The 56,643-nt window shown below is 72.8% G+C and carries 50 protein-coding genes (1 of these 50 only partly in view); 12 read left to right on the forward strand and 38 right to left on the reverse strand.

Features of this window, described 5'->3' with window-relative positions:
* The 20 genes from ACFV3E_RS25030 to ACFV3E_RS25125 form a co-directional block, all read right to left on the reverse strand.
* Positions 1 to 309 (reverse strand): nuclear transport factor 2 family protein (locus ACFV3E_RS25030; RefSeq protein ID WP_500536674.1); only part of this gene is annotated, 309 nt, incomplete at its 3' end.
* Positions 310 to 428: 119 nt separating this feature from the next.
* Entirely contained in the window at positions 429 to 1,334 is a 906-nt protein-coding gene (locus tag ACFV3E_RS25035) for an SDR family NAD(P)-dependent oxidoreductase (RefSeq protein ID WP_500536675.1), read from the reverse strand.
* Between the two features lie 211 nt (positions 1,335 to 1,545).
* Positions 1,546 to 2,289, reverse strand: a complete 744-nt coding sequence (locus ACFV3E_RS25040) for an SDR family oxidoreductase (protein WP_500536676.1) — start codon at positions 2,287 to 2,289, stop codon at positions 1,546 to 1,548.
* A 238-nt stretch (positions 2,290 to 2,527) separates the two neighbouring features.
* Complete coding sequence (locus ACFV3E_RS25045; RefSeq protein WP_500536677.1) at positions 2,528 to 2,764, reverse strand: hypothetical protein; 237 nt, start codon at positions 2,762 to 2,764, stop codon at positions 2,528 to 2,530.
* Positions 2,765 to 3,309: 545 nt separating this feature from the next.
* Positions 3,310 to 4,359: a sugar phosphate isomerase/epimerase family protein gene (locus tag ACFV3E_RS25050; RefSeq protein WP_500536678.1), complete on the reverse strand. Its 1,050-nt coding sequence runs from the start codon at positions 4,357 to 4,359 to the stop codon at positions 3,310 to 3,312.
* Positions 4,360 to 4,393: 34 nt separating this feature from the next.
* Positions 4,394 to 5,782 carry an alkaline phosphatase family protein gene (locus tag ACFV3E_RS25055; RefSeq protein WP_500536679.1) on the reverse strand — a complete coding sequence of 463 codons (1,389 nt, stop codon included), beginning with the start codon at positions 5,780 to 5,782 and terminating at the stop codon, positions 4,394 to 4,396.
* Positions 5,779 to 6,948: a metabolite traffic protein EboE gene (eboE, locus tag ACFV3E_RS25060; RefSeq protein WP_500363133.1), complete on the reverse strand. Its 1,170-nt coding sequence runs from the start codon at positions 6,946 to 6,948 to the stop codon at positions 5,779 to 5,781. Before eboE ends, ACFV3E_RS25055 begins: the two co-directional genes overlap by 4 nt.
* 13 nt (positions 6,949 to 6,961) lie before the next feature.
* Entirely contained in the window at positions 6,962 to 7,810 is an 849-nt protein-coding gene (locus tag ACFV3E_RS25065) for a TatD family hydrolase (RefSeq protein ID WP_499515846.1), read from the reverse strand.
* Positions 7,810 to 8,445 carry an EboA domain-containing protein gene (locus ACFV3E_RS25070; RefSeq protein WP_500536680.1) on the reverse strand — a complete coding sequence of 212 codons (636 nt, stop codon included), beginning with the start codon at positions 8,443 to 8,445 and terminating at the stop codon, positions 7,810 to 7,812. The genes ACFV3E_RS25065 and ACFV3E_RS25070 overlap by 1 nt, the downstream gene beginning before the upstream one ends.
* Entirely contained in the window at positions 8,442 to 9,299 is an 858-nt protein-coding gene (locus tag ACFV3E_RS25075; RefSeq protein ID WP_500536681.1) for a sugar phosphate isomerase/epimerase family protein, read from the reverse strand. Before ACFV3E_RS25075 ends, ACFV3E_RS25070 begins: the two co-directional genes overlap by 4 nt.
* Positions 9,296 to 10,522, reverse strand: coding sequence for an SCO3242 family prenyltransferase (locus tag ACFV3E_RS25080; RefSeq protein ID WP_500536682.1), 1,227 nt, complete (start codon positions 10,520 to 10,522; stop codon positions 9,296 to 9,298). The genes ACFV3E_RS25075 and ACFV3E_RS25080 overlap by 4 nt, the downstream gene beginning before the upstream one ends.
* On the reverse strand, positions 10,519 to 11,673 hold the full coding sequence (locus tag ACFV3E_RS25085) for an inositol-3-phosphate synthase (RefSeq protein ID WP_500536683.1): 1,155 nt from the start codon (positions 11,671 to 11,673) through the stop codon (positions 10,519 to 10,521). The genes ACFV3E_RS25080 and ACFV3E_RS25085 overlap by 4 nt, the downstream gene beginning before the upstream one ends.
* Before the next feature lie 93 nt (positions 11,674 to 11,766).
* Positions 11,767 to 15,486, reverse strand: coding sequence for a ThuA domain-containing protein (locus ACFV3E_RS25090; RefSeq protein WP_500536684.1), 3,720 nt, complete (start codon positions 15,484 to 15,486; stop codon positions 11,767 to 11,769).
* 294 nt (positions 15,487 to 15,780) lie between these two features.
* Positions 15,781 to 16,785: a sugar phosphate isomerase/epimerase family protein gene (locus tag ACFV3E_RS25095; RefSeq protein WP_500536685.1), complete on the reverse strand. Its 1,005-nt coding sequence runs from the start codon at positions 16,783 to 16,785 to the stop codon at positions 15,781 to 15,783.
* Between the two features lie 28 nt (positions 16,786 to 16,813).
* On the reverse strand, positions 16,814 to 18,028 hold the full coding sequence (locus ACFV3E_RS25100) for a Gfo/Idh/MocA family protein (RefSeq protein WP_500536686.1): 1,215 nt from the start codon (positions 18,026 to 18,028) through the stop codon (positions 16,814 to 16,816).
* 49 nt (positions 18,029 to 18,077) lie between these two features.
* Entirely contained in the window at positions 18,078 to 19,115 is a 1,038-nt protein-coding gene (locus ACFV3E_RS25105; RefSeq protein WP_500536778.1) for a substrate-binding domain-containing protein, read from the reverse strand.
* Positions 19,116 to 19,204: 89 nt separating this feature from the next.
* On the reverse strand, positions 19,205 to 20,242 hold the full coding sequence (locus ACFV3E_RS25110) for an ABC transporter permease (RefSeq protein ID WP_500536687.1): 1,038 nt from the start codon (positions 20,240 to 20,242) through the stop codon (positions 19,205 to 19,207).
* The gene (locus tag ACFV3E_RS25115; protein ID WP_500536688.1) at positions 20,242 to 21,783 is read right to left on the reverse strand and encodes a sugar ABC transporter ATP-binding protein; all 1,542 of its coding nucleotides are present in this window, start codon (positions 21,781 to 21,783) and stop codon (positions 20,242 to 20,244) included. Before ACFV3E_RS25115 ends, ACFV3E_RS25110 begins: the two co-directional genes overlap by 1 nt.
* Positions 21,784 to 21,883: 100 nt before the next feature.
* Complete coding sequence (locus tag ACFV3E_RS25120) at positions 21,884 to 23,065, reverse strand: ROK family protein (RefSeq protein WP_500536689.1); 1,182 nt, start codon at positions 23,063 to 23,065, stop codon at positions 21,884 to 21,886.
* A gap of 293 nt (positions 23,066 to 23,358) precedes the next feature.
* Positions 23,359 to 24,540 carry an ROK family protein gene (locus tag ACFV3E_RS25125; protein WP_500536779.1) on the reverse strand — a complete coding sequence of 394 codons (1,182 nt, stop codon included), beginning with the start codon at positions 24,538 to 24,540 and terminating at the stop codon, positions 23,359 to 23,361.
* A gap of 249 nt (positions 24,541 to 24,789) precedes the next feature.
* On the opposite strand from ACFV3E_RS25125, the gene ACFV3E_RS25130 reads away from it, so the two are divergent.
* The 3 genes from ACFV3E_RS25130 (at position 24,790) to ACFV3E_RS25140 (ending at position 27,124) form a co-directional block, all read left to right on the forward strand.
* Positions 24,790 to 25,590 carry an alpha/beta fold hydrolase gene (locus ACFV3E_RS25130; RefSeq protein ID WP_500536690.1) on the forward strand — a complete coding sequence of 267 codons (801 nt, stop codon included), beginning with the start codon at positions 24,790 to 24,792 and terminating at the stop codon, positions 25,588 to 25,590.
* 192 nt (positions 25,591 to 25,782) lie between these two features.
* Complete coding sequence (locus tag ACFV3E_RS25135) at positions 25,783 to 26,577, forward strand: oxidoreductase (RefSeq protein ID WP_500536691.1); 795 nt, start codon at positions 25,783 to 25,785, stop codon at positions 26,575 to 26,577.
* A 121-nt stretch (positions 26,578 to 26,698) separates the two neighbouring features.
* Positions 26,699 to 27,124 carry a nuclear transport factor 2 family protein gene (locus ACFV3E_RS25140; RefSeq protein ID WP_500536692.1) on the forward strand — a complete coding sequence of 142 codons (426 nt, stop codon included), beginning with the start codon at positions 26,699 to 26,701 and terminating at the stop codon, positions 27,122 to 27,124.
* A 70-nt stretch (positions 27,125 to 27,194) separates the two neighbouring features.
* Here ACFV3E_RS25140 and ACFV3E_RS25145 read toward each other — a convergent pair whose 3' ends face one another.
* The 8 genes from ACFV3E_RS25145 to ACFV3E_RS25180 all read right to left on the reverse strand — a co-directional run bounded on the left by ACFV3E_RS25145 (position 27,195) and on the right by ACFV3E_RS25180 (position 35,007).
* Positions 27,195 to 27,548 (reverse strand): WhiB family transcriptional regulator, encoded by a 354-nt coding sequence (locus ACFV3E_RS25145; protein WP_500536693.1) that lies wholly within the window; start codon positions 27,546 to 27,548, stop codon positions 27,195 to 27,197.
* 104 nt (positions 27,549 to 27,652) lie between these two features.
* Positions 27,653 to 28,528 carry a LysR family transcriptional regulator gene (locus ACFV3E_RS25150; RefSeq protein ID WP_500536694.1) on the reverse strand — a complete coding sequence of 292 codons (876 nt, stop codon included), beginning with the start codon at positions 28,526 to 28,528 and terminating at the stop codon, positions 27,653 to 27,655.
* A 77-nt stretch (positions 28,529 to 28,605) separates the two neighbouring features.
* Positions 28,606 to 29,472: an NAD-dependent epimerase/dehydratase family protein gene (locus ACFV3E_RS25155; protein ID WP_500536695.1), complete on the reverse strand. Its 867-nt coding sequence runs from the start codon at positions 29,470 to 29,472 to the stop codon at positions 28,606 to 28,608.
* 103 nt (positions 29,473 to 29,575) lie between these two features.
* Positions 29,576 to 30,388 (reverse strand): Gfo/Idh/MocA family protein, encoded by an 813-nt coding sequence (locus ACFV3E_RS25160; protein ID WP_500536780.1) that lies wholly within the window; start codon positions 30,386 to 30,388, stop codon positions 29,576 to 29,578.
* Positions 30,389 to 30,463: 75 nt separating this feature from the next.
* Positions 30,464 to 31,660, reverse strand: a complete 1,197-nt coding sequence (locus ACFV3E_RS25165; RefSeq protein WP_500536696.1) for an ROK family transcriptional regulator — start codon at positions 31,658 to 31,660, stop codon at positions 30,464 to 30,466.
* A 35-nt stretch (positions 31,661 to 31,695) separates the two neighbouring features.
* Complete coding sequence (locus ACFV3E_RS25170; protein WP_500536697.1) at positions 31,696 to 32,565, reverse strand: carbohydrate ABC transporter permease; 870 nt, start codon at positions 32,563 to 32,565, stop codon at positions 31,696 to 31,698.
* Positions 32,565 to 33,572, reverse strand: a complete 1,008-nt coding sequence (locus tag ACFV3E_RS25175; RefSeq protein ID WP_500536698.1) for a carbohydrate ABC transporter permease — start codon at positions 33,570 to 33,572, stop codon at positions 32,565 to 32,567. Before ACFV3E_RS25175 ends, ACFV3E_RS25170 begins: the two co-directional genes overlap by 1 nt.
* Positions 33,573 to 33,606: 34 nt before the next feature.
* Complete coding sequence (locus tag ACFV3E_RS25180) at positions 33,607 to 35,007, reverse strand: ABC transporter substrate-binding protein (RefSeq protein WP_500536699.1); 1,401 nt, start codon at positions 35,005 to 35,007, stop codon at positions 33,607 to 33,609.
* Positions 35,008 to 35,159: 152 nt separating this feature from the next.
* On the opposite strand from ACFV3E_RS25180, the gene ACFV3E_RS25185 reads away from it, so the two are divergent.
* The 4 genes from ACFV3E_RS25185 to ACFV3E_RS25200 are packed head-to-tail and all read left to right on the forward strand — an operon-like array spanning position 35,160 to position 40,340.
* A complete protein-coding gene (locus ACFV3E_RS25185) occupies positions 35,160 to 36,206 on the forward strand; it encodes a zinc-dependent alcohol dehydrogenase (protein WP_500536700.1) in 1,047 nt (348 codons plus the stop codon).
* A 14-nt stretch (positions 36,207 to 36,220) separates the two neighbouring features.
* A complete protein-coding gene (locus ACFV3E_RS25190; RefSeq protein WP_500536701.1) occupies positions 36,221 to 37,021 on the forward strand; it encodes a sugar phosphate isomerase/epimerase family protein in 801 nt (266 codons plus the stop codon).
* Complete coding sequence (locus tag ACFV3E_RS25195; RefSeq protein ID WP_500536702.1) at positions 37,018 to 38,388, forward strand: MGH1-like glycoside hydrolase domain-containing protein; 1,371 nt, start codon at positions 37,018 to 37,020, stop codon at positions 38,386 to 38,388. Before ACFV3E_RS25190 ends, ACFV3E_RS25195 begins: the two co-directional genes overlap by 4 nt.
* A complete protein-coding gene (locus tag ACFV3E_RS25200) occupies positions 38,385 to 40,340 on the forward strand; it encodes an amylo-alpha-1,6-glucosidase (protein ID WP_500536703.1) in 1,956 nt (651 codons plus the stop codon). Before ACFV3E_RS25195 ends, ACFV3E_RS25200 begins: the two co-directional genes overlap by 4 nt.
* Positions 40,341 to 40,430: 90 nt before the next feature.
* Here the strand turns inward: ACFV3E_RS25200 and ACFV3E_RS25205 are convergent, their stop codons facing one another.
* The 3 genes from ACFV3E_RS25205 to ACFV3E_RS25215 form a co-directional block, all read right to left on the reverse strand.
* Entirely contained in the window at positions 40,431 to 41,264 is an 834-nt protein-coding gene (locus tag ACFV3E_RS25205; RefSeq protein ID WP_500363177.1) for an oxidoreductase, read from the reverse strand.
* Positions 41,265 to 41,400: 136 nt separating this feature from the next.
* The gene (locus tag ACFV3E_RS25210; protein ID WP_500536704.1) at positions 41,401 to 42,261 is read right to left on the reverse strand and encodes a helix-turn-helix transcriptional regulator; all 861 of its coding nucleotides are present in this window, start codon (positions 42,259 to 42,261) and stop codon (positions 41,401 to 41,403) included.
* Between the two features lie 7 nt (positions 42,262 to 42,268).
* Complete coding sequence (locus ACFV3E_RS25215) at positions 42,269 to 42,604, reverse strand: hypothetical protein (RefSeq protein ID WP_500536705.1); 336 nt, start codon at positions 42,602 to 42,604, stop codon at positions 42,269 to 42,271.
* A 194-nt stretch (positions 42,605 to 42,798) separates the two neighbouring features.
* Here ACFV3E_RS25215 and ACFV3E_RS25220 point away from each other — a divergent pair, with 194 nt between their 5' ends.
* Entirely contained in the window at positions 42,799 to 42,921 is a 123-nt protein-coding gene (locus ACFV3E_RS25220) for a hypothetical protein (RefSeq protein ID WP_500536706.1), read from the forward strand.
* A 42-nt stretch (positions 42,922 to 42,963) separates the two neighbouring features.
* On the opposite strand, the gene ACFV3E_RS25225 is transcribed toward ACFV3E_RS25220, so the two are convergent.
* From ACFV3E_RS25225 to ACFV3E_RS25240, 4 genes are all read right to left on the reverse strand, one after another.
* Entirely contained in the window at positions 42,964 to 45,327 is a 2,364-nt protein-coding gene (locus tag ACFV3E_RS25225; protein WP_500536707.1) for a M4 family metallopeptidase, read from the reverse strand.
* Between the two features lie 432 nt (positions 45,328 to 45,759).
* Positions 45,760 to 46,137: a cupin domain-containing protein gene (locus tag ACFV3E_RS25230; protein WP_500536708.1), complete on the reverse strand. Its 378-nt coding sequence runs from the start codon at positions 46,135 to 46,137 to the stop codon at positions 45,760 to 45,762.
* 57 nt (positions 46,138 to 46,194) lie between these two features.
* Entirely contained in the window at positions 46,195 to 46,755 is a 561-nt protein-coding gene (locus ACFV3E_RS25235) for a GNAT family N-acetyltransferase (protein WP_500536709.1), read from the reverse strand.
* Between the two features lie 164 nt (positions 46,756 to 46,919).
* Complete coding sequence (locus tag ACFV3E_RS25240) at positions 46,920 to 47,516, reverse strand: MBL fold metallo-hydrolase (RefSeq protein ID WP_500536710.1); 597 nt, start codon at positions 47,514 to 47,516, stop codon at positions 46,920 to 46,922.
* 80 nt (positions 47,517 to 47,596) lie between these two features.
* Between ACFV3E_RS25240 and ACFV3E_RS25245 the strand changes: the two genes are divergently transcribed.
* From ACFV3E_RS25245 to ACFV3E_RS25255, 3 genes are all read left to right on the forward strand, one after another.
* Positions 47,597 to 48,088: a YfbM family protein gene (locus ACFV3E_RS25245; protein WP_500536711.1), complete on the forward strand. Its 492-nt coding sequence runs from the start codon at positions 47,597 to 47,599 to the stop codon at positions 48,086 to 48,088.
* A 433-nt stretch (positions 48,089 to 48,521) separates the two neighbouring features.
* Complete coding sequence (locus tag ACFV3E_RS25250; protein ID WP_500536712.1) at positions 48,522 to 51,551, forward strand: glycosyl hydrolase; 3,030 nt, start codon at positions 48,522 to 48,524, stop codon at positions 51,549 to 51,551.
* 94 nt (positions 51,552 to 51,645) lie between these two features.
* Positions 51,646 to 52,290: a LysE family translocator gene (locus ACFV3E_RS25255; RefSeq protein ID WP_500363196.1), complete on the forward strand. Its 645-nt coding sequence runs from the start codon at positions 51,646 to 51,648 to the stop codon at positions 52,288 to 52,290.
* 20 nt (positions 52,291 to 52,310) lie between these two features.
* On the opposite strand, the gene ACFV3E_RS25260 is transcribed toward ACFV3E_RS25255, so the two are convergent.
* Positions 52,311 to 52,778 (reverse strand): hypothetical protein, encoded by a 468-nt coding sequence (locus ACFV3E_RS25260; RefSeq protein ID WP_500536713.1) that lies wholly within the window; start codon positions 52,776 to 52,778, stop codon positions 52,311 to 52,313.
* 119 nt (positions 52,779 to 52,897) lie between these two features.
* On the opposite strand from ACFV3E_RS25260, the gene ACFV3E_RS25265 reads away from it, so the two are divergent.
* Entirely contained in the window at positions 52,898 to 53,275 is a 378-nt protein-coding gene (locus tag ACFV3E_RS25265) for a VOC family protein (protein ID WP_499515809.1), read from the forward strand.
* An 85-nt stretch (positions 53,276 to 53,360) separates the two neighbouring features.
* On the opposite strand, the gene ACFV3E_RS25270 is transcribed toward ACFV3E_RS25265, so the two are convergent.
* Both ACFV3E_RS25270 and ACFV3E_RS25275 read right to left on the reverse strand, forming a co-directional pair.
* Positions 53,361 to 54,293: an aminoglycoside phosphotransferase family protein gene (locus ACFV3E_RS25270; RefSeq protein ID WP_500536714.1), complete on the reverse strand. Its 933-nt coding sequence runs from the start codon at positions 54,291 to 54,293 to the stop codon at positions 53,361 to 53,363.
* Between the two features lie 114 nt (positions 54,294 to 54,407).
* On the reverse strand, positions 54,408 to 56,643 hold the 3' portion of the coding sequence (locus ACFV3E_RS25275) for a M4 family metallopeptidase (protein WP_500536715.1). It continues 32 nt past the right edge of the window; 2,236 of the gene's 2,268 nt are visible here — the last part of the coding sequence; its start codon lies beyond the right edge, outside the window — the gene reads right to left on this strand; the stop codon is at positions 54,408 to 54,410.

Raw genomic sequence — 56,643 nt, forward strand, 5'->3', positions numbered from 1 at the left:
CCTGTCGCCCTCGACGGTGAAGGCGAAGTCCGACGGGCCGTTGAATCCGTCGCCGCCGACCTGGGCGGAGACGATCACCTGGTCCCCCCGCCGGGTCACCGCGGTGACCTTCAGGGAGACCTTGACGCCGATGAACTCGCGGTCGCTCCATCCCTCGACCGCTTCACGGCCCTCGAAGCGGCGGCCCCAGTCGTCCACCGCGCCGTGCTCGGTGAACTGGTCGAGGAAGGCCTCGGTGTCATGGGCGTTCGCCGCGGCGACGGCACGCCGAACGGGCTCGGGAAGCTCGGGAAACTCGAAGGTGGTCATGATGGTTCTCCTTCTCGGTACCTCCCGGCGCCCCCGCCCCGAAGGGTCCGGTGCGCCGGCAGGCCGGGGCGGGTCGCTGCGGGATCGGTCGACTGTCGGGCCGGTCGACTGCGGGTCCGTCAGGCTTCGGCGCGCGGGCCGAGCAGGTCGTCCAGGCCGATCCGGTGGTAGAAGTCCTGGCGGATGCGGTCGGCGACCACGGAGACGGCCTCCGAGCCGTCGTCGGCGGGGTCGATGTGGGTACGGAACGGCCGCTTGCCGGCGGGGAGCCCGACGACGCGGACGATCTCGCGCGCCACTTCCGCCACGTCGGCGTCGGCCGGGGTGATGGCGGCCAGGGCGCGGCCGACCTGCTCGGTCAGGCCCTCGTAGCGTGTCTCGTAGGCCGCGACGGTGCCGGTGTCGGCGGGGTGGCCCGCGTTGGCGAAGTGGTTCGTACCGGAGGTGAAGGCGCCGGGGACGACGATGGAGGTGTCGATGCCGAAGCGGGCGACCTCGGCGGCGTAGCTGACGGCGACGGCGTCCATGGCGGCCTTCGCAGCGAAGTACGGGGCCAGGTAGGGCGGGGTGCCGCCGCGGGTGCTGCTGGATCCGACCCAGAGCAGCAGACCCTGTCCCTGCGCCCGCAGGTGGGGTAGTGCGGCGCGGTTCACCCGCTGGGTGCCCAGCACATTGGTGTCGTAGACCGCGGCCATCTCCTCCGGGGTGAAGGCCTCGGTGGGGCCGAGCACCATGTGGCCCGCGTTGTGGACCAGGACGTCCAGCCGGCCGGCCTCGCTCAGGACGGTGGCGACGGCGCGGTCCGCGCTGTCCTGCGACAGCACGTCGAGCTCGACGACCCGCAGGTCTATGCCCTCGCGGGCGGCCCGTTCACGTACCTCCGCCGCACGCTCGGCGTTGCGGCCGGATATGTCGCGCATGCTCGCGTAGACCGTGTGGCCCGCGGAGGCCAGGGCGTGGGCGGCCAGCGCGCCGAATCCGGAGCTCGCACCGGTGACCAGGACGACGGAGGACACGGGGGACATGACGGATCTCCTTGGGCTGATGGGGACCGGTCCCGGCGGCTGTGGCGTCCGGGTCCCGGGTCGGGGTGGGGTGGCGCGAGGTGGGGGATCTGCAGGGGGCAGGATGCGGTCGAGGCGCGGGGGAGGCGGGCGGGTCGAGGACCCGGCGTCCGGCGGACGGACCCGCGGTGCGGTGCCCGGAGGGGCCGCGCGCACGGGCGCGGCCGGCTGGTCAGGCCGCTCCGCCGTTGGCGAAGATCGTCTGACCGTTGATCCAGCGACCGGGGCCGGCCAGGAAGGAGACGATCTCGGCGACGTCCTGCGGGGAGCCGAGGCGCTCGAGGGGGTTCAGCTTCGCGAACCGCTCTATCGTCGCCTCGTCCTTGCCGTTGAGGAACAGGTCGGTGGCGACCGGGCCGGGCGCGACGGCGTTCACGGTGATGTCGCGGCCGCGCAGCTCCCGGGCCAGGATCAGGCTGATGGCCTCGACCGCCCCCTTCGACGCGGCGTACGCCGCGTAGGTCGGCGTGGCGATCCGGGTCTGGGACGAGGACACGTTGATCACGGCGCCGCCCTCGCGGAGCCTGCGGGCGGCCTGCTGGTTGACCACGAAGGTGCCGCGGATGTTGGTGCGGTGCATGCGGTCGAGGGCGTCGAGGTCGAAGTCCGCCACCGTGTTCAGGATCATGAGGCCGGCCGAGTTGACCACGACGTCCACACCGCCGAACTCCCGCTCCGCGGCGTCGAAGAGCTCCTGGACCGCCTTCTCGTCGGCGACGTCGGCCCGTACCGCGAGGCCGGAACCGCCGATGGCCGCGATCTGGGTGACGGTCGCGTCGGCGTCGGCCTGGTTGCCGGCGTAGGCGACGACGACCGCCTGGCCGTCGGCGGCCAGGCGCAGCGCGACCTCGCGGCCGATGCCGCGGGAGCCGCCCGTGACGATCGCGACGCGGCGGGTGGTGGTGGTCTCGGTCATGGCGGTCTCCTGATCATGCGAGGGGGGCGACTCCTTCCGTCACCCCGCTTCCGCTGATAACAGTGCCACGTTATCGACGGAAACGCAAGCGTCGATAACGCCGACGCGTTATCGCCGTTCACATGGGAGTCCGCGGCCGTGCACCGCCCCATACGCGCGGGGGCCGCCGCCCCTGTGCGGGGGCGGCGGCCCGGTGAACCGACGGCCGTCACGCGTGGGCGTTCAGGCCGACCGGAGGTCAGCGGTAGCGACCACCGAAGAAGAAGGGGTCGAAGAGGTAGGGCCCGAAGAGGTACGAGCCGAAGAAGCCGTGGTCGAAGCGGTAGGAGTCACGGTGGTGGCCGCGGCCGCCGTGACCACGGTCGTAGCCGCCGCGACCGTGGTCGCCCGTGACGTGGGTTCCCTTGGTGCTGGCGAGGTCCGGGGTGGCGGCGCCGGCAGCAGTGGCACCACCCAGCAGAACGACAGAGGCCACGCCGACAGCGGCCACAAAACGGGAAACGCGCATACTGACTCTCCTGTCTCGGCGGGCACCGTGGCGATGCCCGCAAGGTTCCGACATGGAGAGCCTGCGTCGAGGACATCCGCGCCGCACGACGGAATTCCGTCACGCTCCGTCACGCGACGCGGCGTCAGGTACGGCGAACGGTGGACACGGGACAGCGCGCACAACGCCGAATGCCTGATGATCACGGGTCCGACGGGACCTCAACCGTTCCGCGACGCACCGTAATCACGAACCGTCACGTCCGGACCTCCCGACGGGTGAATCCTCGTCACCGACAACGTACGCCAACACGGCCACCCGCCCTCCGGGGCGACCGCGCCGACAGCGGGGCCGGAGCGGTACGGAACCGCTCCGTCCCTGGTCACAGGCTCGCGCACCGCTGCCGCCGCGGGGCTGCCCGAAGTCGCGGCGACGCGCAAGCCCGGCCCCTCGCCGGAAGACGAAGGGCCCCGGCCCGCCCGGGCGGCGGGCACGGGACCCAGACGGAGCGTCAGATCGGGACCGACGCGACGTCAGCAGTCCTTCTCGCGCAGCGAGTGCAGGTACGCGCTCGACCTGCGGGCGAAGCTGAAGGAATCGGCCGGTGTGTCGTGCTCCGTCTGCCAGTGGTGGTCGAGACGGCCGCCGTGCGTGCGCGTCACCGCCGAGATGAACCGCTGGTAGTCGATGTCGCCGTCGCCGACGTCGACCATGCGGTAGCCGTCGCCGGCGGTGTCGTCGCGCTCACCGTCCTTGACGTGGAAGAGCGGGTAGCGGTCGGGCTGCTTGAGGACGTAGCGCAGCGGGTCGAAGGGGGCGGGGGTGCCGTCGGCCCGCTTGGAGAAACGGAACTGGCCGGCGTAGGCCCAGTAGATGTCCATCTCCAGGTAGACCAGGTCGGGGTCGGTCTCGGCGAGCAGGACGTCGTACAGCCGCACGTTCGGGCGGTCGGTCGCGAAGGAGAACTCGTCCGCGTGGTTGTGCTGGTAGAACTTCATGCCGCGGGCCTTGGCGGCGGCGCCGTACGCGTTGAACTCCTCGGCGCAGCGCTTCCAGCCGTCGACGGTGCTGCCGTACCGCCAGGGGCCGGAGGCGGTGCCGATGTGCTTCAGCCCGAGGGCCTCGGCGTCGTCGAGGACCTTGGTCAGGTTCTGCGCGAAGGTGTAGGCGCCCGGGTCGCCGTCGTTGTAGTAGCCGACGTGGCTGCCGATGGCGCGCAGTCCGTGGTCACGGGCGAGCCGGCGCAGCTGGGCGAGCGTGATGGCGCCGGCGGAGCCCTGGGTGTAGCCGGCGTACTCGATCTCGTCGTAGCCGTACTTCTGGAGTTCGGCGAAGACGGGGGCGAAGCCGAGGGTGGAGACCTTGTCGCGCAGCGAGTACAGCTGGATGCCGAGGCGGCCCGGAGGCAGGACGGGGCGGCCGTGGCCCTTGCCGTGTGCCTTGTCGTGGGCGCCGGCCGTGGGGGCGGTCACGCCGAGCAGCGCGGCGGCGGTGGCCCCCGCGGCGACGCCGAGCATGCCGCGTCTGCTGAGCTTGCGGCTGAGCTCCGGGTCGGGGGTGCTGTTACGACGCGTGCTGGTCATTGTGGATAACTCCTTGGCGTCGGTGATGTGTGGTTCAGTGGAGTCCTGCCAGGCGCAGGAGCAGGGACTTCACTTCGGTGGCCGCGACGCGGCCGCCGACGGCACGGGGGATGGAGCAGAGGATGAGCGGACCTTCTTCGTCGCTCGTCGGGAGGCGGCCGTGGCTGCCTCGAATAGGCGAGGGGTCGAGCGGCACGACCGCCATGCGGTAGCGCATGCCGAGCTTCTTGCGGGCCAGGGCCGTGGCGGCCTTGACGCGGACGTAGGGGTCCGCGGGGTCCATGAACAGCTCGACGGGGTCGTAACCGGGTTTGCGGTGGATCTCGACGAGCCGGGCGAAGTCGGGTGCCCTGTCGTCGTCGAGCCAGTAGTAGTACGTGAACCAGGCGTCCGGGTCCGCCACGGCGACGAGCTCGCCGGAGCGCGGATGGTCCAGACCGTGGCGCTTCTTGCCCTCGTCGTCGAGGAGTTCGGCGACGCCGGGCAGGGCGGCGAGGACCTTGCGGGTGGCTTCGAGGTCCTCGGGACGGCGCACGTACACGTGGGCGATCTGGTGGTCGGCGACCGCGAACGCGCGGGAGGCCATCGCGTCGAGGTACTCCATCCCGTCCTGGGTGTGGACCTCCAGCAGCCCGGCGCGCCGCAGCTCGCGGTTGATGTCGACGGGCCGGCTGACCGGCGTGATGGCGTACTCGGAGAGCGCCACCACCGTGCGGCCCTCCCGGCGTGCGTCGTCGAGGAGCGGGGCCAGGGCCTCGTCCAGCTCGGTGGCCGCGCGGCGGGAGCGGGGGTCGTCCGGGCCGAACCGCTGCAGGTCGTAGTCGAGGTGCGGGAGGTAGCAGAGGGCGAGGTCGGGTGTGCGGGTGCGCAGGATGTGCCGGGTGGCGTCGATGATCCAGCGGCTGGAGACGATGTCGGCGCCGGGGCCCCAGAAGTGGAAGAGGGGGAAGGTCCCGAAGGCGTCGGTGAGCTCGTCGTGGAGCTCGGGGGGCCTGGTGTAGCAGTCGGGCTCCTTGCGGCCGTCCGCGTAGTAGACGGGGCGTGGGGTGACCGTGACATCGGTGTCGGCGCCCATGGCGTACCACCAGCAGATGTTGGCCACGGTGTAGCCCGGGTGGGCACGGCGGGCGGCGTCCCACAGCTTGTCGCCCGCGACGAGACCGTTGTGCTGACGCCACAGCAGGACGTCGCCGAGTTCGCGGAAGTACCAGCCGTTGCCGACGATGCCGTGCCCGGCGGGCGGCGCACCGGTGAGGAAGGTGGACTGGGCGGCGCAGGTCACGGCGGGCAGGACGGTGCCGAGCGGGGCCTGTGAGCCGCTGTCGGCGAGCCGCCTCAGATGCGGCATGTGGTCCAGGAGCCGGGGGGTGAGGCCGACGACGTCGAGGACGAGGAGGGGGGCCGGCCCGGCGGTGTCGGTCATGGGAGTTCCTTCAGGCCGAGGTCGTGGAGAAGGTCGCGGGCCAGACCGAGTTCCGCGGCGATGCCGTCGGCGAGCTGGGCGCGGGTGCGTGGGCGCAGCTCGGCGGGGAGGGCCTGCCAGGTGTAGGTCTCGACCTCGAGGTGGTGGGTCAGCGGGGACGGGCCGCCGACGAGGCGGGCGAGGGCGTCCTTCAGGACGGGCACGGTGGAGGTGAGCGGAGGCGCCGGCGGTGCGTGCAGCGGCACGTGGAAGTGGGCGCGCCAGGGCGCGCCGGTGGGGAGCGGCCCCTCGGTGAGCGCCTGGTGGAGGTCGTCGGTGCCGTGCAGGCCGCCGGCGGTGCGGGCGCGCGTCTGGTGGAGGAAGCGGGGCTCGGAGAAGGCGGCGAGCGCGTCGCGCACGTCCTGCAGGTGCGGGTGTTCGGCGTGCAGAGCGGCGGAGAGCTGGACCTTGGGGATGGTGATGCCCGCCGCGGTCAGCGCGTCCAGCGCGGCGGCGGGTTCTTCGAAGGAGGTGGCGAGATGGCAGGTGTCGACGCATACGCCGATGCGGGGGTGGGCGATCGCCGTGAGGGGCTCTATCGCGTCCGCGGTGGTCTCGACGATGCAGCCCGGTTCGGGTTCCAGGGCGATCCTGATGGACTTGCCGGTGAGTTCGGCCAGCGCGTCGAGCCGTCCGGCGAGGGTGGTGAGGGCGGTCCTGGCGCTGCGTGCGGCGCGGTCGTCCCAGAGGGTGCGCCAGGCGAGCGGGAGGGTGGAGATCGATCCTTCGGTGACGTCGGCGGGGAGCAGGGCGGCGAGGAGGTCGGCGAGGCCGCTGGTGTAGGCGAGCCGCTCGGGCTCGGTCCAGTCCGGCCGGTAGACCCGGTACTTGACCTCGGCGGCGCCGAAGCCCTGGTAGGGGAAGCCGTTGAGGGTGACGACCTCGAGGCCGCGGCGGTCGAGTGCGGTGCGCAGCCCGCGCAGGGCCGCCGGATCGGTGTGGAGGGCGCGCGCGGCGTCCTTGGCGAGCCACAGACCGATGCCGAGGCGGTCCCGGCCCAGCCGTTTGCGGACGGGTTCGCAGTGGTCGCGGAGCTGCGAGAGGACTCCGTCGAGCGTCTCCGCGGGATGGACGTTGGTGCAGTAGGCCAGGTGGACGACGGAGCCGTCGGGGTGCCGGAAGCGCATGGGTACCGCCTCCTCATTCCCCGCCGCGGAGGATGGAGTTGCCCTCGTGCAGGTCCGCGGGGGCGGGGACGTCGAGCTGCAGCTTGCCGCTGCGGCCGTAGAAGGCGACGGGGTTGCGCCACAGGACCTGGTCGACGTCGTCGTCGGTGAAGCCGGCGGCGAGCATCGCGTCCGCGGTCCTGCGGGTCTTGAGGGGGTCGCTCTTCCCCCAGTCGGCCGCCGAGTTGACCAGCGTCTTCTCGGTGCCGTAGGCCTTCAGCACGGCGACCATGCGGTCCTCGTCCATCTTGGTGTCGGGGTAGATGGAGAAGCCCAGCCAGCAGCCGCTGTCGGCGGCCTCCTTCACCGTGGTCTCGTTCAGGTGGTCGAGCAGGACGTGCTCGGGGTCGAGCGCGGACTCGCGGACGACGTCGATGGTGCGGCGCATCCCGGTGAGCTTGTCGCGGTGCGGGGTGTGGACGAGGGCGGGCAGTCCGTGGTCGGCGGCGAGCTGGAGCTGGGTGGCGAGGGCGGTGTCCTCGGCGGGGGTCATCGAGTCGTAGCCGATCTCGCCGACGGCGACGACGTTGTCCTTGACGAGGAAGCGGGGCAGGGCGTCGAGGACGGGGAGGCAGCGCGGGTCGTTCGCCTCCTTGGGGTTCAGGGCGACGGTGCAGTGGTGGGCGATGCCGTACTGCGCGGCGCGGAAGGGTTCCCAGCCCAGGAGGGAGTCGAAGTAGTCGAAGAAGGACTCGGGGCAGGTACGGGGCTGACCGAGCCAGAAGGAGGGTTCGACCAGGGCGCGGACACCGGCGGCGTACATGGCCTCGTAGTCGTCCGTGGTGCGGGAGGTCATGTGGATGTGGGGGTCGAAGATGCGCATCAGGACTCCTCCGTCCGGGACGTCAGGGCGAGGACACGGTGGAGATCCGCGGGGACGGGCCGGCCCGCGGCGGTGCGTTCGGCCGCGTAGTCGCCGAGCATGCGGGCCAGTTCCGCGTCGCCGCGTGCCCGGTGCTCGAGCCGGGCGGCCGCGTCCACCGGCACCCCGGTGAACAGGCACTTGAGGAGGGCGTGGCGCCAGGTGTGCGGGTCGAGGTGCTCCGCGGCGTAGGGGCCGACGGCGGCGGCGACGAGCCGCGTGTCGTTGGTGCGCAGGGCGTCCTCGACGAGGGGCACCCCGTCGGCGGGGGCCGGCGCGAGGTGCGGCAGCGCGAGGAGGACGGCGCGGCGCTCCGCGGCGGTGCCCTGCCGGTACAGGCGGGTCAGGGTGGCGGCGTCGGCCCGGGCCTCCCGTAGGAGCAGCAAGCGGGCGGCGTCGGCGTGCTCCTGGCCGCAGTGGCGGCCCGCGGAGGCGAAGCGCTGTTCCCAGGCGGGCACGGCGGAGGGTGTGGTGGGGGTGTCGTCGTCCGTGGTGCCGTCGCGGGCGGCTCCGGCTTCGGCGAGGGCCGTGTCGAGCCAGGCACCGGCGGCGTCGCCGAGCCGGCCGTGGAGGCCCTCGCGAGTGGGTGTCGTCATGCCGTGGCTCCGTTCGTGGGGGTGTGGGAGCGCAGGAAGTCGAGGGAGGTGCGGGCGAGTTCGGGTCCGGCGTGGGAGTGGCGGGGAAGTTCGACGACGGTCAGGCCCTCGTAGCCGGTGTCCGTCAGGGCCTGGAGGACGGGCGCGAAGTCGATCTCCCCGTCGCCGAAGGGGAGGTGTTCGTGGACGCCGCGGCGCATGTCCTCGATCTGGACGTGGCGAAGCCAAGGGGCGGCCTGTTTGACGCAGTCGGCGGGGGGCGCCGGTTCCAGGCACTGGCAGTGGCCGATGTCGAGGGTGAGTCCGAGGGGTTCGGGATCGCCGAGCAGGCCGCGCAGGTGGTGGAAGTCGTCGAGGCACGCGAGGAGGTGACCGGGCTCGGGCTCGACCGCGAGCGGGATTCCGGCGGTGGACGCCGCGTCCAGGACGGGTGCGAGGGCGCCTTCGAGCCGCTGCCAGGCGGTGGCGGACGACGTGCCGGCGGGCGTGATCCCGCTGAAGCAGTGCACGGCGTGGGCCCCGAGGTCGGCGGCGACCTGGAGGGCGCGTACGAGCAGCCGGGTGCGCGCGGCGCGGGCGTCGGCGTCCGGGTCGAGGAGGGAGGGACCGTGCTTGCGCCGCGGGTCGAGGACGTAGCGGGCGCCGGTCTCGACGGTGACCTCGAGGCCGAGGGCGGACAGCCGTCCCGCGAGGCGGCGGGTGCGGGCGGCGAGGTCGGGTGCCAGCGGGTCCAGGTGCATGTGGTCGAGGGTGAGTCCGACGCCGTCGTAGCCCAGGTCGGCGAGGAGGGCGAGGGCGTCGTCGAGCCGGAGGTCGGTGAGGCCGTTGGTTCCGTAGCCGAGGCGCAGGCTCATGTGGGGCTCACCTTCCTGGCGACCCGGCGGGCGACGGGGCCGAGGGCGAGGACGACCACCGCGGATGCTCCCGAGCCTGAGCGGGCCGCAAGGGCGGCCTGCAACGGGATCATGGCGCGGATCCCGCCGCCGACCGCGCGCTGGGTGAGCTGTGGTGACGGGTTGAGAGCCGCGTGCAGGAAGGGGGTGAGCGCGGTGCCGGCGTAGGCGGCGGAAGCCAGTGCCGTCATGACGGGGGGCAGAGCCGGTGGTTGCTCCGTCCGCGGGGCCGGTCGCCCGCGCCGGCCACCGCCCGCCCCGTGCCGGGCGGTGGCCGACGGCGGGCGTGCCGAGGCGCGCAGCCGGTGCAGCGTCCGGGCGGCGTCGGCCGTGACGGCGGCGATCGCCGTGGTCGTGACCAGCGCGGCGAGCGGCGCCCTGCTGGAGCCGCCCCGCGTCTCGTTGCGGGAGACAGTGGTGACCGCGTAGGTGTGCGCGCCGAGCAGGGCGGCGTGGGGCAGCGCGGCGGCGAGCGCCCGGGGACGGGTGGCCGTCGCACCGAGCACGAGGTCGAGGGCGCGTGCCGTGGCCATGGCGGCCGGTCCCGCCGCCGTGTGCTTCAGGCGCAGGTCGTACGCCCAGACCGTCGCCGCGAGGGTGGTGGCGAGGGCGAGCGGGGCGCGTCCCGCGCGGGCCGCGAGCGCCAGGCCGGCCGCGGTGAGCGCCCCGGCGGCCGTCAGGGCGGCGGCCGGGCTGATCCGGCCGGAGGGGAGGGGGCGGTGGGGGCGGTCGACGGCGTCCTCGGCGCGGTCGGCCCAGTCGTTGAGGGCCATGCCCGCGTGGTAGAGGCACAGCGAGCTGCCGATGGCGAGCAACGTGCCGCGACGGGGACCGCGTCCGGTCGCGGCGGCGCCCGCGAGGGCGTCGCCCGGGACGGTGAACAGGGCGGAGACGCGGAAGAGTTCGGCCCAGTCCCACAGCCGCGCGGCCGGTGCGGGCCGTCCGGCCTCGGCGCCGTCGGCGTCGTCGGCCTTCCCGGGCCCGGCGGGCCGGGCGCCGCCGGACCCGCCCGGGGCGGCCCCCTCCTCCGCCCCGGGCCGGTGCGTGCCGCGGGCCGCCCCGGCCCGTGGGACGGTGTCGTGCACCGTGCCGCGCGGTGGGCGGCGCGCGGCGAACGCCGTCACGACGCCGAGGGCCGCCACGACGGCCAGGGCTCGCAGTCGCCCCGCTCCCGATGCCTTCACCGGGACTCCCCCAGCCTCACGGCGAGGGCCAGCAGCTCCCCGTACTGCTCGGAGAGCGCCGCGGGGGCGCCCGGGTCGGGGTCCTTGAAGTAGAAGCCCAGCTCGGGGAGGGGTCCGCTCAGACCGGCCTCCTGGGCGCGGGCCGCGAAGCGGGCGAGGTCGAGGACGAGCGGGGCGGCGAGCGCGGAGTCGCATCCCTGCCAGGTGGTCTGGAGGACCATGCGGGTGCCGAGGAAGCCGTCGAAGGCGATGTGGTCCCAGGCCGTCTTCCAGTCGCCGAGGGCGGGGACGTCGTCGATGTGCACCTCGCCCTCGGGGGCGGCGCCGAGGGCGTCGGCGAGGACGCGCTCCTTGCCGGCGTTCTTCGCCGCGGCCGCCGCGGGGTCGGCGAGGACCGCCCCGTCGCCGCCGCCGAGCAGGTTGGTGCCGGACCAGGCCCGTACCGACAGGGCGCGTTGCACGAACATCGGGGCGAGGACGGAGCGGAGCAGGGTCTGCCCCGTCTTGCCGTCCCGTCCCGCGTGAGGCAGGCCGCGGGCGGAGGCCGCCTCGGCGAGGTCCCGGGTCCGTATCCCGGTGGAAGGGGTGAAGTTCACGTAGGCGCATCCGGCCTCGATCGCCGCCGCCGCGTAGAGGGAGCTCGCCGGGAGGCGGTCGCTCCCGGGCTCGGGAACGGGCTCGGTGGAGGCGACGTTGACGACGACGGTCCGCGCCAGGTCGTGGCGGTGGGTGAAGGCGGTGATGTCCGCCGCGAACGCCGCGATCAGCTCCTCGTCACCGCGGGTGTCCCCGGGGAGCGGGCCGCCGGTGCGGATCTCGGCGTCGGCGGCGGCGAGTTCGGCGCGGAGCGCGGCCGGCAGGCCGTGCGGCAGCACGCCGCCCTCCGCGAGCTGTTCGGCCCGCTTGCCCAGCGGGCAGGCGGCCGTGTCGTGGCCGCCGAAGACCAGGGAAGTAAGCGGTGGGAGGCCGGCCGCGGCGAAGGGAGCGGTCTCGCTCACCATGCCCGTCGCGGGGTGGAGCCCGGCGGTGATCGCCGCGCATCCCGCGACGGCGGTGGTGGCGACGGAGCCACGGGCTCCGATGAGCCACACTCCGGTGCGCGCGGGTGACTGGTGGTCCGATGCCGGTGCCGGTGCCGGGGGGTTCGTCACGGCTGCCTCCCTGGTGCGAGTGGTGGGGGCGGCGGGCGGGGGCACGGCGTCTCCCCGCCCGCCGCCGGCTCGTGGGTGCCGGCAGGGACTGCCCTACGAGGAGGGAAGTTCCTTGATCTGTACGTTCCGGAAGGACACCTGGTCGTCGGCCCCGTGGTTCTGCAGGCCGATGTAGCCGTCCTTCAGGCTGCGGGCGGGGTCGGTGTTGGTGAAGTCGTTGATCTTGACTCCGTTGAGGAAGACCTGGAGCCGTTCACCCTGGACCTTGATCTCGTAGCTGTTCCACTGGCCCGGGGGACGCAGCACCTGGTCGCGGGCCTTGAGGTTGGCCGACTTGAAGCTGTAGACGGAGCCGGTGGTGCGGTCGGGGGCGTCGGAGGCGTCGATCTGGATCTCGTAGCCCTTGTCGACCGCGGACCAGGGGTCGTCGGAGGCCGGGAAGCCCACGAAGACACCGGAGTTGTCGTCGCCGTCCATCTTCCAGTCGAGCTTCAGGGAGTACGCGCCGTACTGCTTGGCCTGGTACCACAGCAGGCCCATGCCGCCCTCGGTGCGCAGTTCACCGTCGACGACGTTGAACTTGCCGGGGCCCGCCTGCTTCCAGCCCTCCGAGGTGTGCCCGTTGAACAGGTCCCGGTAGCCCGTCTGCGGCTTGCAGTCGGCCTTGACCTGTCCGACGGCGTAGCGCAGTCCGCCCAGGAGGTGCTGGCGGAAGGCCGGCTCGGCGTAGGACTCCTTGGTGTGCCCGAGACCGGTGTAGAAGGAGCGGCCGGACTGGTAGGTCTGGCACCACGCGATCGGGTGGTCGCCCTTCATCGTGCCGCCCTGGTAGGTGGTCTCGTCCAGGGTGGCGAGGACGCGGGCCTGGCCGCGCGGGTTGGTGCGGTAGTTGTACCACTCGTCGGTGCGCTCCCAGCCGGCCTCGTCGAGGTGCGCGGTGGCCGGGTGGTCGTGGTCCTCGGCACGGACGGTGGCCTTCTGGATCTGCGGGTGCCCCTGGAAGTAGGCGCCGACGAGACCGCCGTAGAAGGGCCAGTCGTACTCGGTGTCGGCGGCGGCGTGGACGCCCATGTAGGCGCCCCCGCCCTTGACGTAGTTCTCGAACGCCTGCTGCTGATCGGCGTTGAGGACGTCACCGGTGGTCGACAGGAACACCACCGCGTCGTAGCGCGCCAGGTTGTTGCTGGTGAACTGACGCGGCTCCTCGGTGGCGTCGACGGTGATGTTGGCGGTGGCACCGAGCTCCTTCAGCGCGGCGACGCCGGTGGGGATGGAGTCGTGGCGGAACCCGGCGGTCCTGGAGAAGACCAGGACGCGCTTGGCGGCGCGGTCGGCCGGCACGTTGGAGAGCTCGAAGTCGTCGAGGTCGTAGAGCGCCCCGGAGCCGCCCTTGAAGACCAGGAACAGCTCGGTGGTCTTCTTCGGCACGGCGCGCAGCGGTACGTCGATCTCCTGGAAGGTCTCCCAGCTGCCGGTCACCGGGACGGGGGCGGAGCCCAGGATCGGGCCGGTCGCCGAGCCGGTGCGCACCTCGAGGAAGCCACCGGAGCCTCCGGAGGAGACGCGGGCGGTCAGCCGGACGGAGCCGGTGAGGTTGTAGGGCTTGAAGGAGATCCAGTCGCTGTCGTCGATGTTGCCGACGGTGCGGCCGCCGTGGGCCTCGGCCTTGTCGAACAGGTCGACGCCGGACGAGCCCGTGAAGTGCTCGGCCTGCCGGTGGCGCGGCTGCAGCTGCGCCTGGTCGTGGCCGGCGAGCGCCTCCTGGCCGCCGCCCCCGCCATCGGTGTACTCGGCGTCGATGACACCGAAGATGTTGGCGTTGGGGTCGTGGCCGCCGTCGGCGGAGGTCTTGATCGTGCCGGAGCAGCCGTTGACCGAGGTCACGGGGTGGCCGTGGCTGTCGTGGCCGAGGATGTAGGTGACCTTGACCTTGGAGCAGTCGACGGTCCCGTCCTCGGGGTCGGTGACGGTCACCTTGAACGGGATGTCGTCGCCGAAGCTGAACAGGGCTCCCTCGGCGGGCAGGTCCAGGGTCACCTTGGGCGCGGTGTTGCCGACGACGACGTGCACGCTCGCGGACGCGGTGCGGCCGGTCGGGTCCTTCACGTTGAGGGTCGCGGTGTAGGTGCCGTTCGTGCGGTAGGTGTGCGCGGGGTCGGCCGCGGTGGACGTGCCGCCGTCCCCGAAGTCCCAGCTGTAGGCGAGCGTGTCGCCGTCGGGGTCGGTGGTGCCGGCCGAGGAGAAGGTGACCTTCAGCGGTGCGGTGCCCGAGGTCTTGTTCGCGGACGCCTCGGCGCTCGGGGAGCGGCCGTCGGTGGCGTTCTCGATCCGGTAGAGGGCGGAGTGCTCGTCACCGCCGAACCAGGCGGTGCCGTAGTCGAGGACGTACAGCGCGCCGTCCGGGCCGAACGCCATGTCCATGATCTGCGTGCCGGTCCAGGGCACGTCGTTGATGGACTGGACCGTGCCGTCCTCGCCCTGGTCGATGCGCTTGATCCAGCGGCGCCCGAACTCGCCGGCGAAGAAGTCGCCGTCGTAGGCCTCGGGGAACTTCACCGGGGAGTCCAGTTCGGGGTCGTACCGGTAGACGGGGCCGCCCATCGGGGACTCGGAGCCGGAGCCGAACTCGGGCACGGAACCGCCGTCGTAGGGGATCCACGCGGCCTGCGCGGGCGGCAGGTCGGTCAGGCCCGTGTTGTACGGCGAGTCGTTCTTCGGCGCGGCGCAGTCGAAGGTCGCGCCGGACTGCCCGGTCGCGAAGTCGTAGTCGACGTACGGGTCGTTGTCGCCGGTGCAGAAGGGCCAGCCGAAGTTGCCGGCCTTCGTCACACGGGCGAACTCGACCTGGCCGCCGGGGCCGCGCTTGGGGTCGGCCGCGCCGGCGTCGGGTCCGTAGTCGCCGACGTAGGCGATGCCGGTCTTCTTGTCGACGCTGAAGCGGAACGGGTTGCGGAAGCCCATGGCGTAGATCTCGGGCCGGGTCTTGTCCGTGCCCGGGGCGAAGAGGTTGCCCTCGGGGATCGTGTACGAACCGTCGCCGGCGACCTTGATCCGCAGCAGCTTGCCGCGCAGGTCGTTGGTGTTGCCGGAGGTGCGGCGGGCGTCGTAGGCGGGGTTGCGGCCCGGGCGGTCGTCGATGGGCGCGTAGCCGTCGGAGGCGAAGGGGTTGGAGTCGTCGCCGGTCGACAGGTACAGGTTGCCCTGGGCGTCGAAGTCGATGTCACCGCCGACGTGGCAGCAGATGCCGCGGGTCGTGGCGACGTCGAGGACCTTCTTCTCACTGGCGTTGTCGAGGGTCCAGTCGGCGTTCAGCGTGAAGCGCGAGAGCCGGTTGACGCCGTCGAACTTGGCGAAGTCCTCGGCCGTCCCCTGGTCGGGGGCGTCGCCTGCGGGGGTGTCGAGCGGGGGCGCGTAGTAGAGGAAGATCGCCCGGTTCTCGCTGAAGTCCGGGTCGATGCCGACGCCCTGGAGGCCCTCCTCGTCGTGCGTGTAGACGGGGACCGTTCCGATCACGGTGGTGGTGCCGGCGGCGTCGGTCCTTCGCAGCTCGCCGTCGCGCGAGGTGTGCAGCACGCTGCGGTCGGGAAGGACCGCGAGGGACATGGGCTCGCCCGTCTCGGGCTCCCCCTTGGCGAGGGTGACCTGCTGGAACTCCTCCGCCGCCGCGGCCACGGGCTCCGTATCGAGGGGCCGGGCCGAGGCGCCCAAGGGGGCGGAGATGACGAGGGACGTGGCGGCGAGCAGGCCGCCGGTGAGGAGCGCGAGTCCCTGCCGGAATCGGGTTCTGGATGCTCCGGGCCGTTGTCTGTGCACGTGTGTCCTCCGGGAAGGTCGTACGGGCGGATGCAGCTGCCGTGCGGAAGATCCGGGGACCGGCGTGCGCCGTCACGCTGGTCGGGTGCCGCTCAGGACCGGCCCTGTGTTTCCGGCCTGTGTCCTGTACACCTCAGGGACGGTAGCCGGGTTCGTCCGGAACCGAAAGGCCTTGCGCGGTGAATAAGTTGAACTTTCTCCAGCGTCAGGACAAAGCTGGACCCGGGCAGCCCGACGGGCCCGGCGGCGGTGGCCGCCGGGCTGCGGGGTGTGCGCTGTGACCTGCGGTGACGCCTAGTCGTTGCCTCCGAACGCGGCGTCGAAGGACGCCGCCGGCGGGTCGAAGTCGTACCGCTTCAGGAGGGAAAGCGCTTCCGGGGCGCCCACGAGGCGGTCCATCCCGGCGTCCTCCCACTCGACGGAGATCGGGCCGTCGTATCCGATCGACCGGAGCATCCGGAACACGTCCTCCCACGGCACGTCGCCGTGCCCGGCCGAGACGAAGTCCCAGCCGCGCCGCGGGTCGCCCCACGGCAGGTGGGAGCCCATGCGCCCGTTGCGGCCGTCGAGGCGCTTGCGGGCCTCCTTGCAGTCGACGTGGTAGATGCGGTCCTTGAAGTCCCACAGGAACCCGACGGGGTCGAGGTCCTGCCACACGAAGTGGCTCGGGTCGAAGTTCAGCCCGAAGGCCGGCCGGTGGCCGACGGCCTCCAGCGCGCGGTGCGTGGTCCAGTAGTCGTAGGCGATCTCGGCCGGGTGGACCTCGTGGGCGAAGCGGACCCCCTCGGCGTCGAAGACGTCCAGGACCGGGTTCCACCGCTCGGCGAAGTCCTCGAAGCCGCGCTCGATCATCCGCTCCGGGACCGGCGGGAACATGGCGACCAGGTGCCAGATCGACGAGCCGGTGAAGCCGATGACGGTGCGCACCCCGAAGGCGGCCGCGGCGCGGGCGGTGTCGGCCAGCTCGCGCGCGGCCCGCTGCCGGACGCCCTCCGGCTCACCGTCGCCCCAGATCCGGGCCGGCAGGATCCCCTTGTGGCGCTCGTCGATCGGGTTGTCGCAGACGGCCTGTCCGACCAGGTGGTTGGAGACCGCCCAGCACTTCAGGCCGTACTTGTCGAGCAGCGCCCGCCGCCCGTCCAGGTAGGCGGGGTCGGCCAGGGCCTTGTCGACCTCGAAGTGGTCGCCCCAGCAGGCGAGTTCGAGACCGTCGTAACCGAAGTCGCGAGCGAGTCGGCAGACCTCCTCCAGGGGCAGGTCGGCCCACTGGCCGGTGAAGAGGGTGAAGGGTCGTGGCACGGCGAGGGCCTCCTCGATACGGGCGTGGTCAGGCGGGGACGGGGGTGTAGACGGCGTTCTTCTCGGCGCTCTCCTCCACCGCCGCCAGGACCCGCTGCACCTGCAGGCCGTCGGCGAACGACGGCGCCGGGGTGACCCCTTCGGCGATCCCGAGGACGAGGTCGCGCGCCTGGTGGGTGAAGGTGTGCTCGTAGCCGAGCGCGTGGCCGGGCGGCCACCACGCCTCCAGGTACGGATGGCCCGGCTCGGTCACCAGGATCCGCCGGAAGCCGGCCGAGTCGGCGGCCTCGGTGTGGTCGTGGAACGACAGCTCGTTCAGCCGCTCCAGGTCGAAGGCGAGCGAGCCGTGCTCGCCGTTGATCTCCAGCCGCAGGGCGTTCTTGCGCCCCGAGGCCATCCGGGTGGCCTCGAAGGAGGCGAGCGCCCCCGAGGCCAGCCGCCCGGTGAACAGCGCCGCGTCGTCGACGGTGACCGGACCCCGCCGCGTGCTCCCGGCGCCCGACAGCCCCGACGAGGTGCCGGCCAGCTCGGGCCGCTCCCGTACGAACGTCTCGGTGAGCGCCGAGACGCCCACCAGGGGCTCCCCCGCCAGGTACTGCGCGAGGTCGACGGCGTGCGCGCCGAGGTCACCGAGCGCCCCGGAGCCCGCGTACTCGCGCTTCAGCCGCCAGGTCAGCGGGAAGTCCGGGTCGACGAGCCAGTCCTGGAGGTAGGTCACCCGCACGTGGCGGATGGTGCCGACCCTCCCGTCCGCGATGAGCCGGCGGGCGTAGGCGACCGCGGGCACCCGCCGGTAGTTGAAGCCGACCATGGCCACCTGGCCGCGGGCGGCCGCCCGCTCGGCCGCCGCGGCCATGGCCTCCGCCTCGGCGACCGAGTTGGCCAGCGGCTTCTCGCACAGGACGTGCTTGCCCGCCTCGAGCGCCGCGACGGCGATCTCGGCGTGGCTGTCACCGGGGGTGCACACGTCCACCAGCTGGACGTCGTCCCGGTCCACCAGCGCCCGCCAGTCCGTCTCCGCGGCGGCCCAGCCGTGCCGGGCGGCCGCGGCCCGCACCGCCCCCTCGTCCCTGCCGCCGATCGCGGCCATGACGGGCCTCATCGGCAGGTCGAACACGCGGCCCACGGTGCGCCACGCGTGGGAGTGGGTGGCGCCCATGAAGGCGTAGCCGACCATGCCGATGCCGAGCGCCGGCGAAGCGGCCCCTGCCTCACTGTCTTCCTTGCCGGCCATATCAGCCATGCCGTTGCTCCTCGTCGGTTGCTCGGTTCGGACGGGCGGGGCGGATCTGTTAGATGAAGCCCGTCGGCAGGTACTCGTCGACGTTCTCCTTGGTGACGACGGCCGAGTACAGGGTGATCGACGCGGGGATCTCCAGCTCCGACATCCCGCCGACGCCCTTCTTCTGGCCGAGCGCACGGGCCAGGTCGATGGCGGAGGCGGCCATGGTGGGCGGGTACAGGACGGTCGCCTTCAGCACGCCGTTGTCGGCCTTGATGGCGTCCATCGCCGACTTGGACCCGGCACCGCCGACCATGAAGAACTCGTCACGGCCCGCCTGCGCGATGGCACGCAGGGCACCGACGCCCTGGTCGTCGTCGTGGTTCCACAGCGCGTCGAACTGCTTCTGCGCCTGCAGCAGCTGGGCCATCTTGGCCTGGCCGGTCTCGACGGTGAACTCGGCGGCCTGCCGGGCCACCTTCCTGATGTTGGGGTAGTTCTTCAGGGCGTCGTCGAAGCCCTGGGTGCGCTGCCGGGTCAGCTCCAGGTTGTCGATGCCGGCGAGTTCGACGACCTTGGCGTCCGGCTTGTCCTTGAGCTGCTCGCCGATGTAGCGGCCGGCGTTGAGCCCCATGCCGTAGTTGTCGCCGCCGATCCAGCAGCGGTACGCCTGCGGGGAGGCGAAGATCCGGTCCAGGTTGATCACCGGGATGCCGGCCTTCATGGCCTGCAGGCCCACCTGGGTGAGGGCCTTGCCGTCGGCCGGCAGGATGACCAGGACGTCGACCTTCTTGTTGATCAGCGTCTGGATCTGCCCGATCTGGGCGGCGGTGTCGTTGGAGCCCTCGGTGATCTCCAGCGTCACCTCGGAGTACTTCGCGGCGCGGTCCTTGGCGTTCTGGTTGATGGCGTTGAGCCAGCCGTGGTCGGCCTGCGGGCCGGCGAAGCCGATCGTGACCGGCGTGCCGGGCTTGTCGTCGGCGGCCGGGGCCTTGGTGGCGGCCGTGTCCGCCTTCTTCGGCTCGTTGCTGGTGCAGGCGGTGAGGGCCGCTCCGGCGGAGACGGCGGCGGCGCCGAAGAGCAGTCCTCTGCGGCTGGTGACCGGGATTCGTGGCATGGCGGTGAAACCCTCCGGGATAGGGCGTGCGGGGCGCGTGCGGGTTGTCGGGTTGGAGCGGGGCGGGCGACGGGGATGTGTCAGCCGTCGCCGTTGCGCACGGTGCTGCGCTGGACCAGGACGGCGGCCACGATGATCGCTCCCTTGGCGATCTGCTGGACGGCGCTCTCCAGGTTGTTGAGGGCGAAGATGTTCTGGATGGTGATGAACACCAGGACGCCGAGGACGGAGCCGACGATCGTGCCGCGGCCGCCGCTGAGCAGCGTGCCGCCGATGATCGCCGCGGCGATGGCGTCGAGTTCGTAGAGGTTGCCGTTGGTGTTCTGGCCGGAGCCGGACAGGATGATCAGAAGGAACGCCGCGATGCCGCAGCACAGCCCGGACAGCAGGTAGAGGTAGAGCCGCTGGCGGCGGACGTCGATGCCGGCGAGGCGGGCCGCTTCCGCGTTGCCGCCGACGGCCACGGTCCGGCGCCCGAACGTCGTCCGGTTCAGCACCAGCCAACCGGCGACGGTGACCGCGGCGAAGACCAGCACCAACGGCGGGATGCCGAGGATGTAGGCGTCGGGAAGACCGAGGTCGAGCACCGAGGCCACGGTGACGATCTGCGTCTTGCCGTCGGTGAGCTGCAGGGCGAGCCCGCGTGCCGAGGCGAACATGGCGAGGGTCGCGATGAACGGCACCATGCCGCCGTAGGCGATGAGCACCCCGTTGACCAGCCCACAGCCGACGCCGACGGCGATCGCGGTGAAGAGGATGCCCGCGAAGCCGTACTCCTGGGTGGCGAGGGTCGTCGCCCACACGGAGGAGAGCGCGACGATCGCGCCGACGGACAGGTCGATGCCCCCGCTGGTGATCACGAAGGTCATGCCGACGGTGACGACACCGATGACGGACGCCTGGGTGAGCACCAGTTGGAGGTTGGAGACGTCCAGGAAGGCGTCGGGCTGCGTGATGCCCCCGACGAGGACGAGGGCGGCGAGGACGCCGAGCAGGGACAGGTTGCGGACGTCGGCGTGGAGCCCCAGCGCCGGACGCCGGCTGCCGCCCTTCGTGACGGGGGACGTGTCCGCGGGCGGCGTCGGTGCCTGCGGGGCCTGGGAAGCGGGCTGTGTCATCAGCTCGGGCTCCCTTCCATGACGAGGTCGAGTACGCGGTGTTCGTCCAGCTCCGTCGCGGGCGCCGTGTGCACGACGCGTCCCTCACGGAGCACCAGCACCCGGTCCGCGAGCCCCAGGACTTCGGGGACCTCGCTGGAGACGAGGAGTACGGCGAGCCCGTCGTCGGCGAGCCGGCGGATCACCGCGTACAGCTCGGCGCGGGCGCCCACGTCGACGCCGCGGGTCGGCTCGTCCAGCAGCAGGACGCGGCAGCCGCGCAGCAGCCAGCGGGCCAGGACGGCCTTCTGCTGGTTGCCGCCGGACAGGGTGCGCACCCGTGCGTCGGGGTTGTCGGGCCGCAGCGACAGTGACCGGGTGGACTCCCGGGCGGCCCGTCGTTCCTCCCTGCGGTCGAGCCAGCCGGCCCGGGAGAAGCGGGCGAGCGTGGACACCGACACGTTGCGCGTGACGGACTCCAGCATCAGCAGCGCCTGCGCCTTGCGCTCCTCGGGCGCCAGTCCCAGACCGGCGCGGACGGCGGAGCGGACGCTGCCGGGTTTGAGGGGTCGGCCGTCGACGGTCACCCGGCCGGCGGTGGGCTTCCTGGCGCCGTAGAGCGTCTCGAGGATCTCCGACCGTCCGGAGCCCACGAGTCCGGCGAGCCCGACGATCTCCCCCGGGCGCACTTCCAGGTCCACGGCGGCGAACTCGCCGTCGCGGGCGAGCCCTTCGACCCGCAGGACGGGGTCGCCGGAGCGCGGGCCCGCAGGACGCGGCGGGAAGACGTACTCGACGTCACGGCCCGTCATGAGGGCGACGATGTCGCGCGTCGGCATGGACTTGGCGGGGAGTCCGCCGGCGACGGCGCGGCCGTCCTTCAGGACGGTGACCCGGTCGCCGACGCGGCGGATCTCCTCCAGCCGGTGGGAGATGTAGACGACCGCGACGCCGTCGGCGGTCAGCTGCCCGACGATGCGCAGCAGGTTGTCGGTCTCCTCGGGGTCCAGCGCGGCGGACGGCTCGTCCATGACGATGAGGCGCACGTCGTGGGAGAGTGCCCGGGCCATCGAGACGATCTGCCGCTGTGCGGCCGAAAGGTCACCGACGCGGCGGGCGGGGTCGATCTCGGGGTGGCCGAGCCGGCGCAGCAGGACGGCCGCCTCGCGGCGCGCGTCGCGTCCACGCACGACGAAGCCGGCGGTGGTCGGTTCGTGGCCGAGGAAGACGTTCTCGGCCACGGACAGCCCCTCGACCAGGTCGAGTTCCTGGTAGATGGTCGCGATGCCGAGCCGCATGGCGGCGATCGGCGACTTCAGCGACACCGGTTCCCCGCGCCAGGTGATCTCCCCGCCGTCGGGCTGGTGGGCCCCGGCGAGCACCTTGATGAGGGTGGACTTCCCCGCGCCGTTCTGGCCGAGGAGGCAGTGCACCTCGCCGGCCTGGACGTCCAGGTCGACGCCGTCCAGGGCGCGGACGCCGGGGAAGGACTTGGTGATGCCGGACATGGTGAGCAGCGGCGCTGCTGTCGGGGGCGGCGGTGCCGGTGGTTGTGGTGCCATGACGATCCCCTCGGCGGGTGCGGGTGACACGTGCGCGTGCGGAGCGTGCAGTGGAGCCGGTGGTGCCGTGGTGCCGGTGGAGCCTTGGCCGGTGGGGGGATCAGGCCGGGGAGAACACGTGGTCGCTGATGAGTCGTGCCGCGCCGATCACGCCGGCGGTGGGGCCCAGTTCACCCAGGACGATGGGGAGGTTGCCCGTCGCCAGGGGCAGCGACTGGCGGTAGACCTGGCTGCGGATGCTGGCGAGCAGCGTGTGGCCGAGGCCGGTGACGCCGCCGCCGATCACGACCAGTGCGGGGTTGAAGAAGCTGACGAGCCCGGCGATGACCTGCCCGACGCGGTTGCCCCCCTCGCGGATGAGTTCGAGTGCCGCCGCGTCACCGACCGCGGCCGCCGCGGCGACGTCGACGGCGGACAGCCGGCCGGCCGCCTCGAGCCGGGCCGCGAGGGCGGCGGACCGCCCTGACCTGGCCGCCTCCAGGGCGTCCTGGACGAGCGCGGCGCCGCTGAAGTGGGCTTCCAGGCAGCCCTTGTTGCCGCAGGCGCAGGCGCGTCCGTCGGCCTCGACCCGGATGTGGCCGATGTCGCCGGCGCTGCCCGTCACACCGCGGTGCACCTCTCCGCCGACGACGATGCCGCAGCCGATGCCGGTGCCGATCTTGACGCAGAGGAAGTCGCCGACGGAGCGGGCGACCCCGGCGTGCTGCTCCCCCATCGCCATCAGGTTCACGTCGTTGTCGACCATGACGGGGCAGCCCAGTTCCTGGCTGAGTGCCTCGCGGACCGGGAAGCCGTCCCAGCCGGGCATGATCGGAGGGGCGACGGGGACGCCCTCGGGGAACCGCACCGGTCCCGGTACCCCGATGCCCGCGCCGTCGAAGCCCTCGGCGAGGCCGGCGGCCTTGAGTTTGGCGGCCATTTCGAGGATCCGCTCGAAGACGGCGACCGGTCCCTCGCGGACGTCCATCGGGTGGTTGAGGTGGCCGAGCACCTCCAGCTCGGCGTTGGTGACGGCGACGTCGACCGAGGTGGCGCCGATGTCGACGCCGAGGAAGCGCAGGCCCGGGGCGAGCCTGATGTTGTGCGAACGCCGCCCGCCGCGCGAGGCGGCCAGGCCGTCCGCGACGACCAGACCCGTCTCCAGCAGCCGGTCGACCTCGACGGCGAGCTTGGAACGGGACAGGTCGATCTGGTCCCCCATCTGGGCACGGGAGTTGGGACCGCCGTCACGGAGCAGCCGCAGGAGCCGCGCCTGATGCGCGTTGGCGGGTCGAGCTGTCATGCGTCTCATGTGCCCCTCACCTCCCCCGGCCGTCGGCATGGGGATACCGGACCGGCGTCGGCCGGTCCCGCTCCGTCAGGCTTTCGATGGGAAAGTAGCAGCGCCTGCCCAGTGGGGGAAGAAGTTGCGCAGGAATCGGCAAGGTCTTTTCCCGGTTCCAGGACAAAGTCCGGAAGAGGTCAACTCACCTGCGGGGCAGGGGGCGTGGGCGCGCCAGGAACGGCACGCACGGAGGCGACGTGGCGGACCGGGGGCGGGGCGGGTCCGCCACGGCGGGCGGTGCCCGCCGTGGGTCACACCGGCGAGAAGACGTGGTCGCTGATCAGGCGGGTGGCCCCGACCACGCCCGCGGTCGGGCCGAGTTCACTGAGGACGATCGGCAGGTTGCCGGTGGCCAGCGGCAGCGACTGGCCGTACACCTGGCTGCGGATGCTCGCCAGGAGGGTGTGCCCCAGACCGGTGAGACCGCCGCCGATCACGACGAGCCCGGGGTTGAAGAAGCTCACCAGGCCGGCGATGACCTGGCCCGTGCGGTTGCCGCCCTGCCGGATGAGGTCGAGCGCGGCACCGTCCCCGCCCGCCGCGGCGGCCGCCACGTCGGCGGAGGTGAGCGTCCCCGCAGCGGCCAGCCGGCCGGCGAGCGCCGCGGATTCCCCGGCGGCCGCCGTGGCGGCCGCGTCCCGGGCCAGGGCACTCCCGCCGAAGTAGGCCTCAAGACAGCCGTGGTTGCCGCAGGCGCAGGAGATGCCGCCCGGCACCACCTGGATGTGACCGATGTCCCCGGCGCTGCCGGTGACCCCGCGGTAGACCTGCCCGCCCACGACGATGCCGCAGCCGATGCCGGTCCCGATCTTGACGAAGAGGAAGTCCCGCACGGAGCGGGCGACCCCGGCGTGCTGTTCCCCCAGCGCCATGAGGTTCACGTCGTTGTCGACCAGGACGGGACAGCCGAGTTCCTGGCTCATGGCCTCCCGAACGGGGAACCCGTCCCAGCCGGGCATGATCGGAGGGGCGACCGGCACGCCCTCGGGGAACCGCACCGGCCCGGGCACCCCGATCCCCGCCCCGTCGAAGCTCTCCGCGGCGCCTGTGGCGCGCAGTTCGGCCGCCATCGCCAGCACCTGCTCGAACACGGCGACCGGCCCCTCGCGCACGTCGAACCGCGCGGCACGGTGGCCGAGCACCTCCAGCTCGGCGTTGGTGACGGCGACGTCGACCGAGGTGGCGCCGATGTCCACGCCCAGGAAGCGCAGCGAGGGCGCGAGGCGCACGTTGTGGGAGGGCCGTCCACCGCGGGAGGCGGCGAGGCCGTCGGGGACCACGAGGCCCGTCTCCAGGAGGCGGTCGACCTCGACCGCCAGTTTGGACCGGGAGAGTTCCACCTGGTCGCCGAGTACCGCCCGCGACTGCGGGCCCGCGTCGCGCAACAGGCGCAGCACTCGCGCCTGGTGCCCGTTCGCCGGACGGGCCGTCATCCGTCTCACGTCGCGCCTCTCCCTCGCCGGTCGTCCTCGGGTGCGTCTCGTCACCCTCCGGACGGGGCCACGACTGGACCGGACCGTACCACCGGGGTGGGCGGCCGGGAAGAAACCGCCGAAAGGCACCCGGAGGCCGCTTCTCCTGGCGGGCCGGGGGGCTGTTTGCGGGCGCCCGCCGTGTCCGGCAGGGTGCGGGGCGACAACACGCGGCGCGGGCCCTCCGTGCCGGGGGAAGGGGGGTTCGTGATGACGTGGTCCCGGATGACCGTGGTCCGCGACGGCGTACGGCTGGAGTGCCGGGACCGGCCCGGTCCGGGGCCGTCGGTGGTCCTGCTGCACGGCCTGGCCGGCCACGCGGGCGAGTGGGACGACACCGCACGGTGGCTGAGCCCGCGTCATCGCGTGGTCGCCGTGGACCAGCGGGGGCACGGCGCCTCCGAGCGGCGTCCCGGGGACGTCTCCCGCGCGGCCTACGTCGCCGACGCCGCCGCCGTCATCGAGGAGTCGGCGACCGGGCCGGTGATCCTGGTGGGCCAGTCGCTCGGCGGCCACACCGCGATGCTGACCGCCGCGGCCCGTCCGGACCTGGTCCGGGCCCTGGTGCTGGTCGAGGCGGGTCCCGGTGGCCCCAACCCGGACGTTCCCGGGGACATCGGGGCGTGGCTGGACTCCTGGCCGGTGCCGTTCCCCTCGGTGGAGTCCGCCGCGGCCTTCCTCGGCGGCGGCCCGGTCGGCAGGGGCTGGGCGCAGGGCCTGGAGCGGCGCGAGGACGGCTGGTGGCCGCGCTTCGACCGGGACGTGATGGTCGCGTCCCTGCGGGAGAACGCGGAGCGGGACTTCTGGGCGGAGTGGGACGCGCTGCGGTGCCCGACGCTGGTCGTCCTGGCCGAGAAGGGGATCATCGGGGCCGAGGAGGCCGAGGAGATGTGCCGTCGGCAGCCGCGGGCGGTGGCCGTCGGCGTCCCCGGGACGGGCCACGACCTCCATCTGGAGCGCCCTGACGCGCTGCGCCAGGCGATGACCGCCTTCCTCGACGGGCTCGGGTGACGCGGCCCGCCTGGCGGGAGCGGGCGGCCCGGTGCGGCCCCGGCTGGCGCACGTCCCCGTGGGGCGCGTCACGCCGGGCCGGAATTACTTGATCGGACGATCCAGATTGGTTTAGCCTTCAACCATCGACCCGGAACGCACCACCCGCGACCGGGCCCGGGATCTGTATCAATCAATCAAGAAAGGCTCGCCATGGACCTGCACCTCAAGGACAAGACCGTCGTCGTCACCGGAGCCAGCCGGGGCATCGGGCTCGCCACCGTCCGCGCCTTCGCGGAGGAGGGCGCGCGCGTGGTCGCCGGCGCCCGCACCCCGGGGGCGGGCCTGGCCGAGCTCGTCGGGTCGTACGACGTCGTGCCCGTGGCCGGGGACCTCGCGACCCAGGAAGGCGTCCAGCGGCTGGTCGCGACCGCGGGGGAGCGGTTCGGCGGGATCGACGTCCTGGTCAACAACGTCGGCGCCGTCCAGCCGCGGCTCGGCGGCTTCCTGTCGGTCACCGACGAGGAGTGGCTGGCGACCATGAACCTCAACCTCATGAGCGCGGTGCGGGCCTGCCGCGCCGCGCTGCCCGGACTGCTGGAATCCCGCGGGGCCGTCGTCACGGTCAGCTCGGTGAACGCCTTCCTGCCCGACCCCGGCGTGATCGACTACACCGCGTCCAAGGCGGCCCTGACCAACTTCTCCAAGGCGCTGTCCAAGGAGGTCGGCCCGCTCGGGGTCCGGGTCAACTCGATCGCCCCGGGGCCGGTGTCCACCGACATCTGGACCGGCGAGAACGGAATGGCCGACCAGGTGGCCCAGGCCATGGGCAAGGACCTCGACAGCGCGGTCGCGGAACTCCTCGCCGGCCTCGGCGGTCTCGCCACGGGACGCCTCACCACGCCGGAGGAGGTGGCGGACCTCGTCCTCATGCTCGCCAGCGACCGCACCGGGAACGTCACGGGCGCGGACTTCACCATCGACGGCGGCCTGATCAAGACCCTCTGAGGCCCGCGCCGTTGGACAGTCCGTGGACAGCCCGGCGAGCGGGTCCACGACTCCCCTATGCTCGCCTACGATCCGACAACCTTCCCAACAGTTGATCCTTGAATCACCTCAGGAGATCGCCATGCCCGAGACACCCGGATCCGGGACCTCGGCCCCACGCGAGGTCGCCGAGGCGATGTATGACGCGATGCTGCGCTCCGACCGCGACACGCTGGCGGCCATCGCCTCCCCCGGGATCCGGATCCGGGTGACCGAGGCCGTACCCTACGGCGGCACGTATTCCGGACTCGCCGGTTTCGCCGCGTTCTTCAGGAAGACCTTCGACCTGATCGAGAGCCGCATCGAGATCGAGCGGCTCTTCGAGGCCGGCGGCCAGGTCGTCGCCGTGGGGCGGACCCAGGGCTCCGGACGCGGCACCGGCCAGGCCTTCGACTCCGCGGTCGTGCACGTCTTCACCGTCGAGGAGGGCACGATCGTCGGGTTCGACGCCTACGTCGAGGACCGGCCCATCGCCGCGGCGATGAAGGGCGACGGGGCCCCGGCCTGAGGGGCGGCCCTCCGGTCGCCGCGAGGCCGCCGGGCCGGGCCCGGCGGGCCCGGCCCTCCGGCTCCGGTGTTCAGGCCGAGGCCTGCCGCGGACCCCGCTCGTAGGCCTGACGCGCCGTCCGCAGCAGGGTGCGCCAGGAGGTCACGGTGGGGCGGCGGCGCAGCAGGGCGCGGCGCTCACGTTCCGTCATACCGCCCCAGATCCCGAACTCGGTACGGTTGTCGAGGGCGTCGGCCAGGCATTCGGTGCGCACGGGGCATCCGCCGCACACGGCCTTGACGCGCTTTTGGGCGGCGCCCTGGACGAACAGCACGTCCGGGTCCTCCATCCGGCACATGGCCTGCGCTCCCCAGTTCTCCACCCAGACGTCGGACTCGTCCGCGAGGCCCGTCGGCCCCGGCTCCCCCACCACGTCAAGCTTCATCGGCGTCTCTCTCCCGCTCCGCCGCCCCGTCGCGCCTTCGCGCGGGGCTTCTCCTCTCGTCCCCGTGCCCTCAGTACGGAGCGGGTGCGGAAACCGTTCAGCGGTCAGGCGGACGAGTCGGCGCGGGCGACGGCGATGTCGGCGAACTCCTCGATGAGCGGGTCGTGCCGGGTGCCGTCCCACGCCAGGAACACGCGGTTGGGACCGATGTCCTCGATCGCGACGTGGGCGATGTCGGCGCGGGTGTAGTACGTCGCGGTGGAGAGCGGCAGCACGACGACGCCGCGGCCCGCCGCCACGCTCTCCAGCTTCTCCTCGACGGAACGGAAGCCCGGGACGGCCGGCCGCTGCCGCGGGGCGGCGAGCTCGCGCGCGATGTCCCGCCACTCGGGGACGGCGGCGGGGTCCTGGAGGAGGTGCTCGTCGGCGAGGTCCGCGATGCGCAGGGCGGGCTTGCCCGCGTAGGGGTGGTCCGCGGGCAGGACGGCGACGCGGGGTTCGGCGAGGAGGCTGCGGGTCGCCAGGCCGCGGGTGTCGACGGGCATCCTGACGTAGCCGATGTCGACGCGTCCGTCGAGGATCACCTCCGTCTGGTCGTCCCAGTTCGTCCTGACGACGTCGACCGACAGGTCCGGGTGCCGGCGGGAGAGTTCCCGCACGGCACTCGTGACGATCAGTCCGGGCATGAAGCCCACGGTGAAGGAGGCGAGGCCGCGGGCCGCCCGGGCGACGCGCCGGCGGGTGGCGTCGGCGGCCGCCAGGAGCGGTCCGGCGTCGGCCAGGAGTTGCGTGCCGGCCGGGGTGAGCTCGGTGCTGCGGCGGTCGCGGGAGAACAACCGCACCTTGAGTTCGTCCTCCAGCGCCCTGATCTGCCGCGACAGCACGGGCTGCGCGATGTGCAGGCGCTGCGCCGCCCTCCCGAAGTGCAACTCCTCGGCCACCGCGACGAAGTACCGCAGCTTGCGCAGATCCAGATCCACGGGCCCCTCCTCGCCTGCTCACCGGGACGGACACATCCGAGCGTATCCGCCCCGCCCGCACTCCTCAGCGGGGAGGCTCAGGGGCGGGCGAGGTCGGCCGCGAGGTCGAGCCGGGAGGGACGCCAGCCCAGCTCCCGGCGGGCCCGGGCGCCGGTGAGCCGCTGGTCGAGGGCGAAGGCCTCCGCGATGGGGCCCATCCGCTCCTCGGCCTCCGCCTCGGTCACGTGCCGGACCGACCCGGGGTGGCCGATCGCCCGGCTCACCGCGTGGGCGATCTCCGCCTGGGTCGGGTAAAGATCGCCGACCCCGGCGTACACCGAGCCGGGCGCGGCGTTCAGGGCCAGTACGTACAGCTCGGCGACGTCGTCGACGTGCACGGTCGACCAGTGGTTGGCGCCGTCGCCGACGCAGGGCACGGAGCCGGTCTCCCGGCCGGGGGCCGCGTAGAACATCTCTACGAGCCCGCCGGAGCGGCCGTGGACCAGGCCGGGCATGACCACGACCGGCCGTTCGCCGGTCCCGGCCCGGGCCAGGACGCGCTTCTCGTTCTCCATCCGCCAGGCGGTGATGCGGGGCGGCGACAGCGGGGCGTCCTCGTCGGCCACGCCGTCGGTGTCGCCGTAGACCCACACCCCGCCGGTGTGCACGTACGGGCGCGGCCCGGCGCCGTCCTGCAGTGCCTCGGCCGCCGCCCGGTCGACCTCGGCGGTGTCGGGACCGTAGTGCTGGCCCATGTGGATGACCCCGTCGGCGGCGCGCGCGGCTGCCCGCAGCACGTCCGTCTCGGTCAGGGCCCCCGGCACGGGTACGGCTCCGAGCCCGCGGACGACCCGGACCGATTCCTCGCTGCGCGCGAGGGCCGCGACCTGGATCCCCCGGCGCACCAGGGCCTCGATGGTGGCCCGTCCGATGTAGCCGGAGCCTCCGGTGAGGAAGACCTTCATGACGCTCGCCTCTCTCGTGGTGTCCTGTGACACCTCCGAGTCTTCGGGCGGGGCGGGTACCGCGTCCAAGACCTGTTCCCCGCCCTGTGATACCCGCCGGATATCAGCGCACCGCGGCGTCGATGAGCTCCTGCAGGCGCAGTCCCCGTCGCGCGTCGAGCTCGCCCGCGCGGCCGGAGCGCACGGCGGCGGCGAACTCGGCGCGCAGGACGGGCCAGCCCTCCTCGTGGTCGATGGCGGAGGTGTCGTAGACGAGCTCTCCGCCGGGGCCGAGGAGTTCGATCCGGGTGCGCGGCTTGGCCAGCCGGACGCTGCCGGAGAGGGAGGCCTGGCTGACCGCCCCGTTCTCGTGCTCGCAGGTGACCTCGACCCATCGCCGGGGGTCGCCGGTGGCGCGGATCGAGGTGATGGGGCCGACGGCCGCGTCGAGGAGGTCGATCAGGTGCGGACCGAGGTCGAGCAGGGCGCCCTGTTCCAGGCGCCAGCCGGTGGCGAACTCCCCGCCGAGGAAAGCCCCGTGCAGGTAGCAGGACCGGGCGCCGGTGACCTCGGCCTCCCGTGCGCGCCGCAGGAAGGCGCGGGTCTCGGCCTGGTAGCGCTTGGTCAGCACCATCTGGGAGACGACACCGGCCTCGGCGACGGCTTCGGCGACCGCGCGTGCCGAGGCCAGGTCGGGGCCGAGCGGCTTCTCCAGCAACAGGGCCTTGCCGGCCTTGGCGGCCCGTACGGCCAGTTCGGCCTGGACGGCGGGCGGCACGGCGAAGGCCACGGCCTCGCAGCGGTCGAAGAGTTCCTCGGGGCTGCCGGCCGTCGCCGCGCCGTAGGTGGCGGCGATCTCGCGGGCGGCCTCGGTCCGGCGGGCCCAGACGGCGGTGAGCCGGGTCTCGGGCCCGGCGGCCAGGATCCGCGCGTGCATGGCGCGGGCCCAGGGGCCGGCGCCGATCAGCCCGACCTCGACGGGGGCAGGGGTGTTCACGGTGGTGCTCCAGGGTCAGTTGGGGGCCGCGGCGGTCAGGCGTTCGTTGGCCTGGTCCGGGGCGTAGAGGTGCTCGACCACCATGGCGGTGGCGCCGGCGAGTGCGGCGCGGTCACCGAGCCGGGAGGTCACGACCTGCAGGTTGCGGGTGGCCCGGGGCAGCGCGCGCTGGTAGAGCAGTTCGCGCACCCCGGTGACGAAGTGGGTCTCGGCGAGGTCTCCGGCGATCATCAGGACCCCGGGGTTGAGCAGGGTCACGACCGTGACCAGCACCTCGCCGCAGCGCCGGCCGGCCTCGCGGGCCAGGCGCACCGCGTCGGGGTGGCCGGCGTCGAGGTGCTCGCGTACCTGCGCGGCGGAGCCGGCCGGTACGCCGAGGGCGCTGAGCTGCCCGGCGAGCGCGCGGCCGCTGGCGACGGCGGCGAGGCAGCCGTGGGAGCCGCACATGCACAGGGCGTCGGACGCGTCGTGCAGGCGGATGTGCCCGAGGTCGCCCGCGCCGCCGTCGATCCCGCGGAAGGCGCTGCCGTCGATGACGACGCCCGCGCCGATGCCGGTGGACACCTTGACCAGGACGAAGGCCGAGCAGTCGCGCCAGGAGTCGCGCTGCTCGCCCAGGGCCATCAGGTTGGCGTCGTTGTCGACGAGGACCGGTACCGAGGCGGGCAGTCCGGCGTGGCGGGCGAGCGCCTCCTGCATCCGGGCCGGGACGGGGTAGCCGTCCCAGCCGGGCATGATCGGCGGCCGGACCACCACGCCCGTGGTCCAGTCGACGGGGCCGGGCACCGACAGGCCGACGCCGCACACCGTGGCCGCCGGGACGCCGGCGGCCACGAGGAGCTTGGCGAACCACCGGCCGAGTTCCTCCAGCACCCGCTCCGGGCCCTGGTCGAGCAGCAACTCCCCGGTGTGCTCGGCAAGTACCCGGCCGGACAGGTCCAGCACCGCGGCGCGGGCGCTGGTGGTGTCCAGGTCGGCGGCGAGCACGGCGGCGTGCCCGGAGTCGAACTGCAGGTGGGTGGAGGGCCGTCCGCCGGTGGACTGCCCACCGGGTACGGTGCGCAGCCAGCCCGCGGCGAAGAGCTGGTCCAGCCGCTGGCCGACGGTGGAGCGGGACAGGCCCGTCACGCGCTGGAGTTCCCCACGGGTGGTCGCCTGCCCGGTCCTGATCAGTTCCAGCAGGTGTCCGGCGGTGCTCCAGGGCGTAGCCATCCGTCCTCGCTCCCCCTCGTGTCGGGCCATGGTGCTCAGCTCTTGTCCGCGCCGCTGGTCAGGCCCTCGGTGAGGAGCCGTTCGGCCGCGTAGAAAAGGAGTACCACGGGAAGCGTCAGCACGACGGAGCCTGCCATGAGGACGGTCTTCGGCACCTCGATGCCGTTGGCCAGTTGCTGCAGTCCCAGGGAGACCGTCCACTTGCCGGGTTCGGCGGCCAGGAACAGCAGCGCGAAGAGGAACTCGTTCCAGGCGATCATGAAGACGTACAGCCCGGTGGCCATCAACGACGGGGCGGCCAGCGGCAGGACGACCTTGCGCACGGTCTGCAGCCGCGAGGCGCCGTCGAGGGCGGCGGCCTCCTCGATGCTCTCCGGGATGGTGATGAAGTAGTTCTTCAGCATGTAGATGGACACCGGCACGGTCTGCGCGATGTAGACGATCGCGAGGCCGAACAGGCTGCCCTGCAGGCCGATCCGGGCGAAGATGACGAACAGCGGCACCGCGAGCAGCGTCGCCGGGAAGAGGTAGACGGCCAGGAACAGCGCGCTCACCTGCCGGCCGCCGAAGAACTTCAGCCGGGTGATGGCGTAGGCGCCCGGGACCGACACCAGCAGGGTCAGCAGCATGGTGCCGAGCGCCACCAGGGCGGAGTTGCCGAGCATCCGCAGGAAGCCCTGGCCACCGTCGTCGACCGACTTGAGGACGGTGCGGTAGGTGTCGAGCGTGAGCTCGGAGCTGCCGACCCAGAGCTTGCCGGGGTCGAGCAGCAGCTGGTCGATCGGCTTCACCGAGAGCAGCAGCATGTAGTAGAAGGGGAAGATCGTGATGACCGCGAGTCCGGCGATCACCACCCAGCGCAGGACGGCGAAGGTGCGGTCCTCGATCTGTGCGCGACTGGCCATCACGCCTCCTCCTGAACCTTCTTGGCGAAGAACTTGAAGTAGATGCCGAGCAGCACGGCGAGGATCGCGGCGAGGACGAGGGCCTGGGCCGCGGCGGCGCCCACGTCGTAGCGGGCGGTGAGGAAGTCGTAGACGCGCACGGCGACCACGTCGGTGCCCGAGCCGCCGCCCGTGAGCAGGTAGATGTCGTCGAACTTGTTGAAGGTGAGGATGAAGCGCAGCACCGACAGCAGGGCGATGACCGGCATCAGCTGGGGCAGGAGGATGTGGCGGAACCGCTGCGTGATGGTGGCACCGTCGACGACGGCGGCCTCCTCCAGCCCCTCCGGTACCGCCTGCAGACGGGCCATCAGGAACAGGAACGCGAACGGGAAGTAGCGCCAGGTCTCGAAGGCGATCACGGTGAGCAGGGCCAGCGGCACGTGCACGTGCCACCCGAGGAGCGAGATCTCCTGGGACCTGGTGGACAGGAAGGCGACCGGCTCGTCCCAGCCGAACAGCTTGGTGCCGACCTCGTTCACGATGCCGAACTGCGGGCTGAGGGCGATCTCCCAGACGAAGGTCACGGCGACCACGGGCGCCACGTACGGCAGCAGCATGGTGCCGCGGAGCAGGGCCCGGCCGCGGAAGGGGCGGCGCAGCGCGAGCGCCGCGATCAGGCCGAGGACGATGGAGCCGGCGGTGGCGCCGACCGTGTAGACCAGGGTGGTCCACAGGGAGGTCCAGAAGCCGGGCGAGGTGAAGACCTCGCTGAAGTTGCCCCAGGTCCAGTGGGACAGGAAGCCCATGCTCTGGATGTCGACCAGCCGGGCGTGCTGGAAGGCCAGCAGGACGGTCCAGGCGATCGGCAGGACCACGACGACCAGGACGACCAGGAGGGTGGGCGAGACGAAGGCGAGTCCCGCCCGGTTCTCCCGCTGGGCCAGGGTCAGGGGCCGCCGGGGCTCGGCCTGCGCGTTGTCCGCGGCCGGCTTTCCCCGCTGCTGTGTGCTCTGTGCGGTGCTCATCACTGCTTCCTTGAAGGACGAGGCCGGGTGCGGCTCACTGGAGGGACTTCTGCAGGGCCGCGACTTCCTCGTCGGCCTCCTCGGCCGCCTCCTGCGGGGAGGTCTGGCCCGTGGTCATGTCGCCCACCGCCTTGGGGATGGGCAGTTCGCCGATGGTGGCGCCGACCAGCGCCCCCTGGCCCTGGGTGATGCCCCAGCGCTTCATGTTGCCGACGCCGGCGGCGAGTTCGTCGAGCAGCTGCGGCGAGAAGACCTCTTCCATGGGCTTCTTGGTGTCCACGCCGATGTCGCTGGCGCGCCAGGCCTTGAGGTACTTCTGCGGGTCGTCGGCCGTGCCCGCCCGGACCGGGATCTTGCCCTCGGGGGCCATGCCGAACCAGCCCTGGTAGCCGTCGCCCATCATGAACTTGATGAACTTCTCCGAGGCGGCGGTCTCGGCGGTCTTGGTCACGACCCACGAGGAGACCTCGCCGAACTGGGCGGGCTTGGTGGAGTCGGGTCCGCTCAGCGCGGTGACGATCCCGCTGTTGTCGGAGAGGTACTGCGGGTCCTTCTTGCACTGGGCGCAGCTGGGCAGGGCGTCGCCCCGCAGTCCGGCCAGCTCGTCGAGGAGGAAGGTGGACCAGACGATCATGGAGGAGCGGCCGGCGAAGTAGGTGGCCCGGGTGGTGTCCACGGTCTGGGTGCCCGGGGCGCCGTAGTCGCCGGCGAGCTTGTCGTAGGCGTCGAAGGCACGGTCGCACTGGGGGCTGTCGAGGGTGACGTCGCCCTTGGCGTCGGCGAGTTCGCAGCCGTTGGCGAGGGCCAGGTCCTCGAAGCTCTGCTGGGTGAAGACGTCACCGGGGTCGGTGGAGAGCGAGATGCCGCTCGTGCCGCCGCTGTGGAGCTCGCGCGCGGCCTTGAGCATCGCGTCGTAGCTGTCGGGGGCGACGAGCCCGGCCTTGGCGAAGAGGTCCTTGCGGTAGACGAGGATCTGCATCCAGGCGTCGCTGGGCACGCCGAGGCGGGTGGCGCCGTCGCCGGTCAGCTTCAGGGCGTTGCCGTTGAAGGTGCCCGGCCCCAGGTCGTCGACGATCTTCTTCGTGGCGTCGGTGTTCAGCAGGCCGTTGCTGTACATCTGCCAGACCGGCGCGAGGGGTATGCCGCCGATGACGTCGGGAAGGGTGCCCGCGGCGGCGGCCGACATGATCAGCTGCGGCAGCTGGCCCTCGTCGACCCCGACCAGGTTGACCTTCACACCGCTGCTCTTCTCGAAGACGGCGATGGTCTTCTTCGTCGCCTCCACGCGGTCGGTGAGGTTCTCCAGGCTCCAGACGGTGATCTTGTTGTCGGGTTTACCGGGGTCCTGTGCCGCGCACCCGGACATCAGTCCGACCCCCAGTGCGGCGGCCAAGCCGCTCGCCAGCGCCCTCGACCGTCGGGACCACATGCGCATCAACCGTCCTCACGTCAGCCTCGCGTTACGTACGCGTTGCATCAGAGCACCACTTTTGCTTGTTGACAAGACTTAAGTCTCGGATATCTTCGACGTAAGTCAGCCCCCGATGGCTGAACGGACCGCATAACCGATCTTTCCGGAGTCCCCCTGTGGAACGCGTCGTCCAGTTCACCGGCCCCCGTCAGGTGGAGGTCGCCCCGAGCGAGTCAGCTCCCCTGCCCCCTGGCCATCTGCGCGTACGAACCCGCTACTCCGGCATCTCGGCGGGAACCGAGCTCACCGCGTACCGCGGCACCAACCCGTACCTGACCCGCACTTGGGACCCGGAGGCGCGTCTGTTCCGCGAGGGCGCGGCGGGCATCGAGTACCCCGTCGCGGGCTGGGGGTACTCCGAGGTCGGCGAGGTGACGGAAGTCTCACCCGAGCTCACGGACGTCCCCGGCATGCCCGCCGTGGGCGACCTCGTCTGGGGCATCTGGGGCCACCGCAGCGAGGGCGTCGTGCCCGCCGAGCGCATGGTCGGGCACGTGCTCCCGGCGGGCCTGGAGCCGCTGGCCGGTGCCTTCGCCCGCGTCGGGGCGATCGCCTACAACGCCGTCCTCGGCGCCGACGTCCACCTCGGTGAGGACGTCGCCGTCTTCGGCCAGGGCGTCATCGGGCTCCTCACCACCCGGCTCGCCCAGTTGAACGGCGCCCGCGTCACCGCGGTCGACGCGCTGGACGTCCGCCTCGTCAAGGCCGCGGAGTACGGCGCGACCGCCACGCTCAACGCCCGCACGGACGCGGTCGCCGAGCGGATCCGCGCCGCCACCGACGGCCGCGGCGCCGACGTCGCCATCGAGATCAGCGGCGCCTACCCGGCGCTGCACGACGCCCTGCGCTCGGTCGCGGTCGGCGGGCGCGTCGTGGCCTCCGGCTTCTACCAGGGCGACGGCGTGGGCCTGCGGCTCGGCGACGAGTTCCACCACAACCGCGTGCAGCTGATCTGCTCCCAGATCGGCGGGGTACCGCCGCAGCTCAGCGGGCGCTGGAGCGTCGAACGCCTCCAGCAGACCTTCCTGCGGCTGGTCGCCGAGGGCCGCGTCGATGTGAAGTCCCTCGTCAGCCATGTCGTCCCGGTCGCCGACGCGGCCGAAGCCTACGTCCTGCTGGATGAGCGTCCCGCCGACGCGCTCCAGGTCGTCCTGGAGTTCTGAGAGGCCCCTCGATCATGTTCAAGACCGCTTGCCAGGAACAGCTGCTGCCCGGTGACACCCTTCAGCAGAAGTGGGAGTTCGCCCAGGAAGCCGGCTACGACGCCATCGAACTACGCGGCAAGGGCGACCTCCACTTCCGCGACCGGCTCCCCGAACTGCGCAGGGCCCAGGCCGACGGAGTCGTCATGCCGACCGTCTGCGTCGACATGCTGCACTTCTTCGGCGCCTTCGACCCCGACCTGCGCCGTGACGCCGTCGCCCAGATGAAGTCGCAGCTCAGCGTCATCGCCGAACTCGGCGGCCGCGGCGCCCAGACCCCCGCCTCGTACGGCATGTTCTCCCGCCGGCTGCCGCCCTTCGAGCCGCCGCGCAGCGAGGAGGAGGACCGCGAGGTGCTCCTCGCGGGTCTGACGGAACTGGGCGAGCACGCCCGCGCCGAGGGTGTCACGCTCTTCCTGGAGCCCCTCAACCGCTACGAGGACCACATGGTCAACCGGCTGGAGCAGGCCGCCGACCTGATCCGCACCGTGGGTCTGGACTCGGTGCGCATCGGGATCGACAGCTACCACATGAACATCGAGGAGACCGATCCCGCGGCGGCCATCCTGGCCGTGGCACCGCTGATCGGCCACGCCCAGGTCAGCGACTCCAACCGCTTCCAGCCCGGCGCCGGCCACCTGGACTGGCCGGCCTGGCTCGGGGCGCTGGACGCCGCCGGGTACGACGGCCACCTGGCCGCGGAGTGCCGTCTGACCGGTGACCCCGTCGACGCCGTGCGGTCCGTCCCCGCGTTCCTGCACCGGGCCGCCGGATGACGGCCGTCCTCGAACCGGCCCTGCGGTCCCCGGACCGCGAAGGGGACCGGGACGCCGCGCTGCGCCGGGCCGCCGCCCGCGTCCTGCTGTCCAACTGGACGGGCGCGGCGACCGTCCCCTCGCGCACTCTCTACCCGCACCAGTGGAGCTGGGACTCCGCCTTCATCGCCGTCGGGCTGGCCCGGCTCGCCCCGCGCAGGGCCCAGCGCGAACTGGAGACCCTGCTGGGGGCGCAGTGGCGCGACGGCCGTGTCCCGCACATCGTCTTCAACCCCTCGGTGCCCCTGGACGCGTACTTCCCGAGCCCCGACTTCTGGCGCAGCTCGCGCGCGGGCGCCGCTTCGGGCGCGCCGGCGGACATCGAGACCTCCGGCATCGTCCAGCCCCCGGTGCACGCGCTCGCCGCCTGGCAGGTCCACCTCGCGGACCCGGCCGAGTCCCGGCGCCGCGGTTTCCTGCGCCGGATGTACCCCCGGCTCGCCGCCTGGCACCGCTACCTCGCCGCCTCGCGCGACCTTGGCGGCGGCGGGCTGGCGGCCGTGGTGCACCCCTGGGAGCCCGGCCTGGACAACAGCCCGGTCTGGGACGCGGCCCTCGCCCGGGTCGAACCGGCCCCGCCGGAGTCCTTCCGCAGGGCGGACCTCGACCACAGCGCGCCCGACGACCGCCCCACCGACCTCGACTACGGCCGCTACGTCCGGCTCGCCGCCGACTACCGCGACCACGGTTACGACGACGCGCGCACCCCGCACGCCTTCGCCCTCGAGGACCCCTGCTTCAACGCCCTGTTCATCGCCTCCGAGCACGCCCTCGCCGAGATCGCCGCGGTCACCGGCGCGGACCCCGGACCGCACCGCCGGAAGGCGGCGCAGGCCACGGCCGCGCTGGTCGACCGGTTGTGGGACCCCGCCGCGGGCATCTTCCTCGCCCGTGACCTGACGACCGGCGAGGCCGTCGGCGGCCACAGCGTCGCGGGACTCGTACCGCTGATCGTGCCCGGCCTCCCGGACACCGTCGTACGGTCGCTGATCGCGACGGCGCACGGCGAGCGCTTCCGGCTCGGCCGGGTGCACCTGGTGCCGAGCTACGACCTCACCGCCCCCGAGTACGACGGCAACCGCTACTGGCGGGGCCCCAGTTGGTTCAACACCGCCTGGCTGGTCCACCGAGGCCTGCGGCAGCACGGCGCGACCGAGGCGGCCGACGCCCTGCGCGACCAGGCGCTCGACGACGCCCGCCGCACCGGCTTCGCCGAGTACGTCGAACCGCACAGCGGCCAGGGCCGCGGCATCCGCCGCTTCAGCTGGACCGCGGCACTGGCCCTGGACCTGCTGCACCGGACACCGCAAGGAGAGCCCGCCCGATGACCGTCGAACGTCTGCTGGTCCACCGCGGCACCTTCGCCTCCACCAGCCGCTCCGGCGACATCACCGGACGCCGTGGCGACACCCCGGACGGCCTCTTCCTCCGCGACGCCCGGCACCTGAGCCGCTGGCGGCTCACCGCGGACGGCGTCGCGCCGTCCCTGCTGACCTCCTCCGACGACGGTTTCGTGCTCACCCCGGAGGGCGGCCGGGACGAGCCTCCCGCGTACTCGCTCTTCCGCCGGCAGGCCGTCGTGGCGGGTGCGCTCACCGAGCGCGTCCGCGTGGTCAGCAACCGCGCGGAGCCGGCGACGGTGGAGATCGCGCTGGAGGTTGACGCCGACTTCGCGGACCAGTTCGAGCTGCGGGGCGACCACCGGCACTACGACAAGGCCGACGGCCGGCGCACCGTCGAGGACCGGCCGGACGGCGTCACCTTCCGCTACCGGCGCGGCGAGGACTGGGACGCGCGGACCACCGTCACCGCCTCGCCCGCCCCCGCGGAAGTCCGCCGGCCGGCGCCGGAAGGCACCGCGCGCCTGCTCACCTGGCGGCTGTCCCTGCCCGGACACGGTGCGGCCGAGCTCTCCCTGAGCGTCCGGGCGGTGCCCCACGGCGCCGCGGAACCGGCCGCTCCCCCGGACCCGATGGCGGTCCGCAACCGGCATGCCGCCGAGGAGGACGGCTTCGTCCAGGCGCGGCCGCGGCCGCGTTCGCTCACCAACTGGGACGAGCTCGCGCGGGCCTGCGCGGCGGGTCTGGCCGACCTGGCCCGGCTCCGCGTACCGGCGACGGGCCCGGCGGGCGAGCCGCTGCTGGTGCCCGCGGCCGGCATCCCCTGGTTCCTCACCCTCTTCGGCCGCGATTCGCTGCTCACCTCGCTGTTCGCGCTGCCGTACCGGCCGGAACTGGCCGCCGACACCCTCCTGGCGCTGGCGGCCACCCAGGGCACCCGGCACGACGCGGCCCGCCTCGAGCAGCCGGGCAGGATCGTGCACGAGGTCCGGCACGGCGAACTCGCCCACTTCCGGCAGGTGCCGTACGGCCGCTACTACGGCAGTGCCGACGCCACGCCGCTGTTCCTGGTGCTGCTGGAGGCCCACAGCGCGGCGACCGGCGATCCGCGGCTGGCACGGCGCCTGGAGCCGCACGCCCGGGCCGCGGTGGAGTGGATGTTCCGCGACGGCGGGCTGGGCGGGAGCGGCTACCTGCGCTACACCTCCGACGCCGCGCGCGGCGGGCTGGCGCACCAGAACTGGAAGGACTCCGAAGGGGCCATCTGCTTCGCCGACGGCCGCCGGCCCGAGGGCGCGCTCGCCGTCGCCGAGGTCCAGGGCTACGCCTACGACGCCCTGGTCCGCACCGCGCGCCTGGCCCGGACCGTGTGGGGCGACGCCGAGGAGGCGGCCCGGCTCGAGAAGGCCGCGGCGGACCTGCGGGAACGGTTCCGCCGGGACTTCTGGATGAGCGGCCCGGACTTCCCCGCCCTCGCCCTGGACGGCGAGGACCGGCAGGTCGACGCCCTCGCCTCGGACGCCGGGCACCTGCTGTGGTCCGGCATCCTCGACCCGGCCGACGCGCGGACGGTGGGACGGCGCCTGCTGCAGCCCGACTTCTTCTCCGGCTGGGGGGTGCGCACCCTGGCGTCGGGCCAGGCCCCCTACCACCCGCTGTCGTACCACCGCGGCAGCATCTGGCCGCACGACAACGCGGTCGTCGTGCTGGGTCTGGCCCGCAGCGGTCTGGCGGAGGAGGCCTCGGAGATCGCCCACGGGCTGGTCCAGGCGGCCGCCGCGCACGACTGGCGGCTGCCGGAGGTGATGGCCGGGTACGGACGGGACGAGCACCCGGTCCCCGTGCCGTATCCGCACTCCTGCTCGCCCCAGGCCTGGGCCGCGGCCACCCCCCTGGCACTGCTCACCGCGCTCAACGGCGGCCCGGAGGCGCTGCGCTGAGGCCGGCCGGCCGACACGGCCCGGCCCCGGGTCCCCCACCGTCACGGCGGGGGACCCGGGGCCTTCACGGTGCCGCGGAAGCTGCCCGGGTCACGAGGTGAAGTCGGTGGACAGGGCGAGGTCCCGCCACGTCGCGATCTCGCGGGCCACTCCTGCGAGCTTGTCCTCCACGTCGGCGAGGCTGGCCTTGCCCAGCGGGATCCGGGCCGGCATCTCCTCCGCCCGGGCGACGGTGATGATGGCGGCCGCCGCCTTCACCGGGTCGCCGTCCTGGGCGTGGTTGCTGTCGTCCGCCCAGTCGCGCATGCCTCCCGCGCTCTCCTGGTAGTCCTCGATGACCCGCTCGGTGCGGTGCAGCGAGGAGGAGTCCAGGAAGTCCGTCCGGAACGGGCCGGGCTCGATGGCGGTCGCCTGGATGCCGAGCGGCGCGAGTTCCAGCCGCAGGGCCTCGGTCACGGCCTCGACGGAGAACTTGGTCGCGCAGTAGAGGCCCCAGCCCGCCCACCCGACGAATCCGCCGACCGAGCTGAGGTTGACGATCCGTCCGGAACGCCGGGCCCGCATGACGGGCAGGACGGCACGGGTCACGGTCAGCAGTCCGAAGACGTTGGTGTCGAACACCGCGCGCGCCTCGGCGTCGCTGGTCTCCTCCACCGCGCCGAGCAGGCCCCTGCCCGCGTTGTTGACGAGGACGTCGATGGTGCCGAACCGCTCGACCGCCGCCTCGACGGCGGCCCGGGCCTGCTCCTCGTCGTTCACGTCGAGCGGTACGGCCAGCAGCCGGTCCGCGTGGGCCGCGAGGGCCTCCTCCACGGCGCGGGGGGTACGGGCGGTGGCCACGACGTTGTCGCCCCGCTCGAGGGCCTGCCGGGCGATTTCCAGGCCGAACCCGCGGGATGCGCCGGTGATGAACCACGTCGTCATGGTGATGAGCTCCTCATGATCACTGGGGGTCGTTCTGTCGACGTGTCCCAGCGTGTGCCCGCGGCGAAGGGCGGGCCAGAGAAGGATCAGCCGTAGGCGACGGCTTCCTGGGACCGGCAGTACCAGGCGGTTCCGGTCACGGGCGCACGGCGGCGGGGCTCGCCGACCAGGTGGCCAGGAAGCGCAGGGCCTCGTGGGCGGGTGTGCCGGGCTGCGCGGTGTAGACGAAGACGGTCTGGTCCGGGTCGTCGCCCACGACGAGGCTCTGGAAGTCCAGCGTCATGGTGCCGGCCACCGGGTGCCGGAAGGTCTTCTGCCCCGCGGCACGGGTCCGCACCCGGTGGTCCGACCACCAGCGGCGGAAGTCGGCGTCGGCGTCGGAGAGTTCCTGCACCAGCGCCTTCAGCCGCGGGTCCTGCGGGTCGCGCGCCGCGCCCATGCGGAGGTAGGCGACGCACTCGCGGGCGACGGTCCGCCAGTCCGCGTACAGCTCGCGGAAGGCCGGGTCCAGGAAGGCCATGCGCACCAGGTTGCGTTGCGGTTCCGGAACGGCGGCGAAGTCGGTGATCAGCGCCGCGCCCAGCGGGTTCCAGCCCAGGACGTCCAGCCGGTGGCTCAGCAGCATGGCCGGGTACTCCTGCAGCCCGTCGAGCAGGGTCTGCGTCTGCGGCCGGATGAGCGTCGGCGCGGAGGCGGGCGGTTCGGCGCCGGCCGCGGCGACCCGCAGCAGGTAGTCGCGCTCGTCGGGCCGCAGGCGCAGCGCCCGGGCGAGCGACTCCAGCACCGCCGTCGAGACGTGCACCGTACGGCCCTGCTCCAGGCGCACCACGTAGTCCACGCTCACGTTGGCCAGCTGCGCCAGCTCCTCCCGCCGGAGTCCCGGCACCCGGCGGTGCCGCCCGTCGTCCGGCAGGCCCACGTCTCCGGGGTTCACCCGGGAACGGCACGCCCGCAGGAAGTCACCCAGCGTGGTGTTCGAAGCGTTCCGCTGACTCATACGTCGATTATCGACGCTGTGCGTCCCTACCGGGGCGCCCCCGGCCGGAGGCCTTCGTGCGGAGTCCCGGGCGGCTCCTTCGGGCGGGTCCTGTCTCAGGTCGCGTCCGCGCGGCCTCGGCGGCCTCGGCGACGGTGAGCGTGAGGCGGCCGTCGACCCGCCCGAAGCGCCCGGCGACGGCGCGGACGCGGTCGAGCGAGGCGTTGTCGCCGCTGACGTGGACGGTGGGGACACCGTCGCCGGACCCGGTGGTGCCGCCCAGGCGCTCCGCGTCGCCCGCCGTGGACATCAGCAGCGGCACCCGGTCCAGGTAGGCACGCCCCGAGGCGTCGAGGTTGTCCACGTGCTGGTCGTGCGTGCCTCCGGCGCGGCCTCATGGGGACGGGCCTGACAGCCGACCTACGGCAGGTACACGCCACCGCACCCTCCGGTTGCGGCAACCCGGCCGGACGCGCCCCCGCGCCCGCGGGGCCGTCCTGGCCTCAGCGGGCACGGCGGCCGGGATCGACGTCCGCCCGCACGTCGTACGCCGCGGCCATGACGCCCGGCCTGAGCATCGCCGCCGTCGCCCGCGAGGCCGGCTTCACCAACGGTGTCGTCGCACCGCAGACCTACCGGGCGTCCTTCCGTGCCGGGGCACGGTCCGGCGCCCGACCGTGACGGCGCAGCCGGTGCCGGAGCGGCACCGGCTGCGCCCGGTGGTCAGAAGGTCAGGCTCCAGCGGTCGAGGTAGCCGGGGTCGACGGTGAAGATGCCGGGGGTGTTGTCCGTGACCCGCAGCTTCCAGGTGCCGTTGGCCGGGACCGCCGAGGCGTCCACGGTGTAGGTCGCGTGCACCTCGCCCTCGCCGGTGTCCCAGTACCAGGGCTTCACCGGGATCTCCGTACCGTCCTCGGCGACCAGGGTGACGATCTGGCCGCCGACCCACGGGTGGACGAGGTCGATCGTCACCTTGAGGTCGCGGGACGCATTGCCCTTGCGGCCGGTCACGACCAGCGGCGACTCGATCGTCTTCCAGTTGGGGATGTCGTAGCGGGCGGGGTTGACGAAGAAGCGCCCGCCGGACGCCAGGACGGGCCAGTCGAAGCGCACCGTGCGCTTGGCCCCGCGCTGCGCGGTGTTCTCGACGGTGATGGCCGTCTTGTAGGTGCCGGCCTTCTTGGGCGTGCCGCTGATCAGGCCGGTCTGCGCGTTGATGGACAGACCCTTGGGCAGCTCGTCCGCGGAGTAGACCAGCCGCCCGGGGCTGGAGCCCACCGCCTCGATCTGACGGCTCATCGGCTGCCCGACGGCCACGGGGCGGGTGGAGGGCGTCACGATGGCGATGTGGTTGACGTAGCGGGCACCGACGTTGACCGCCGCCCAGGCGTTGCCGACGGCCTCGTAGGTGGCGCTGCCCTGCCCGAACAGGTCGGCGGCCGCCTGGAGGGTGGCGGTGCGCGCCCCGGCGTAGTCGGTGCTGCTCGTCATGTACGTGGTCAGCGCCCGGTACCAGATGTCGGTCGCGTTGTCCCGGCCGATGCCGGCGACCGGCAGACCGTCGTAGGTGGGGCTGTCGTAGGCGACGCCGTTGATGGTCTTCTTCCCGCTGCCCTCGGAGAGGAGGTAGAAGAAGTGGTTCGCCGGGCCGGAGCTGTGGTGGACGTCCTCCTTCTTCAGCTGCGGCGTCCAGTAGTCCAGCGACGTGCCCTTGACGGGGTCGGCGTCCTTGGACGGCTGGTCCATGTAGCGCAGCGGCTTGCCGGTGCCGCGGACGTCGGCGAGTTCGCCCATCATGTAGTCGGGGACGTCGGCGGGGTTGTCGGCGGAGAACTCCACGGCCGTGGCCATGATGTCGCTGGTCGCCTCGTTCAGGCCGCCGGACTCCCCGGTGTAGGTGAGGTTGGCGGTGGCGAAGGTGACACCGTGGGTCATCTCATGTGCGGCGATGTCGAGTTCGGTGAGCGGGTGCTCGTTGCCGCGCCCGTCGCCGTACGTCATGCAGAAGCAGCCGTCGTCCCAGAAGGCGTTGGCGAACCCGTCCCCGTAGTGGACGCGGGAGAACGCCCCGACGCCGTTGTCGGCGATGCCGTTGCGGCCGAAGCGCTGCTTGTAGAAGTCCCAGGTCTCGCGCTGACCGTAGGCGGCGTCCACGGCGGCGGTCTGGCGGTCGGCGAGCGTGCCGTCGCCCCAGACGTCGTCGTCGTCGGTGACCAGGTTGCCGATGCCGCCCACGCCGGTCAGGTCGTACGTCTTGTGACCGCCGCGCTCGGGGTCGGTCAGCTCGTAGACTCCGCCGTTGTTCACGGTGCCGATCTGCACCTGCCCGCTGTACTGGCTGTTGCCGATGCCCGAGCGGATCTCCTCGACGCTCTGGAGCTCCTTGCCGGTCGCGGCGTCGGTGACGACGTTCAGCCGGCTCGGGGTCCCGTCCTTCTGGGTGCCGGTGACGGAGGACTGCCAGGCGAGGGTGGGCTTGCCGTCGCCGAGGAAGACGACCAGACGCGGGGCTCCGTCCGCCGCCGGGTCCTGGGTCCGCTCGCTCTTGGCGGCGGAGAGGGCGGACTTCTTCGCCTTCGCGGCGCTGACGGCGGCCTTCGTCGTCGGCACCGCGACCCGGGCCGGCGACGCCTTGCTGACGGTGCGTACGCCCGCCCGCTCGTGGACCACCAGGTCGCCGCCGACGACCGGGAGCCCGGCGTAGGTGCGCTCGTAACGGGTGTGCACCGTGCCGTCGGCGTCCTTGATGACGTCCTTGGGTATCAGCGCTTCCTTGTCGCCCAGTTGGAGTGCGCGGGCGGTGGCGCTGCGCCCGTCGGACGCGGCCTTGAGCAGCTGCTTGCGCTGCGCGGCGGAAAGGGCCACGGAGCGCGCCCCGGGCCGGGACTCCGCGACGATCTTGCGCGGTGCCGTCCCGTCGCCCTCGGGCGCGGCGGCGGCGCCGGTGGCCGGGAGGAGGGGGGTCAGCAGTGCGGCCAGGGTCACGGCGGCGGTCGCCGCGACGCGGCCGCGTGCTCCGCGCGCACGGCGGGTGGGAGAGGGATTCGGCGGTGAACTGGCGCCCGTGACAGCGGGATGGTTCGTCACTCGTGGAGCTCCTTGTGAACGGCCGCGTGAACGACCGTTGGGGAGGGGAACATTGGAGGCTCTTGATGCCTCCGCGAGGTGACGTGCGAATGATGCCCGCACGACGTGGGGGATCGTTTCAGCATGTTCGTCCACTGTCATCACTGCGGAGATCATTGTCCGAAAGTCGGTCAGCCGCTCATCGTGGGAGCGGTCCCACGGCGAGCCGACCACGTGCGGATTTACGGTGCGGCAACAGTGAAGTGACGAAGCCGAGCGATCAATTCCAGCCACGGTGGCGGACACGCCACACCGCCCGGATGATGCGGATCTGCGGACCTTTTCCCTGATCAATGCGGGGCCGGTGAGGCCGCCATCGGCGTCGGGCGGCTCAACTCGGCGGTGCCGCCGAAAATTTCGAGCCAGCTCCCCGCGGGCCGCGGGGCGGGGCCGCTACTCCTGATCGGCGGCCGGGACCGCGTAGCCCGGCACGGACGGCCAGCGGACGGTCAGCACCGTCGAGTCCTCCTCCGCCACCCACGAGTGGTCCACGCCCTTGCCCCAGACGACGTAGTCCCCCTGCCGCGCCAGCACCACGGACCGGCCGGGGAAGTCGACCCGGAACCGCCCGCTGACGAGGACCTGCAGCGTCGTCCGCTCCTCGCCGCGCACCCACTCCCCGCGCTCGTCCCCCGCCGGATGGACGCCCCACTTGATCTCCACGGCGGCACTGTGCCGGGGGTCGCCCGCCTCCTTGAAGTGCCCCAGCAGCCAGCCCTTGTCGAGCGGCGCGTCCTCACCGGCATTGCCCACGTAAACGCTGTCGTCCATGGCCGGGACGCTAACACCGCGCCACGACCGTCCCCGGCGCCCGGCGGCGTGCGTGCCTCAGTCCGCCTCGGGGGGTTCGCCCACCGCCATCTCGGCCGTCACGGCCCACCGTTCGTGGCCCTGCCAGGCGCCGTCCAGGTACTGGAAGCGCGGGGAGTACCCCTCGCGCTCGAAGCCGAGCCGCTCCACCAGCCTGATCGACGCCACGTTCGCGGGCTGGATGTTGGCCTCCAGCCGGTGCAGGCCGAGGTCGCCGAAGGCGTACGCCATCACGAGCCGCAGCCCCTCCGTCATGTAGCCGCGACCCGCGGTCGACGCGTACGCGACGTAGCCGAGGGCACCACTCTGAATGGTGCCCCTGACGATGTTGTTGATGTTGACCCCGCCGACGATGGCGCCGGTCCCGGGGAGGCAGATCACGAAGCCCTCGTGCGTCGGGTGGTCGAAGCGCCCGACCCAGTCGCGGAAGGACTCGGGGGTGTGCTCCCACGCGGGCACCCAGGGCGCGTGCAGTGCGGCGCTCTCCCGGGCGAGCGCGCCGATCTCTTCGTGGTCGCGTGCGGTGATCCGCCGGATGGCCACCCGGGGGCCGTACGCGAGGAAGGTGTCGTCAGCCATCGCGCGATCGTAGTGCCGCCGGCCCTCGTGGTACCGATTCCCGACGAACGGCGTTCACTCGTGGGCCATCTGTGCGTGGACGTCGGCGGTGGGCGTCGAAGGGCCGGCCGGCCGCGGGTCCCCCGGTGTCGCCGTCGCCGTCTCCGGGGGAAGCACCCTCACGTTCAGAGCGATTCGCCGGGCCGCAGGTACCGGTAGCCGTGGTCGGTCTGTTCCGCGAGCCAGCCGTTGACGCTGCTGAGGCCGCGCTCGTTGATCTGGCCGTCGTGGATCCCGAACGCCCTCCGCGGTGCGACCGCGTTGACGAAGTCGATCACTTCGGTCGTCTTCAGCCAGGAGGCCTGGAGCGGAACCATGAGCGTCTCGATCGGCTGCCCGGGCACGTGCAGGGCGTCACCGGGGTGGTAGACGGCGTCGTCGATGACGTAACCGAGGTTCGCGCAGGCGGTCCCGCCCGCGTGGACGGGCGCGTGACGGCCGCCGACCGCGCGCACGCGGAAACCGGCGGCGGTGAACTCCGAACCGGGGGTGACCCGGATCGCCTCCAGCCGCGGGACGTCCGCGTCGGCGGGGGCGTGGACCGGTACGCCGAGCCCGGCCAGGCGCAGGACGTCGACGTGGTCGATGTGCTCGTGCGTCACGAGTACGGCGTCCGCCCCGGTCAGTGCGGCCGGCTCGCTCCACGTCCCGGGGTCGACGACGAGCACGCGCCCCTCGTGCTCGATGCGCACGCATGCGTGGGTGTACTTGGTGATCCGCATGGCCCGAACGTAGCGGAGCCCGGCCGGCCGTGTGGTTGGATCGCACCGCACCGCATCCGAGCACCCGCCGGGAGGGCACGATGGGGACCCGCGCCGTTCTCTTCGCCTTGGACGAAACCGACTCCGCACGCATTCTGGCCTGCGAGGACGACGACGCGCTGGCCGCGGTCGTCGAAGAGATCGAGGAGCGCTGGGACAGGGACCACCTGTGCGAACTCGACTCGTCCTGGGACGCGTTGCACCGGTGCTTCACGGACGGTGACCTGAGCTTCGACAACGGCGAGTTCCCCCTGTCGCACGTCATCCTCGGCGGGGTACCGCTCCACGAAGAGGACGACTACATCGTCTGCCACGTCACGGCGGACCAGGTTCCCGAGGTCGCGGCGGCCCTGGAGCCGCTGGACGCCGCGTGGCTGCGCGAGCGCTTCGCCACGCTCACCTTCGAGGCCTACCAGGGCACCGGCGACGCGGAGGACCTGGCCTACACCGAGGCCTTCCTGCCCGGGCTGAAGGACTTCTACCGGGCGGCGGCACGGGAGGGCCGTGCCGTGATCTTCACCGTCGACCAGTAGGCGCCGAGGAGCGCCGTCCGCGTGGAAATGCCGGAAGGGGACGCCGGGCGTTTCGGATTTCATCGAGTCCGCCCGCACGGCACATTTGCGTCGCACCCTCCCGGCGACCCGGTAACCCGGCGCGACCGCGTGCTGTGCGATCCCCGCCTGAAACGTTCTCATCTCACGGCCCGCATACGCCGCGGAGGTCCGGGCGCAGGCCTTCGGCACGCCCGCTCCTGACGGCCGCACAAGCCTCCCCCACCACACCCGTCGAGGTTCGCGCCCACCGGGACCTTGCCCCCGCCCGCGACCTCGCTGTAGCCTCCGCAAGGATTGAAACGGTTCAATGTGATCAATGCGAACGGTTCGATCATCAGCGCGTTGCATCTCGGCACTGATCACTCCGGGATGAAAGGCACCTCCACCTCTCACTCCGGGGAGCTACGGAACCATGCACGACGACAGCAACCGCCCCGAGGCCGGCGGGGTTTCCCGTCGCAGCCTCCTCATCGCCACCGCCGTCGCGGGCACCGCGGCGGCCCTGGCCCCCGCACTGCCCGCTGCCGCCGCGGCACGGACCGGGGCAGGGACGGCGAGCGCAGGCGCGGGCGGCGCGGCAGGCACGTTCGCCGAGCCGGGGAGCGCGGTGCGGCCGAAGTTCCGCTGGTGGTGGCCGGACGGGCTGGTGGACCCCGAGGAGATCAGACGCGAGGTCGACCAGATAGCCGACGCCGGGTTCGGCGGCGCCGAGATCGCCGCCGTCCACCACAGCGTGAAGGACACCTCCGTACTGGACACCGAGCACCACGGCTGGGGCAGCCCCGCCTGGGTCGCCGGCGTCCACGCGGCCCTGGACCAGGCCCGCCGGCGGGGCGTCACCATCGACCTCACCATCGGCCCCAGCTGGCCGGCGGCCGTCCCCGGGATCACCCCCGACAGCGAGGCCGCGGTGCAGGAACTCGCCCTCGGCGCCGTCACCGTGGCCGCCGGGACAGCCTACTCGGGCCCCGTGCCGGCCCCCGCCCTGGCCCCCGCGTCCGGGGTCACCCGGCAGCGGCTGCTGGGCCTGCTGGCCACCCGGATCGCCCCCGAGAACGCCACCCGCAAGGAGACCGGCCTGGACCGCGCGAGCGTCCAGGACCTCACCGCGCACATCGCCGACGGCGCCGTGGACTGGACCGCGCCCGGCGGGGGCGACTGGGTGCTCACCGCCTTCTGGCAGCGCGGCACCGGGCAGACCCCCGAGGGCGGTCCGCACACCTCGCCCACCGCGTACGTCGTGGACCACTTCAGCGCGGCCGGCACCGCCGCCGTCACCGGCTTCTGGGAGCGGAACCTGCTCACGAAGGAGATCCGGGGCCTCCTCAAGAGCGCCGGCGGCGTCCTGTTCGAGGACTCCCTGGAGATCGAGACCAAGGCGCTGCCCTGGACCCCCGGGCTGCCCGCCGCCTTCGAGAAGCGCAACGGCTACCCGCTGCTGCCCGTCCTGCCCGTCATCGCGATGAGCGGCGGCAACCAGGTCTACGCCTACGACGCCGTCGCGACCCGCCAGATACGGCACGACTTCTGGGACACCGTCAGCGACCTGTACAACACCCACCACCTCACGGCGCTGCGCGGCTGGGCGCACACCCTGGGCCTGGGGATGCGCGCGCAGCCGTACGGCCTGCAGACCGACGCCATCCGGTCCGCCGCGCTGCTGGACATCCCCGAGGGCGAGTCGCTGGGCTTCAAGAACCTCGACGACTACCGCTGCCTGGCCGGCGGCCGGGACATGGCGGGCCACACGGTGTTGTCCTGCGAGGCAGGCGCCTACACCGGCTCCGCGTACAGCACCACGTGGGAGAAGTTCCTGCGCACCATGGGCGGCGCGTACGCGGCCGGCGTCAACCAGACCGTCGTGCACGGCTTCTCGTACGCCACGCTGCCCGGGGTGAAGTGGCCCGGCTACGCGGCCTTCACCCCGTACAACGGCACCGTCGGCTACGGCGAGTCCTGGGGCCCGCGGCACCCGACCTGGCGGCACGTCACCGACGTGTCCGGGTACCTGTCCCGGGTGCACCACGCCATGCAGCGCGGCACCTCCCGGATCGACGTCGCCGTCTTCCGGCAGACCGGCTACACCGCGACGGGGATCGGCGCCTCCTGGTTCACCTCGACGGGCGTGCCGCTCGGCTGGACCCACCAGTTCCTCAGCGGGCCCCTGCTGGACCTGCCGTCGGCGAAGGTCCGCGACGGTCGGCTGGCTCCCGACGGCCCTGCCTACCGGGCGCTGTTCGTCGAGGGGGACTTCTTCTCCGGCTCGGCGGTCACCCTCACCCTCGCTGACGCGCGCCACCTGCTGCGCCTGACACGGGCCGGGCTGCCGGTCGTCCTGCTCGGCGACTGGACGACGGTCACGACGCCCGGTGTGGAGGACGACTCCGCCCTACAGCAACTCCGATCTGCCGTCGCCGAGTTGCTGGCGCAGCCGCGGGTCCGGCAGGTCACCGACAAGACGGCGGTGGGTCAGGCCCTCGCGGACCTCGGTCTGGTGCCCGACGTGAGTTATGCCGTGCCCTCGACGCTGCTGACGATGCACCGCTTCGACGAGGGCGTCGACTGGTTCTACCTCGTCAACGGCAAGCACGCCGAGACCGTGAAGCCCCCCGTCGCCGCGATCGACCACGCCGTCACGGTGCGCCGCACCCGCTCGGGCGCGGTGCCGTACCTGCTGGACCCGTGGACGGGCGAGGCCCGGCCGCTGGCGCTGTACGCGCAGGACGGCGACCTGTTCACCTTCCGGGTGGCGCTGCAGCCGGCCGAGTCGATGGTCGTGGCCTTCGCGCCGCCGGGACGGTTCCACGGCGAGCCCGGCCGTACCCACGCCGTCACCACGGACGCGGACGACGTGCGCTTCGACGACGGCCGGCTCGTCCTGCGCGCCCGCGCGGCCGGCACCTACACCACGGCGCTGTCGCGCGGGGGTTCGGTCGGCACCGTGGTCGGGGAGGTGCCCGCGTCCCGGGAGCTCACCTCCTGGACCCTGGACGCCGAGGACTGGCGTCCCGGCGCGGACCCGGACCGCACCACCGTCGTCCGGCACCGGATCGCCCTCGACGCCCTGGCTCCGTGGAACGCCGTCCCGGAGCTCACGGACGCCGCCGGCATCGGCCGCTACCGGGCCACCGTCGAACTCGACCGGTCCTGGAGCGGCGACCTCGGCGCGCTGCTCGACCTCGGCGAGGTCACCGACACCTTCCGGGTCAGCGTCAACGGGCGGCCGGCACCGGTCACCAGCCACGTCAACCCCGTGGTGGACCTCGGCGGGCTGCTCCGCCGCGGCAGCAACACGATCGAGGTCGAGGTGGCCACGCCGCTGCTCAACCGGCTGCGCGTCAGCGACCCCTCCGTGTACGGCGGTGCCGCCTCGCAGCGCACGGGGCTCGTCGGGCCGGTGCGGCTGATCCCGTACGCCCAAGCCGTGGTGGGCCGGGACTGACGGGTCCCGGTCCCGTCCCCGGGGTTCCCTGCCGGCCGCCGGACCGGCGGGGGATCCCGGGCACCTGGTTCAATGGCCGCGGAGGTGAGGGACCGTGGTGTCCATGGACCGGCTGCTCGCGTTCGCGGCGATGTCCCTGCTCGTCATCGTCATCCCCGGGCCCAGCGTGCTCTTCGTCATCGGCCGCGCCCTGGCGCACGGCCGCCGCACCGCCCTCGCGTCGGTGCTGGGCAACTTCATCGGCTCGTACCTGCTGGTGGTGGCCGTGGCGTTCGGCCTGGGCTCGCTGATCGAGCGGTCCCTGACGCTCTACCTGGTGGTGAAACTGGCCGGGGCCGCCTACCTCGTCCTCCTCGGCGTGAAGGCGTTCCGGCACCGCCGGGAGCTCACGGTCGGCGCGATGGACGGCCCTGACCGGCCCGTCCGCGGTGACCTGCGGACCGTCGCGGACGGCCTCGCGGTCGGGGTCACCAACCCCAAGGGCATCGTCTTCTTCGCCGCCGTGCTCCCCCAGTTCGTGGACCACTCCGCCGGGTCACTGCCCGCGCAGATGCTGCTCCTCGGCCTCGTCCCCATCGGCATCGGCCTCGTCAGCGACACCCTGTGGGGCCTGACCGCCTCCGCCGCCCGCGTGTGGCTGGGCCGCTCCGACCGCCGCCTGTCCGCGATCGGCGGCGCCGGCGGGCTGGCGATGATCGGCCTCGGCGTGACGGTGGCCACGACCGGCCGCGCGGACTGACGGGCCGGTACCCGGCCCGATCAGATGTGAGCCCTGATCTGCCGGACGGGGTGGCCGAGCGCTTCACCGAGGGCGGCCAGTTCGTCGTCGCCGAACCAGTCACGGCGGGGGTTCCACACGGCGATCTCGAAGCGCGCGAACCCGCACGGCCAGTCGTAGTGCAGTTCGTCCAGCAACGTGGCACCGCCGCAGCACGGGACGTCGACCGACAGCGTCACGAAGCCCTCGTCACGGTGCGCGTCCAACACGGCCGACCACCAGGCGGTGTCAACGGGGCCACCGCACAACGGGCAGCCGATGGCGACCAGATTGCCGCCGCACTCGACCGGCATGATGGTGTCGTACCGGCTGACCTCGATCTCGATGTCCGCACCGTCGGGATCCTCGGGTTCCAGCGAGGCGACGAGGACGACGGCACGCTCTGCCGCGTCACGGCTGGGCTGCCATCGGGGGTCGGTCGGTATGACCGACAGGACGTCGTCGCTCACGGCTGTCGCTTCCTGCTTCCGGGCTCACGGGATCCGGCGGGGGAACACGTCAACGCTATCGGCCGCCCCTGACACAACTGCGTTGCCCCGGTCCGGCGCCGTGGACCAGAATCCGCCCCATGACCTCCGCAATGCGCCACATCACGATCGACTGCGCCGACGCCCACCGTCTGGCGAGCTTCTGGTCCCTCGTCCTGGACCGCCCGCTGCACGAGGACGACAAGCCCGGTGACGAGGAGGCCCTGATCGAGGTCGCCGGCGGCCCCGGCATCCTCTTCGTGACCGTTCCGGACCCCAAGACCGTCAAGAACCGCGTGCACCTGGACGTCCAGCCCCAGGACCGCACCCGGGACGAGGAGGTCGAGCGCCTCCTCCTGCTCGGCGCGACGCAGGTCGACGACCGCCGCCGCCCCGACGGCACGGGCTGGGTGGTGCTCGCCGACCCGGAGGGCAACGAGTTCTGCGTGGAGCGCAGCGCGGCGGAACGCGCGGGCTGATCCGGCCGGCGTTTCGGCCGTCCCGCCGCCCGTCTGCGCACCGGGGGCGCAGCAGGCCCGGCGCCGAGCGCGGGCAGGAACACGCTCACCCCGTCGCGCCCGCGGCCGCCCGCGCGAAGTGGTCGTGGTCGTCGAGCACTTCGGTGATGACGCGCCGGTTGACCTCGGCGCGGGCCGGGTCGGTGGTCAGGGTGTCGGCGAGCACGAGCAGTGACTTCCACAGGGCCCAGCCGCGGGCGCGGGCCCAGGTGGCGGGGTCCTGGCCGACCGTGCGGCGGAACGCCTCGCGGCCGGCGCCGGAGAACATGGTCCAGGCGATGACCAGGTCGCAGGCGGGGTCGCCGACGCCGGAGGTGCCGAAGTCGATGACGGCGGCGAGTTCGCCATCGCGGACGAGGAGGTTGCCGGAGGCGATGTCGCCGTGGAACCAGACGGGTCGGCCGTGCCACTCGGCGGCGAGGGCGGCGTCCCAGACGGCGCGGGCACGGGCCGTGTCGACGTGGCCGTCGAGGAGGGCCAGGCAGCGGCGGGTTTCCTCGTCGTAGAGGGCGGGCGACGCGCCCCGGTACCAGCTGTGGCGGCCGGCGGACGGGCCGCCGGTGGGGTCGCAGCCCTCGAGGGCGAGGAGGAACTCGCCGAGGTCCACGGCGAACCGGGCGAGGTCGGCGATGCGTTCGGGGGCGGCGGTCTCGCCGGGCAGCCAGCCGCGTACGGACCAGGGGAAGGGGTAGCCCTGGCCCGGGGCGCCCATGCCGAGGACGGACGGGACGGCGACGGGGAGCGAGGGCGCGAGCCGGGGCAGCCACTCGTTCTCCTTGGCCACCGCGGGGACGTAGCCTTCGGCGGTGGGCAGACGGACCGTCATGGCGTGCCCGAGGCGGTAGGTGCGGTTGTCCCAGCCGTCGGCCTCCACCGGGGTGACGGGCAGGTGGCCCCACTGCGGGAACTGCGCCGCGAGCAGGCGCTTGACCAGTGACGCGTCGATTCCGGCGCGGCCGTCGGGCGGGGTCGTGATCATCCCGCGATGATCACCCGTCATGTCGGCCCGCGGCAACGGGTTATCGGGGACGTGGGGCGCCGGCGGGCCGGGAGGGGGGTGGCCCGGCCCGCCGGCGGAGCGGAGTGTGGTCCGCTACGGGGTGATGGTCCAGTTCTCGATGTAGCCGGTGTCGAGCGCGACGGCGTCGCGGACGCGGAGCTTCCAGGTACCGTCGATCGTCTCGGCGGAGGCGTCGACCGTGAAGGTCTGGTCGACGTTGTCGGCGGACCCGCCGGTCTGGTTGAGCAGCGGGTACTTGCTGCCGCTGGGCCCGACCAGGTCGACGACGAGGTCGCCGCGCCAGGTGTGGACGATCTTCACGTGGACCTGGGTGACGGCGGAGGCGAGGCCGCCGCGGCCCGTCACGGTGATCGGCGACTCGACGGCGGCCCCGGCGTCGGGGATGTCGACGCGGGTGCTGTTGCCGTAGACGTGGGCGACCGTCCAGGTGAACCCGGTGGAGGCGGTGTCGCCGGTGCTGTCGGTGACGGCGACCGTGACCTCGTGGGTGCCGGTGGAGTCCGGGGTGCCGGAGATCAGACCGGTGTCCCGGTCGATGCCCACGCCGTCGGGCAGCCCGGTGGCCTGGTACTCCAGGGTGGCGCCGACGTTGCTGGTGGTCGCCTCGATCTGCAGGGAGACCGTCTGGCCGACGCCGCTGATCTGGTCGCCGGGCGGGATCAGGTCGATGCCGTCGACGATGCGGCGGCCGACGTTGATGGCCGCCCAGGTGTTGGCGACGGTGATGTACGTCGGGCTGTAGGCGCCGAAGAGGTCGGCCGCGGCCTGGAGGGTGGCGGTGCGGGCTCCGGCGTAGTCGGTGGTCGAGGTCATGTACGTGGTCAGTGCCCGGTACCAGATGGCGGCGGCGTTGGCGGCGCCGATGCCGGGGACCGGGACGCCGTCGTAGGTCGGGCTGTCGTAGTCCACGCCGCGCACGGTCTTCGGGCCGCTGCCCTCGGCGAGCAGGTAGAAGAAGTGGTTGGCCGGGCCCGACGAGTAGTGGACGTCGACGCCGCCGAGCGAGGACGACCAGTAGTCGTGCGAGTCGCCGTCCTTGGAGGGCTTGTCCATGTAGCGCAGCGGGGTGCCGTCGCCGTTGATGTCGATCTCTTCGCCGATGAGGTAGTCGGGGGTGTCGGCGGCGAGGTCCGCGTGGAACTCGACCATGGTGCCGAAGATGTCGGAGGTGGCCTCGTTCAGGCCGCCCGACTCACCGCTGTAGTTGAGGTCGGCGGTGGCGCTGGTGACGCCGTGGCTCATCTCGTGCCCGGCCACGTCGATGGCGGTGAGGGGGTGGGTGTTGCCCGATCCGTCGCCGTAGGTCATGCAGCGGCAGGTGTCGCTCCAGTAGGCGTTGACGTAGTTGCTGCCGTAGTGGGTGCGGCTGTAGCGCCCGTCGCCGTCGTTGTAGATGCCGTTCCGGCCGAAGGTGTCCTGGTAGTAGTCCCAGGTGGCGCCGGCGCCGAAGTGGGCGTCCACGCCCGCGGACTGGCGGTTGGCCACGGTGCCGTCGCCCCAGACGTCGTCGGCGTCGGTGAAGAGGGTGCCGGTGCCGGAGGTCGTCGTGTTGTTCAGGTCGGTGGTGTAGTGGCCGCCTCGGGTCCCGTCGCGGAGCTCGTAGGCACCGCCGGCCTCGGTGGTGCCGAGGGGGACGGTGCCGACGAAGGCGCCGGTGCCGGTGCCGGTCTTGACGCCTTCGGAGCGGGAGAGCTCCTTGCCCGTGCGGGCGTCGGTGACGACGTGCAGTTCGCTGGGGGTGCCGTCGGCCTGGGTGGCGGTGACGACGGTCTCCCAGGCCAGTGCCGGCCTGCCGGTCGCGGCCCAGACGACGAGCCGCGGTTCCCCGGATGCGCGGGGCTCTCCGGTCCGGGGCGCGGCGGCGAGGGCCTTCTTCCCGGCGGTGACCGCCGCGACCGCGGGCCGTGTGCCGGGCACGGACAGCGTCGCGTCGGTGGCACGGTCCTGGGTCAGCCGGTTGCCGTCGCGGTGGACGACGAGGTCGCCGCCGAGCACGGGGAGTCCGGCGTAGGTGCGTTCGTACCGTGTGTGCACGGTGCCGTCGGCGTCCTTGACGACGTCCTTGACGACGAGTCTTTCCTGCTGCCCGAGGCGCAGCGCCTTGGCGGTCGCGGGCGCCGCGGAGCCGGCCTCGCGGATCAGCGAGGCGCGGGCGGACGGGGACAGGCGCGCGGGGAACGCACCGGTGTGGGGGGATGCGACGATCGTCGTGCTGCCCCGTCCCTGGCCGGTGGCGAGCGCCGGGCCTGAGGGAAGGGCCGCGCCGAGCAGTGCGGCGGCGGCGGTCAGGGCGACGGCGGTCGCCCTG

This window comes from Streptomyces sp. NPDC059718 (genome assembly GCF_042733315.1).
Taxonomy (GTDB): Bacteria; Actinomycetota; Actinomycetes; order Streptomycetales; family Streptomycetaceae; genus Actinacidiphila.

Coding starts and splice junctions, on each gene's coding strand:
- ACFV3E_RS25100 (WP_500536686.1), bottom strand. CDS start 18,028: ATGGCTGATATGGCCGGCAAGGAAGACAGTGAGGCAGGGGCCGCTTCG.
- ACFV3E_RS25170 (WP_500536697.1), bottom strand. CDS start 32,565: ATGGCCAGTCGCGCACAGATCGAGGACCGCACCTTCGCCGTCCTGCGC.
- ACFV3E_RS25130 (WP_500536690.1), top strand. CDS start 24,790: ATGACGTGGTCCCGGATGACCGTGGTCCGCGACGGCGTACGGCTGGAG.
- ACFV3E_RS25145 (WP_500536693.1), bottom strand. CDS start 27,548: ATGAAGCTTGACGTGGTGGGGGAGCCGGGGCCGACGGGCCTCGCGGAC.
- ACFV3E_RS25270 (WP_500536714.1), bottom strand. CDS start 54,293: ATGATCACGACCCCGCCCGACGGCCGCGCCGGAATCGACGCGTCACTG.
- ACFV3E_RS25055 (WP_500536679.1), bottom strand. CDS start 5,782: ATGACCGACACCGCCGGGCCGGCCCCCCTCCTCGTCCTCGACGTCGTC.
- eboE (WP_500363133.1), bottom strand. CDS start 6,948: ATGCGCTTCCGGCACCCCGACGGCTCCGTCGTCCACCTGGCCTACTGC.
- ACFV3E_RS25115 (WP_500536688.1), bottom strand. CDS start 21,783: ATGGCACCACAACCACCGGCACCGCCGCCCCCGACAGCAGCGCCGCTG.
- ACFV3E_RS25240 (WP_500536710.1), bottom strand. CDS start 47,516: ATGCGGATCACCAAGTACACCCACGCATGCGTGCGCATCGAGCACGAG.
- ACFV3E_RS25035 (WP_500536675.1), bottom strand. CDS start 1,334: ATGTCCCCCGTGTCCTCCGTCGTCCTGGTCACCGGTGCGAGCTCCGGA.
- ACFV3E_RS25180 (WP_500536699.1), bottom strand. CDS start 35,007: ATGCGCATGTGGTCCCGACGGTCGAGGGCGCTGGCGAGCGGCTTGGCC.
- ACFV3E_RS25050 (WP_500536678.1), bottom strand. CDS start 4,359: ATGACCAGCACGCGTCGTAACAGCACCCCCGACCCGGAGCTCAGCCGC.
- ACFV3E_RS25140 (WP_500536692.1), top strand. CDS start 26,699: ATGCCCGAGACACCCGGATCCGGGACCTCGGCCCCACGCGAGGTCGCC.
- ACFV3E_RS25160 (WP_500536780.1), bottom strand. CDS start 30,388: ATGCACGCGCGGATCCTGGCCGCCGGGCCCGAGACCCGGCTCACCGCC.
- ACFV3E_RS25125 (WP_500536779.1), bottom strand. CDS start 24,540: ATGACGGCCCGTCCGGCGAACGGGCACCAGGCGCGAGTGCTGCGCCTG.
- ACFV3E_RS25120 (WP_500536689.1), bottom strand. CDS start 23,065: ATGACAGCTCGACCCGCCAACGCGCATCAGGCGCGGCTCCTGCGGCTG.
- ACFV3E_RS25245 (WP_500536711.1), top strand. CDS start 47,597: ATGGGGACCCGCGCCGTTCTCTTCGCCTTGGACGAAACCGACTCCGCA.
- ACFV3E_RS25195 (WP_500536702.1), top strand. CDS start 37,018: ATGACGGCCGTCCTCGAACCGGCCCTGCGGTCCCCGGACCGCGAAGGG.
- ACFV3E_RS25165 (WP_500536696.1), bottom strand. CDS start 31,660: ATGGCTACGCCCTGGAGCACCGCCGGACACCTGCTGGAACTGATCAGG.
- ACFV3E_RS25070 (WP_500536680.1), bottom strand. CDS start 8,445: ATGACGACACCCACTCGCGAGGGCCTCCACGGCCGGCTCGGCGACGCC.
- ACFV3E_RS25155 (WP_500536695.1), bottom strand. CDS start 29,472: ATGAAGGTCTTCCTCACCGGAGGCTCCGGCTACATCGGACGGGCCACC.
- ACFV3E_RS25205 (WP_500363177.1), bottom strand. CDS start 41,264: ATGACGACGTGGTTCATCACCGGCGCATCCCGCGGGTTCGGCCTGGAA.
- ACFV3E_RS25065 (WP_499515846.1), bottom strand. CDS start 7,810: ATGCGCATCTTCGACCCCCACATCCACATGACCTCCCGCACCACGGAC.
- ACFV3E_RS25040 (WP_500536676.1), bottom strand. CDS start 2,289: ATGACCGAGACCACCACCACCCGCCGCGTCGCGATCGTCACGGGCGGC.
- ACFV3E_RS25265 (WP_499515809.1), top strand. CDS start 52,898: ATGACCTCCGCAATGCGCCACATCACGATCGACTGCGCCGACGCCCAC.
- ACFV3E_RS25200 (WP_500536703.1), top strand. CDS start 38,385: ATGACCGTCGAACGTCTGCTGGTCCACCGCGGCACCTTCGCCTCCACC.
- ACFV3E_RS25110 (WP_500536687.1), bottom strand. CDS start 20,242: ATGACACAGCCCGCTTCCCAGGCCCCGCAGGCACCGACGCCGCCCGCG.
- ACFV3E_RS25235 (WP_500536709.1), bottom strand. CDS start 46,755: ATGGCTGACGACACCTTCCTCGCGTACGGCCCCCGGGTGGCCATCCGG.
- ACFV3E_RS25230 (WP_500536708.1), bottom strand. CDS start 46,137: ATGGACGACAGCGTTTACGTGGGCAATGCCGGTGAGGACGCGCCGCTC.
- ACFV3E_RS25210 (WP_500536704.1), bottom strand. CDS start 42,261: ATGAGTCAGCGGAACGCTTCGAACACCACGCTGGGTGACTTCCTGCGG.
- ACFV3E_RS25175 (WP_500536698.1), bottom strand. CDS start 33,572: ATGAGCACCGCACAGAGCACACAGCAGCGGGGAAAGCCGGCCGCGGAC.
- ACFV3E_RS25190 (WP_500536701.1), top strand. CDS start 36,221: ATGTTCAAGACCGCTTGCCAGGAACAGCTGCTGCCCGGTGACACCCTT.
- ACFV3E_RS25250 (WP_500536712.1), top strand. CDS start 48,522: ATGCACGACGACAGCAACCGCCCCGAGGCCGGCGGGGTTTCCCGTCGC.
- ACFV3E_RS25075 (WP_500536681.1), bottom strand. CDS start 9,299: ATGAGCCTGCGCCTCGGCTACGGAACCAACGGCCTCACCGACCTCCGG.
- ACFV3E_RS25135 (WP_500536691.1), top strand. CDS start 25,783: ATGGACCTGCACCTCAAGGACAAGACCGTCGTCGTCACCGGAGCCAGC.
- ACFV3E_RS25220 (WP_500536706.1), top strand. CDS start 42,799: ATGACGCCCGGCCTGAGCATCGCCGCCGTCGCCCGCGAGGCCGGCTTC.